Origin of the sequence: Methanocalculus chunghsingensis (assembly GCF_018132105.1) — an archaeon.
Taxonomy (GTDB): Archaea; Halobacteriota; Methanomicrobia; order Methanomicrobiales; family Methanocorpusculaceae; genus Methanocalculus; species Methanocalculus chunghsingensis.
The window spans coordinates 1-56,850 of sequence record NZ_JWHL01000004.1 but is presented as its reverse complement, the minus strand read 5'-3'; the positions used below and the strand labels follow the sequence as shown (position 1 = coordinate 56,850).

At 55.2% G+C, this 56,850-nt stretch carries 57 protein-coding genes (1 of these 57 only partly in view); 33 read left to right on the top strand and 24 right to left on the bottom strand.

The window, feature by feature from the left end:
* The 3 genes in view from argJ to RJ53_RS04315 are tightly spaced (at most 37 nt apart) and all read left to right on the top strand, a layout consistent with a single transcriptional unit that may run on beyond the window.
* Nucleotides 1–869, top strand: the 3' portion of a protein-coding gene (argJ, locus tag RJ53_RS04325; RefSeq protein WP_211530385.1) for a bifunctional ornithine acetyltransferase/N-acetylglutamate synthase. 277 nt of this gene lie to the left of the window's left edge; the window shows 869 of its 1,146 coding nt (coding positions 278–1,146); the start codon falls outside the window, past its left edge; its stop codon occupies nt 867–869.
* The gene (argB, locus tag RJ53_RS04320; protein ID WP_211530384.1) at nt 866–1,735 is read left to right on the top strand and encodes an acetylglutamate kinase; all 870 of its coding nucleotides are present in this window, start codon (nt 866–868) and stop codon (nt 1,733–1,735) included. Before argJ ends, argB begins: the two co-directional genes overlap by 4 nt.
* A 37-nt stretch (nt 1,736–1,772) precedes the next feature.
* Nucleotides 1,773–3,401, top strand: a complete 1,629-nt coding sequence (locus RJ53_RS04315) for a Na/Pi cotransporter family protein (protein ID WP_211530383.1) — start codon at nt 1,773–1,775, stop codon at nt 3,399–3,401.
* Here the strand turns inward: RJ53_RS04315 and RJ53_RS04310 are convergent.
* Together RJ53_RS04310 and RJ53_RS04305 are read right to left on the bottom strand one after the other, a co-directional pair.
* On the bottom strand, nt 3,343–3,951 hold the full coding sequence (locus tag RJ53_RS04310) for a flavin reductase family protein (RefSeq protein WP_211530382.1): 609 nt from the start codon (nt 3,949–3,951) through the stop codon (nt 3,343–3,345). The genes RJ53_RS04315 and RJ53_RS04310 overlap by 59 nt on opposite strands.
* 39 nt (nt 3,952–3,990) lie before the next feature.
* Nucleotides 3,991–4,698: a flavodoxin family protein gene (locus tag RJ53_RS04305; RefSeq protein WP_211530381.1), complete on the bottom strand. Its 708-nt coding sequence runs from the start codon at nt 4,696–4,698 to the stop codon at nt 3,991–3,993.
* Between the two features lie 83 nt (nt 4,699–4,781).
* On the opposite strand from RJ53_RS04305, the gene RJ53_RS04300 reads away from it, so the two are divergent.
* The 3 genes from RJ53_RS04300 (at nt 4,782) to RJ53_RS04290 (ending at nt 5,778) form a co-directional block, all read left to right on the top strand.
* Nucleotides 4,782–5,090, top strand: a complete 309-nt coding sequence (locus RJ53_RS04300; protein WP_211530380.1) for a DUF1894 domain-containing protein — start codon at nt 4,782–4,784, stop codon at nt 5,088–5,090.
* Nucleotides 5,091–5,155: 65 nt separating this feature from the next.
* Nucleotides 5,156–5,350, top strand: coding sequence for a YwbE family protein (locus RJ53_RS04295; protein WP_211530379.1), 195 nt, complete (start codon nt 5,156–5,158; stop codon nt 5,348–5,350).
* Between the two features lie 248 nt (nt 5,351–5,598).
* Complete coding sequence (locus RJ53_RS04290) at nt 5,599–5,778, top strand: hypothetical protein (RefSeq protein ID WP_211530378.1); 180 nt, start codon at nt 5,599–5,601, stop codon at nt 5,776–5,778.
* 11 nt (nt 5,779–5,789) lie between these two features.
* Here the strand turns inward: RJ53_RS04290 and RJ53_RS04285 are convergent, their stop codons facing one another.
* The 3 genes from RJ53_RS04285 to RJ53_RS04275 form a co-directional block, all read right to left on the bottom strand.
* The gene (locus tag RJ53_RS04285; protein WP_211530377.1) at nt 5,790–6,743 is read right to left on the bottom strand and encodes an XcyI family restriction endonuclease; all 954 of its coding nucleotides are present in this window, start codon (nt 6,741–6,743) and stop codon (nt 5,790–5,792) included.
* Nucleotides 6,744–6,762: 19 nt separating this feature from the next.
* Nucleotides 6,763–7,698, bottom strand: a complete 936-nt coding sequence (locus tag RJ53_RS04280) for a site-specific DNA-methyltransferase (RefSeq protein ID WP_211530376.1) — start codon at nt 7,696–7,698, stop codon at nt 6,763–6,765.
* A gap of 110 nt (nt 7,699–7,808) precedes the next feature.
* Nucleotides 7,809–8,093, bottom strand: coding sequence for a chorismate mutase (locus tag RJ53_RS04275; protein WP_211530375.1), 285 nt, complete (start codon nt 8,091–8,093; stop codon nt 7,809–7,811).
* A 78-nt stretch (nt 8,094–8,171) separates the two neighbouring features.
* Between RJ53_RS04275 and RJ53_RS04270 the strand changes: the two genes are divergently transcribed.
* From RJ53_RS04270 to RJ53_RS04230, 9 genes are read left to right on the top strand one after another with little or no spacing between them, the layout of a single operon-like run.
* The gene (locus RJ53_RS04270; protein ID WP_211530374.1) at nt 8,172–8,504 is read left to right on the top strand and encodes a hypothetical protein; all 333 of its coding nucleotides are present in this window, start codon (nt 8,172–8,174) and stop codon (nt 8,502–8,504) included.
* The gene (locus tag RJ53_RS04265) at nt 8,488–10,470 is read left to right on the top strand and encodes a V-type ATP synthase subunit I (RefSeq protein WP_211530373.1); all 1,983 of its coding nucleotides are present in this window, start codon (nt 8,488–8,490) and stop codon (nt 10,468–10,470) included. The genes RJ53_RS04270 and RJ53_RS04265 overlap by 17 nt, the downstream gene beginning before the upstream one ends.
* A complete protein-coding gene (locus RJ53_RS04260; RefSeq protein ID WP_211530372.1) occupies nt 10,467–11,921 on the top strand; it encodes a V-type ATP synthase subunit K in 1,455 nt (484 codons plus the stop codon). Before RJ53_RS04265 ends, RJ53_RS04260 begins: the two co-directional genes overlap by 4 nt.
* Entirely contained in the window at nt 11,922–12,533 is a 612-nt protein-coding gene (locus tag RJ53_RS04255; RefSeq protein WP_211530371.1) for a V-type ATP synthase subunit E, read from the top strand.
* Nucleotides 12,508–13,704: a V-type ATPase subunit gene (locus RJ53_RS04250; RefSeq protein ID WP_211530370.1), complete on the top strand. Its 1,197-nt coding sequence runs from the start codon at nt 12,508–12,510 to the stop codon at nt 13,702–13,704. The genes RJ53_RS04255 and RJ53_RS04250 overlap by 26 nt, the downstream gene beginning before the upstream one ends.
* The gene (locus tag RJ53_RS04245) at nt 13,701–14,018 is read left to right on the top strand and encodes a V-type ATP synthase subunit F (protein WP_211530369.1); all 318 of its coding nucleotides are present in this window, start codon (nt 13,701–13,703) and stop codon (nt 14,016–14,018) included. The genes RJ53_RS04250 and RJ53_RS04245 overlap by 4 nt, the downstream gene beginning before the upstream one ends.
* Before the next feature lie 6 nt (nt 14,019–14,024).
* Nucleotides 14,025–15,782, top strand: coding sequence for a V-type ATP synthase subunit A (locus tag RJ53_RS04240; RefSeq protein WP_211530368.1), 1,758 nt, complete (start codon nt 14,025–14,027; stop codon nt 15,780–15,782).
* Complete coding sequence (locus tag RJ53_RS04235; protein ID WP_211530367.1) at nt 15,779–17,167, top strand: V-type ATP synthase subunit B; 1,389 nt, start codon at nt 15,779–15,781, stop codon at nt 17,165–17,167. Before RJ53_RS04240 ends, RJ53_RS04235 begins: the two co-directional genes overlap by 4 nt.
* A complete protein-coding gene (locus RJ53_RS04230) occupies nt 17,164–17,811 on the top strand; it encodes a V-type ATP synthase subunit D (protein ID WP_211530366.1) in 648 nt (215 codons plus the stop codon). Before RJ53_RS04235 ends, RJ53_RS04230 begins: the two co-directional genes overlap by 4 nt.
* A gap of 155 nt (nt 17,812–17,966) precedes the next feature.
* On the opposite strand, the gene RJ53_RS04225 is transcribed toward RJ53_RS04230, so the two are convergent.
* The 4 genes from RJ53_RS04225 to RJ53_RS04210 form a co-directional block, all read right to left on the bottom strand.
* Nucleotides 17,967–19,634 carry an AIPR family protein gene (locus RJ53_RS04225; protein WP_211530365.1) on the bottom strand — a complete coding sequence of 556 codons (1,668 nt, stop codon included), beginning with the start codon at nt 19,632–19,634 and terminating at the stop codon, nt 17,967–17,969.
* Nucleotides 19,635–19,921: 287 nt separating this feature from the next.
* Nucleotides 19,922–20,869 carry a DNA adenine methylase gene (locus RJ53_RS04220; protein WP_211530364.1) on the bottom strand — a complete coding sequence of 316 codons (948 nt, stop codon included), beginning with the start codon at nt 20,867–20,869 and terminating at the stop codon, nt 19,922–19,924.
* A gap of 169 nt (nt 20,870–21,038) precedes the next feature.
* Nucleotides 21,039–21,242 (bottom strand): type II toxin-antitoxin system HicA family toxin, encoded by a 204-nt coding sequence (locus RJ53_RS11770; protein WP_343221831.1) that lies wholly within the window; start codon nt 21,240–21,242, stop codon nt 21,039–21,041.
* A gap of 20 nt (nt 21,243–21,262) precedes the next feature.
* Nucleotides 21,263–21,481, bottom strand: a complete 219-nt coding sequence (locus RJ53_RS04210; protein ID WP_343221823.1) for a type II toxin-antitoxin system HicB family antitoxin — start codon at nt 21,479–21,481, stop codon at nt 21,263–21,265.
* A gap of 155 nt (nt 21,482–21,636) precedes the next feature.
* On the opposite strand from RJ53_RS04210, the gene RJ53_RS04205 reads away from it, so the two are divergent.
* Complete coding sequence (locus tag RJ53_RS04205; RefSeq protein ID WP_211530479.1) at nt 21,637–21,852, top strand: hypothetical protein; 216 nt, start codon at nt 21,637–21,639, stop codon at nt 21,850–21,852.
* A gap of 34 nt (nt 21,853–21,886) precedes the next feature.
* On the opposite strand, the gene RJ53_RS11620 is transcribed toward RJ53_RS04205, so the two are convergent.
* From RJ53_RS11620 to RJ53_RS04130, 3 genes are all read right to left on the bottom strand, one after another.
* Nucleotides 21,887–27,892: a PKD domain-containing protein gene (locus RJ53_RS11620; protein ID WP_246495983.1), complete on the bottom strand. Its 6,006-nt coding sequence runs from the start codon at nt 27,890–27,892 to the stop codon at nt 21,887–21,889.
* Nucleotides 27,893–28,093: 201 nt separating this feature from the next.
* Nucleotides 28,094–30,184 carry a M3 family metallopeptidase gene (locus RJ53_RS04135; RefSeq protein WP_211530363.1) on the bottom strand — a complete coding sequence of 697 codons (2,091 nt, stop codon included), beginning with the start codon at nt 30,182–30,184 and terminating at the stop codon, nt 28,094–28,096.
* Nucleotides 30,185–30,379, bottom strand: a complete 195-nt coding sequence (locus tag RJ53_RS04130) for a hypothetical protein (RefSeq protein WP_211530362.1) — start codon at nt 30,377–30,379, stop codon at nt 30,185–30,187.
* A gap of 9 nt (nt 30,380–30,388) precedes the next feature.
* Here RJ53_RS04130 and RJ53_RS04125 point away from each other — a divergent pair, with 9 nt between their 5' ends.
* Nucleotides 30,389–31,009: a zinc metalloprotease gene (locus RJ53_RS04125; protein ID WP_211530361.1), complete on the top strand. Its 621-nt coding sequence runs from the start codon at nt 30,389–30,391 to the stop codon at nt 31,007–31,009.
* A 54-nt stretch (nt 31,010–31,063) separates the two neighbouring features.
* Here the strand turns inward: RJ53_RS04125 and RJ53_RS04120 are convergent, their stop codons facing one another.
* The 7 genes from RJ53_RS04120 to RJ53_RS04090 form a co-directional block, all read right to left on the bottom strand.
* Nucleotides 31,064–32,227: an RNA-binding domain-containing protein gene (locus tag RJ53_RS04120; protein ID WP_211530360.1), complete on the bottom strand. Its 1,164-nt coding sequence runs from the start codon at nt 32,225–32,227 to the stop codon at nt 31,064–31,066.
* Nucleotides 32,228–32,292: 65 nt separating this feature from the next.
* Complete coding sequence (locus RJ53_RS04115; protein ID WP_246495982.1) at nt 32,293–32,619, bottom strand: YbjQ family protein; 327 nt, start codon at nt 32,617–32,619, stop codon at nt 32,293–32,295.
* Between the two features lie 56 nt (nt 32,620–32,675).
* The gene (locus RJ53_RS04110) at nt 32,676–33,269 is read right to left on the bottom strand and encodes a flavodoxin family protein (protein WP_211530359.1); all 594 of its coding nucleotides are present in this window, start codon (nt 33,267–33,269) and stop codon (nt 32,676–32,678) included.
* On the bottom strand, nt 33,266–33,880 hold the full coding sequence (locus RJ53_RS04105) for a flavodoxin family protein (RefSeq protein ID WP_211530358.1): 615 nt from the start codon (nt 33,878–33,880) through the stop codon (nt 33,266–33,268). The genes RJ53_RS04110 and RJ53_RS04105 overlap by 4 nt, the downstream gene beginning before the upstream one ends.
* A 332-nt stretch (nt 33,881–34,212) precedes the next feature.
* The gene (locus RJ53_RS04100) at nt 34,213–36,408 is read right to left on the bottom strand and encodes an elongation factor EF-2 (RefSeq protein WP_211530357.1); all 2,196 of its coding nucleotides are present in this window, start codon (nt 36,406–36,408) and stop codon (nt 34,213–34,215) included.
* Nucleotides 36,409–36,430: 22 nt separating this feature from the next.
* A complete protein-coding gene (locus RJ53_RS04095; protein WP_246495981.1) occupies nt 36,431–37,045 on the bottom strand; it encodes a 30S ribosomal protein S7 in 615 nt (204 codons plus the stop codon).
* Nucleotides 37,046–37,047: 2 nt separating this feature from the next.
* Nucleotides 37,048–37,476, bottom strand: a complete 429-nt coding sequence (locus RJ53_RS04090; protein WP_211530356.1) for a 30S ribosomal protein S12 — start codon at nt 37,474–37,476, stop codon at nt 37,048–37,050.
* A 165-nt stretch (nt 37,477–37,641) separates the two neighbouring features.
* Here RJ53_RS04090 and RJ53_RS04085 point away from each other — a divergent pair, with 165 nt between their 5' ends.
* The 8 genes from RJ53_RS04085 (at nt 37,642) to sepS (ending at nt 45,297) form a co-directional block, all read left to right on the top strand.
* Entirely contained in the window at nt 37,642–38,046 is a 405-nt protein-coding gene (locus tag RJ53_RS04085; protein ID WP_211530355.1) for a 6-carboxytetrahydropterin synthase, read from the top strand.
* Nucleotides 38,043–38,657, top strand: coding sequence for a 7-carboxy-7-deazaguanine synthase QueE (locus RJ53_RS04080; RefSeq protein ID WP_211530354.1), 615 nt, complete (start codon nt 38,043–38,045; stop codon nt 38,655–38,657). The genes RJ53_RS04085 and RJ53_RS04080 overlap by 4 nt, the downstream gene beginning before the upstream one ends.
* 1 nt (nt 38,658) lies before the next feature.
* Nucleotides 38,659–39,330, top strand: coding sequence for a 7-cyano-7-deazaguanine synthase QueC (gene queC, locus RJ53_RS04075; RefSeq protein ID WP_211530353.1), 672 nt, complete (start codon nt 38,659–38,661; stop codon nt 39,328–39,330).
* Complete coding sequence (locus RJ53_RS04070) at nt 39,327–39,824, top strand: NUDIX hydrolase (RefSeq protein WP_211530352.1); 498 nt, start codon at nt 39,327–39,329, stop codon at nt 39,822–39,824. Before queC ends, RJ53_RS04070 begins: the two co-directional genes overlap by 4 nt.
* A gap of 67 nt (nt 39,825–39,891) precedes the next feature.
* Complete coding sequence (prf1, locus tag RJ53_RS04065) at nt 39,892–41,169, top strand: peptide chain release factor aRF-1 (protein ID WP_211530351.1); 1,278 nt, start codon at nt 39,892–39,894, stop codon at nt 41,167–41,169.
* Entirely contained in the window at nt 41,170–42,837 is a 1,668-nt protein-coding gene (gene argS / locus RJ53_RS04060; protein WP_211530350.1) for an arginine--tRNA ligase, read from the top strand.
* The gene (gene twy1, locus RJ53_RS04055) at nt 42,818–43,714 is read left to right on the top strand and encodes a 4-demethylwyosine synthase TYW1 (protein WP_211530349.1); all 897 of its coding nucleotides are present in this window, start codon (nt 42,818–42,820) and stop codon (nt 43,712–43,714) included. Before argS ends, twy1 begins: the two co-directional genes overlap by 20 nt.
* On the top strand, nt 43,711–45,297 hold the full coding sequence (gene sepS, locus RJ53_RS04050; protein ID WP_211530348.1) for an O-phosphoserine--tRNA ligase: 1,587 nt from the start codon (nt 43,711–43,713) through the stop codon (nt 45,295–45,297). Before twy1 ends, sepS begins: the two co-directional genes overlap by 4 nt.
* On the opposite strand, the gene RJ53_RS04045 is transcribed toward sepS, so the two are convergent.
* The 4 genes from RJ53_RS04045 to RJ53_RS04030 form a co-directional block, all read right to left on the bottom strand.
* A complete protein-coding gene (locus RJ53_RS04045) occupies nt 45,298–45,651 on the bottom strand; it encodes a HepT-like ribonuclease domain-containing protein (RefSeq protein ID WP_211530347.1) in 354 nt (117 codons plus the stop codon).
* Nucleotides 45,644–45,928, bottom strand: a complete 285-nt coding sequence (locus RJ53_RS04040; protein WP_211530475.1) for a nucleotidyltransferase family protein — start codon at nt 45,926–45,928, stop codon at nt 45,644–45,646. The genes RJ53_RS04045 and RJ53_RS04040 overlap by 8 nt, the downstream gene beginning before the upstream one ends.
* Nucleotides 45,929–46,109: 181 nt before the next feature.
* Nucleotides 46,110–48,362, bottom strand: a complete 2,253-nt coding sequence (locus RJ53_RS11845) for a DEAD/DEAH box helicase (RefSeq protein ID WP_211530346.1) — start codon at nt 48,360–48,362, stop codon at nt 46,110–46,112.
* A complete protein-coding gene (locus RJ53_RS04030) occupies nt 48,359–49,435 on the bottom strand; it encodes a ribonuclease H-like domain-containing protein (RefSeq protein WP_211530345.1) in 1,077 nt (358 codons plus the stop codon). The genes RJ53_RS11845 and RJ53_RS04030 overlap by 4 nt, the downstream gene beginning before the upstream one ends.
* Nucleotides 49,436–49,563: 128 nt before the next feature.
* Here RJ53_RS04030 and RJ53_RS04025 point away from each other — a divergent pair, with 128 nt between their 5' ends.
* Nucleotides 49,564–50,343, top strand: a complete 780-nt coding sequence (locus tag RJ53_RS04025; protein ID WP_211530344.1) for a TIGR01458 family HAD-type hydrolase — start codon at nt 49,564–49,566, stop codon at nt 50,341–50,343.
* On the opposite strand, the gene RJ53_RS04020 is transcribed toward RJ53_RS04025, so the two are convergent.
* Entirely contained in the window at nt 50,333–50,488 is a 156-nt protein-coding gene (locus tag RJ53_RS04020; protein WP_211530343.1) for a hypothetical protein, read from the bottom strand. The genes RJ53_RS04025 and RJ53_RS04020 overlap by 11 nt on opposite strands.
* A 186-nt stretch (nt 50,489–50,674) precedes the next feature.
* Here RJ53_RS04020 and RJ53_RS04015 point away from each other — a divergent pair, with 186 nt between their 5' ends.
* The 7 genes from RJ53_RS04015 to glmU all read left to right on the top strand — a co-directional run.
* Nucleotides 50,675–51,406: an ABC transporter ATP-binding protein gene (locus tag RJ53_RS04015; protein WP_211530342.1), complete on the top strand. Its 732-nt coding sequence runs from the start codon at nt 50,675–50,677 to the stop codon at nt 51,404–51,406.
* Complete coding sequence (locus RJ53_RS04010) at nt 51,391–52,503, top strand: SufB/SufD family protein (protein WP_211530341.1); 1,113 nt, start codon at nt 51,391–51,393, stop codon at nt 52,501–52,503. Before RJ53_RS04015 ends, RJ53_RS04010 begins: the two co-directional genes overlap by 16 nt.
* A 2-nt stretch (nt 52,504–52,505) precedes the next feature.
* On the top strand, nt 52,506–53,156 hold the full coding sequence (locus RJ53_RS04005; protein WP_211530340.1) for a protein-L-isoaspartate(D-aspartate) O-methyltransferase: 651 nt from the start codon (nt 52,506–52,508) through the stop codon (nt 53,154–53,156).
* Nucleotides 53,141–53,746 (top strand): cyclase family protein, encoded by a 606-nt coding sequence (locus RJ53_RS04000; protein ID WP_211530339.1) that lies wholly within the window; start codon nt 53,141–53,143, stop codon nt 53,744–53,746. Before RJ53_RS04005 ends, RJ53_RS04000 begins: the two co-directional genes overlap by 16 nt.
* A complete protein-coding gene (locus RJ53_RS03995; protein WP_211530338.1) occupies nt 53,743–54,348 on the top strand; it encodes a hypothetical protein in 606 nt (201 codons plus the stop codon). Before RJ53_RS04000 ends, RJ53_RS03995 begins: the two co-directional genes overlap by 4 nt.
* A gap of 35 nt (nt 54,349–54,383) precedes the next feature.
* Entirely contained in the window at nt 54,384–55,640 is a 1,257-nt protein-coding gene (locus RJ53_RS03990) for a phosphopentomutase/phosphoglucosamine mutase (protein ID WP_211530337.1), read from the top strand.
* A partial coding sequence (glmU, locus tag RJ53_RS03985; protein ID WP_211530336.1) for a bifunctional sugar-1-phosphate nucleotidylyltransferase/acetyltransferase occupies nt 55,640–56,850 on the top strand: 1,211 nt, incomplete at its 3' end. The genes RJ53_RS03990 and glmU, both read left to right, overlap by 1 nt.

Genomic DNA, 56,850 nt, shown 5'->3' with positions numbered 1-56,850 from the left:
ATCCGATGGCTATCGGTGTTGCCAGCACCGGTGTCATCGGCAGGTACCTTGATATGGATCTCATCAGGCGACAGGCAGGAACGCTCACCCCTGTCTCCTCCGAGGAGGCCGAGATCTTCGCCGCGAGAGCGATCATGACGACCGATCTCGTCGAGAAGCATGCCATCGTCAGAGGGGAGGGATTCTCGGTCGGCGGAATCACCAAAGGGAGCGGGATGATCGCACCGAATATGGCAACGATGCTCGGCTTCGTCTATACCGATGCCGAGGTGGATGCCCCTGATCTTCAGGATATCCTGAAGAGGGCTGTGCGCCGGAGTTTCAACCGTATCGTCGTTGATGGGGATGTCTCGACAAATGACTGTGTCTTCCTCACCGCAACCGGCGAAGCAGGACGGATCAACAGCAGAGAGCTCGAAGAGAAGGTCACCAGTGCCTGTATCAGCCTTGCACAGCAGATCGCACGGGATGGTGAGGGGGCGACGAAGCTTATTGAGGTCGCCGTCTCCGGTGCACGCAATGAAGAGGATGCAGAGAAGATCGCAAAGACCGTGGTGACGAGCCCCCTCGTCAAGACCGCGGTCTATGGCAATGATCCCAACTGGGGGCGTGTCGTCGCCGCTGCCGGGTATGCAGGGGTTGACTTTGAGATCCCTGACCTCTCCCTCTGGATTGGATCAGGAGAAGAGAAGACGCCTCTTGTCCTGAAAGGAGAGATCGTTGCGGACCTCCCGGTTGCAAAGAGGGCGATGCAGGGTGATACCGTCGTCTTCAGCATCGATCTCGACTCCGGCTCCTCTGAGGCGACCGCCTGGGGCTGTGATTTGACAGAGAAATACGTAGAGATTAACGGGAAGTATACAACATGAAACGCGAAGATGTCCTGATGGAGGCACTCCCCTACATCAGGCAGTTCCACGGAAAGACGATCATCATCAAACTCGGCGGCCATGCGATGGTCGATCCGAAGATCATGAATACCGTCATCGAGGATGCCGTCCTCCTCCATTATATCGGGATGAAGGTCGTCCTCGTCCATGGCGGAGGGCCTGAGATCACCGAGAAGATGAAGGCGATGGGGAAGGAGCCGAAGTTCGTTGCAGGACTCCGGGTCACCGATCTTGATACCCTTGAGATTGCGATGATGGTCCTTGCAGGAAAGATCAGCAACACCATCGTCTCGCTCATCGCACAGAACGGTGCACGGGGAATCGGGATCTCCGGCAATGACGGGAACCTCGTGATCGCACGGAAGATGGATGCCCAGAAGGTGACGATCGAGGATCGTGAGGAGGAGGTCGACCTCGGGTATGTCGGAGAGATTCAACGGGTCAATCCCGGCCTTCTCCGGACGCTCCTCGACTCGGGGTACATCCCCGTCGTCTCCCCTCTTGCCATCGATGAACAGGGCAATAACCTCAATATCAATGCGGACACCATGGCTGGAGAGCTCGCTGTCGCCCTGGATGCAGGGAAACTCGTCTCACTCACCGATGTCGATGGCGTGATGGACAAGACACGGACAAACATCTACTACCGTCTTACCCTTGCAGAGGTGGAGTCGATGATCGCCGACGGGACGATTCAGGGAGGAATGATCCCAAAACTTGCCGCATGCATCTATGCATCCAGAAACGGGGTTGAACGCTGCCACATCATTAATGGAAATGCCCCCCATAACCTCATCCTTGAACTCTTCACCGATCAGGGCGTCGGAACGATGATTCGGGGATAGAATACCTTTTTTACCTAAATAGGCTATCCTTATCTGTATGGTTGCTGCGTGGGAGCTAATATTCACTGTAGTTCCAGGAGTCATTCTCTTTCTCTTCGGCATTGAGAATTTCAGTAAGGAGATTCTTGTCGTCGCGAGAGGACGATTTGCAGCAATCCTCGGAGAACTCACCACAAACAGGTACAAAGGACTGATCCTCGGTGCCGGAATAACCGCACTCATCCAATCGAGTGCGGCAACGACGGTCATTGCGATCAACCTGGTCAACGCCGGGACGATCTCCTTTGTTCAGAGCCTGGGGATCATCATTGGGTCAAATATCGGAACAACCATCACCTCACAACTTGTTGCCTTTAAACTCACGCAGTTTGGCCCGGTCTTCATCATTGCAGGTTTTCTGATCGGGATCATTGGAGGTAGATACAGGTTCCTTGGAAAACCGCTCTTTTACTTTGGCCTCGTCTTCTTTGGGCTGAATATTATATCAAACGGTATTGAGCCCTACAGCAACGACCCCCTCCTCCTTGAGCTCCTTGCGGGAATAGCATTTCTTCCCCTCGCAATACTTGTCGGTTTTTTGGTGACGACGGCATTTCAGTCAAGCTCTATCACAACAGGACTCGTGGTTATCCTCGCCCAGCAGGGAATGATCACGATGCCGGAGGCAATACCATTTCTCCTCGGTGCCAATATCGGATCAACAACGACGGCGCTCTTCGCCTCCCGGGGGCTTGACCTTTTCGCACGAAGGGCTGCTGTCGCCCACACAATGTTCAATATAGGTGGTGTGCTCCTTATTCTGCCCCTCCTGACACCATTCGTAGCCGCCATTGCCTGGATGGGGGGGACTGAGGCGCAACAGGTTGCAAACGCACACCTGATCTTCAATCTCGCCGCTTCTATGATCTTTATCTTCGCCATCCACCCATTCTCACGGCTGGTCATCCGGGCGGTCCCGGGAGAGGAAGAGGAGATCCTCTTCCGGACCGTCGCCCTCCGATCACACCTGCCCGATGATGTCAACCAGGTCATCTCTCTTATTGAGGAGGAGGTAACCCACCTCTATGAGATTACTGACCAGGCATTTGATGCAGCAATTGCCGTCTTCTCAGCAAAAAATCCTCAGAGAGCGTATCATAAAGCCGGGAAGCTGGAGCTGCTCAACGATTATATTGACGAGGAGATCGAGAAGGCGACCTTCACCATATCAAAGAAGGCACTCACCGAAGTTCAGGCGAAGGAGACCGTTCTCCTGGTTCGTATCTCAAACGAACTTGAACGGCTTGCCGATCTCTCCCGGGATCTTGCAAAAGTCGGGCGGAACGCCCACCGGACCGGGCATGCCTTCCCAAAGGGCCAGATTGAGTCTATATTGGGGATTTATCGGATATTTGATGCCAATATGCAGGCACTTGCCGCCACCTTCCCAAAATCAACGCCCGATACGACCCGATCACTCCGTGCCCGGGATATCGAGCTCCAGCGTGCACTGAATCTTGAGTATTCCCTTTACCTGAAACGGATCGCCGCACTGAACGAGAGCGGGGATTCGAGATATCTCGAAATCCTCTCGATCCTCGAGGCTGCAAACGGCAAGATCAGGGATATCAGAAAACTGACCGAAGATTACTCCGGCCTTCATGAGATGACGCCTCCCGTTCCCTGAGCGGGAGGTTCATCCCGACATCCCAGGCATTGCCAAGGCGGCCGGCGAGCCCGTAGTAGCCGCGGGTGCTCATCGCAAAGAGGATCGGACGGAGGCGTTCCGGGTCGATCGTCCTGCCACCCCTGATTCCATCATCTGCATATGTCATCCGGATCTCCCCGATGAAGATGAGATATCTCCCCTGCTCCATCGTCTGAGTGACCCGGCACTCCATCGAGACCGGGCATTCCCTGATCAGTGGTGCATATTCCAGATCTCCATACTCGACGGTGAAGAGATCGGCCTTGTCAGTCTTCTTCCCGGATACAATCCCGCAGTAATCGGTCTCTTCAAGGAGGCTGCTATCCGGTATGTTCACACTGAACTCCCGGTGCTCCAGAATCCCCTGTGTGGTATGGTGGGTGGCTGCGAGCGAGATCATCAGATGGGTCTCATCGATGACCCCGGCATGGGCTACCGTGAGGAAGTTTGGCTTCCCATTCACCCTGGCTCCGATGAGAAGTGTGAGAGAGGGATAGAGGGCGTTGGTCTGGCCGATTGCAGTCTTCATACTGAAAGGATGGGGCGAAGTGGAATAAATGGTATTGGTTTACTCTTCCTGAAGAGAGCAGGCGAGGCGAAGGGAGCTGTGGACCATGTTGACGAGATCCTCCTGCGTATAGGGGTTTGCCTCAATCTTTTCCCAGTCCCGGGTGGTATCTTCGTCATTTTCACCCACCCACGATGTGATCGCCACATCGGGTATGGAAAATCCGAGCCAGGAGAAGAAGTTAAAGAGGTTCCCTGCGACATGCTGGATACCGTCAACATGGCCGATGATGATCAGCCCTGCCACCTTATTCGTGATCATCCGCTTCCCAAACCAGGAGTACTGATTCTCGATACAGTTCAATCGCTCGATACATTTCTGGATGAGCGCTGAATGGTTGTTCCACCGGATGGGTGATGCGAGGATGAGGATATCGCATTCGAGGAGGGCATCATAGACCTGCTGCATCTGGTCGTCGGGGTACTTCAGCGTGGACATGCAGGGGTAGATACACTGCGATGGATCTTCAGAGTAGTTCCCTTCACAATGGTATATCTTCAGATCCTTCAGCCTGATGAGCCGCGTCGTGCAGCCGAATGATCCGTAGAGATCGAGGCTCCGCTGTAAGATCCGCTCCGATTTACTCATCCCCGGCGCCTGCCGGCTTGAACCGGAGATTCCGAGGACCTTCAGCCCTCTGCAGTCCTCCATATCAGGAGGCGGGATGACATTGACACCGAACTTTCGTCCGACAAGGGGTGCAGGCATATACCAGAATACTCCGTCTGGTAATATGTAGCTGACGGATGGATGAGAGAGATATATATTCTATAAGAGGCGAACAATTATCCATGCAAGAGCGTTGTGTCAATAACTTTGGCGGAAAAGTCCTGCTGATGGACGCAAAGACCAATGAGGTAAATGAGTACGTCAGAAAGAATACCAAAGAACAGTACGAGATCTACCCTGGCTTTGAGTTTCGCGGCCTTAAGATGCTCCTCTCTTCACCGATGCTTGTTGGATTAAAGATCAAAAAGAAGAAGATCATCCTCCCGTTCACCAAACTCTGCCCAAAGTATGGGACTGTTCTCTTTGAGATTGATGCAACGGACGAGGACTTCGATGCGATCAGATCAGAGCTGAAGAAGGTAGAGTATTAGGTGGAGAGGCACGCCGGGTCTCCCTCATCGACAGATGTATCCCCCCGTCCGTCCATATATATTGGATGAATGGCAGGAACCGATCAGATATCAGGATCGGATCGACGGTCCTGATCGTCCGGAAGGAGGATCAGCGGAGTGGAAAGACGACCCGTGGGGTGGTATCCGCCATCCTGACAAACTCGGCATCCCATCCCCACGGCATCAAGGTCCGGCTGAGTGATGGGACCGTCGGCCGTGTGACCTCTATCGAGGAATAAAAAATAATAACGGAGGAGGATATCTCCGAGGTATCCCCCTCAGAATAAGTAGGAACGAAACGGTCCTGGTTCCATGGCAATGTTTTTCTGCAAGGTGTGGTGCATGTTCTGGCTGCATCTGATGCAACCATTCTTTCTTTTTGATGCACATTTACATAATATTTAGGTAAAGTTAACAATAATAAATATATCATAGAGACCCGAAGCTCTCCGGCAGATTCAATGCATCCGGATTCAAACCCTTCTTTATGAAGAACATGGAGATGAGACGGGATGGAACGAAGCTGATCATCGAGGTTGACCTCTCACAGGACTTTGGGATCTCCAAGTCAGGGAAATCAAGGATTATCGCCTCAAGCGAGGGGAATATCTCGATCCCCGGCGATGAGGAGATCAAGATCGGCCTCAACATCTACCGGAAGGCATAGGGGAGGGAATCTTACCCTTCTTGTGGCAGACGGATGCCGAGAATTGAGCATAGCATATCCCTGAAGATGTGATATTCATCCGATGTCACATCCTGAATGGCATTAATGTTAAAAAAATGGGTTGTGGTTGGAGATTCTTGTTCTGCGATAGTATAGTCCATAGCAACCCGTATCATTGTCCAGAAATGAGAGAACCCCTTTGCCTTTGCATTCCGATGGCTCTTCTCTGCTTCGCCAAGGCGGTTGTGGATGTTTGATCCGTCTCCGCCACCCTTGATCTCAATCGAAACGCGAGGAAGAGGGCCGGAGCGGGCTTCTTCAATTATCTGAATATCAGGATCGGCGAAGAACTCAATTCTCAGTATACGGCCGGAATCGTTCTCTATTGTGATAACCCGCTTCGTCTGATCGATCATCCGGACATAGGATCTGACAATCTGATGCATGAGATCAAAGACCTCTGCGGCGGCTGATTGACCAACTGTATTATTTCTCCCTCCACGAAGTTGTGGACCCAGGGTGAGTAACTGAAGATCATGAATAAGATTTAATGAAAGATCCTCAATCCCAGTCACCATCGACTTGGCAGTCTCGATCAGACTCTGGCAAAACGGTTCAATCTCTGATTCAAGTCGAGGTGGAATGATACGTTTCTCTTCCAGAGTTTTGAATTTTCCAAAAGGCCCCTTTGTATATATCTCCTTCTGTGAGAATCCATACAGCAATCGATAATATCCAAGGAGGCCTGGATCAGCCCGGAGGAGGATAGGAACGGGGAATATTGTTTCACCACGAAGACCGATAACAGCCAGATGTTTCAGATATGTTTCGCCGACGTACTCCTCAAGTTCGGCATCAAGGTCATGAATACTCACATCCCTGAGGGCCCTGGCTAGTGACTGATGAAGATATAATGAGCGGAGCTCTGATAACCTGTGCGAGAACTCAATCTGCAATGCAGGCATACAGGGTACACTGTTTTGCTCATGATCTAACCAACTCACTGATCCGCTTATACGAGATATCCAGATATTTTGGATTGAGTTCAATGCCACAGAACCGGCGGTGCAGTTTCAGAGCAACCACGCCCACTGTTCCTGATCCGAAGAATGGATCAAGAACCTTGTCACATTCGAGGGTACTTGCGAGAAGACAGGGTTCAATAAGAGATTCGGGGAACATTGCAAAGTGATCATATTGATTTGGCTCAGTGTTTATAGACCAGATTGAGCGTCGGTTACGCCAGCCTTTCCGTGATGTTGCAGGTTCCCGTATCTCCTCTGAATTGAAGTAATATTTCTCATTCTTCGCAAATAAAAAGAGATATTCATGACACCGCGTAGGACGATCCTTAACAGATTCTGGTTGGCAGTTTGGCTTATGCCAGATGATATCTGATCGCAGATACCAACCATCAGCCTGGAGGGCAAAGGCAAGTCTCCATGGAAGACCAATCAGATCCTTCGGCTTGAGGCCCTCGGGGGTCGGAGGGCGATAGCTCATCCCTCTGGCCATATTCTTCTTATCCGGATCTCTCGTCCTCCGGTTACCACTCGTGTAACTATCTCCAATATTCAGCCATAACGTACCATCAGGGGTTAGTGTTCGTCGAACTTCTCGAAAAATGGAGACAAGGTTGTCAATATAGTCATCCAGATTATCCTCGGCTCCTATCTGACCGGAGATGTCATAGTCGCGAAGCCCCCAGTATGGAGGGCTTGTGATACAGGTCCGAAATGTATTGTCTGAAATAGTCTTTAGTACCTTGAAAGAGTCGCCCTGCATAATCTGAGAGACCAATGGTACTTCTGTGTTGTAATCAGTGACTCTGATACCACCTTCAGATGTTGGTCCCCTCATTATTGAGTAGCCGGATATAGCATCCACAGGATTATAATCGATAAGACGCCTGTTCTTCATCACAGCTCCAAATTCTCCATCAGAACCTATACCACACCACCTTGTTCTGTACTCTGGTCTCTATGCTGATAACAACTTACCTGGGGTACTCTTTCAACGCCTTGTCCCACTCACGGCAGATTGCCGTCCCCCATGCACCCCCTCTGCTTCTGCTCACTCATCAGAACAAGGCGGGAGAAGATCTCCTTGATGCCGGAGGGATCGATCCCAGCCTCCACCGCTACATCCACCGCCCGGGCGATCACCTGGTCCCGCTGATCGGGATCAACCGGCGGCCTGCCAGCCCGTATCTTCTCCTGTGCCATCATCCCTGCCAAAGACTGCCTCTTTCTGATAAGCTCCAGGATCTCCATATCCACACGGGCAATCTCCTCCCGTATCTCAGTGATACTCATACTGAGAGATAACCTCATAAAGATAAAAAAAGATCGCCTCGTGTTCATTTTATATAGGAGACGTCCATAAATTCCAGTATGCCTGTTCATGATATCGAGGCCGTCCTGAAGGTCGAAGAGGAGGCCGTCTCGCAGATTGAGGCTGCGAAGGCAGAGGCGGCATCAGCCATCGATGCAGAACAGAAGAAAGCGGCAGAGTATATCAGGGAAGAGGAGGTGAAGGCCCGGAGAGCGGCAGACGAGGAGATCAGCCGGGCACGAAAGGATGCAGAGACTATCGCAGAGATGATGGCTTTGGATGCGGAGGAGGCAGTGAAACGTCTGCATGCACTCGCCTCATCGAAGAAGAGAGACGGGGTGAGGGTGATCATCAGGGCAGTCACGGGAGATGAGGATGTTCTTTCCGGCTGAGATGCATCGGATCACGATCGGTATCCATCGCCGGTACGCGGGATCCTTTCTTCATGCCGTCCATGAAGCAGGGATCGTTGAGCTGACCCCGATCACCGGCGACGACCATCTCAAGCCGCTCATCACCCCGGTCCGGCGTGATGCCATCAGGCAGGAGATTGCGGCGGTCCAGTCACGGGCCGAACGGGCGGTGGAGATCCTCATCAGCCAGATGCAGGGAGAGCGTGGAAGGATCGCCGGGTTCCTCCTCCCGATCAGGCCTGAACCTGTCGTTGTCCCGAGGCGGAGCCCGGAAGAGATCCTTCATGCCGCAGGGATTCATGAGGAGATGATCGGCGAAATTCTCGACCTGAGAACCCGCCGATCTGCTATCGATGAACATCTGATACGTCTTAATGAGGAAGAGGAGCAGCTCACCCTCTTTGGATGCTTAAGCGAGAGACTTCCTCCCCGTTCAAACCACCGTTTCATCACCCTCAGGGCAGGGCTCATCCCAACGGATGAGTGCGAGGATCTCGATGCACTCTTTGAAGAAGAGGGGATCACCGATGCAGTCGTCAGCTCTGTCTGCAGGTGCAGGGAGGAGGGGATGGTGGTGACCATTGCCGTCCATAACCGCTCGGCAGAGGCGGTCGATGATCTCCTCCGCTCACGTGCCTTCGCTGACTTCACCTTCGTCAGAGAGGAAGGGAGGGTCGAGGATGCCCTTGCCGATATCACCTCGGCCAGAAGAGATCTGCATGAGGAGAGTGGTGCAATCGAAGAGAGGCTCCACCAGATCACCGGAGATCATCTCCGCGATATCGCGGCTGTCGCCGAGGATCTTGCCCTTGCCAGGGAGCGGATCGATGCAGCCGCACTTGCGGGATCGACACGGGATCTCCGGCTCTATACAGGCTGGATTCGGAAGCGGGATATCCCGCATCTCAAAAGGATCGGGGACGATCATGCCGGGGGAACCCTCATCTACCGGTCGGTTCCGGGGGAGGATGGGGATGCCGAGGTTCCGGTCTCGTATGAACACCCCTGGTGGCTCGCACCCTTCGCCTTCCTCACCACAACCTTTGCCCGGCCGAAATATCGCGAGATCGACCCGACCATCTTCATCGCCCCTGTTCTGATCATCACCTTCGGGGTGATGCTCGGGGATGCGGGGTACGGCCTTCTCCTTGCGATCATTGCAGCAGCTCTCCTTGCAGGCCCGGCGAGTGCACCGGGATCAACACGGGATCTCGCCATCGTTCTCGTCGCCTGCGGAATCTCCGGTACTCTCTTCGGCATCCTCCAGGGGGGATTCTTCGGGGATCTCCTCCCCCGGTTCTTCGGGGCTTCCGTTCCCTTTGCCGTCATCGATCCCCTGATGGACCCCCTCATCCTCCTGACGGGAGCCCTCATCTTTGGGATCATCCATCTGAATATCGGCCTTGCCATCGCATCATACCGCCACCTCAGTGAGGGAAAGCCGGTGGAGATGCTCAGATCCGAAGGTGTCTGGTTCCTCCTGCAGCCCTGTGCAGCCATCCTCCTCTTTGCCTTCTTCGGATGGGCAGAGATCTCCCAGCCGGTCATCCTCGCCGCCGGGTTTGGAGCGGCTGTTGCGGCTGCGCTGATCTTCCTTGTCGAGGGGCCGCTCGGGTTCTTCAGTATCACCGGGTTCCTCGGTGACTGGCTCAGTTATACGAGAATTCTGGCACTGGCACTTGCCACCGCCGGGATAGCGATGACGATCAATATTCTTGCTGAGATGATCGGGTCGCTCCACCCGGTCCTCGTCATCGTCGCTGTACTCTTTGCCATTGCAGGCCATGCGGCAAATCTTGTGCTGCAGGCACTCGGAGGTTTTATCCATGCACTTCGTCTTCAGTATGTCGAGTTCTTCGGGACGTTCTATGCCGGTGGAGGACGGGTCTTTCTCCCGTTTGCATCCTCACGGACGACGACCCGCCTCATGGAGGATGACCAATGATACCTGAGATAACAGCCGGCTTCATCCTCGCCGTCATCGGGGCCGGACTTGCCGTCGGCCTCTCCGCCATCGGCTCCGGCATCGGCGTTGGTATTGCCGGAGCGACCGGGGCAGGGGTCATCGCCATAAAGCCGGAGAAGTTCGGCCAGGCACTCGTCTTCCAGGCAGTACCCCAGACACAGGGGATGTACGGCCTCCTCATCGCCGTCCTCATCCTCCTCGCAACCGGGGTGATAGGCGGCGGTGACACCACCGTCTCGGTCCCGATGGGGCTTGCGGCACTCGGTGCCGGTCTGGCGGTCGGTGTCGCAGGACTCTCTGCCATCGGACAGGGGATCGCAGCATCCGCCGGGATTGCAACAGCAGCCGAACGCGAGGGGTCGATGGGTCGGTCCCTTGTCTTCTCGGTCATTCCGGAGACCCAGGCGATATACGGACTTCTTGTTGCGATTCTCATCATGGCATTTACCGGCCTCCTCTCCGGCGACGAGGTCGCCACGACGGCGACCGGGTTTGCCGCCATCGGTTGTGGTCTTGCCGTCGGTATCGCAGGATTGTCTGCCATCGGTCAGGGGATCGCGGCGGCCGCAGGCTCTTCCTCCTCTGCAGAGCATGAGGGTGCGTTTGGCAGATCCCTCGTCTTCTCGGTCATCCCGGAGACGCAGGCGATATACGGGCTCCTTGTCGCCATTCTCATCATGGCATTTACCGGGATGATCGCCGGTGATCCCATTACAGAGCCTGCAATAGGCATCGCAGCGCTCGGATGCGGATTTGCCGTCGGGCTTGCCGGACTCTCCGCAATCGGCCAGGGGATTGCAGCTGCTGCCGGGGCAGCGGCGACCGCCGAGAAGCAGGAGTCGTTTGGCCGGTCCCTCGTCTTCTCGGTCATCCCGGAGACGCAGGCGATATACGGGCTCCTTGTTGCAATTCTGATCATGGCATTTACCGGGATGATCACCCGGGATGTCACCGCCACCCTCGCCGCCGGATTTGCATCCATCGCCTGCGGTATCGCCGTCGGGTTCGCTGCGATATCCGCCATCGGCCAGGGGATAGCGGCATCGGCAGGGATTGCAACGACCTCCGAGCGAGAGGATATGTTTGGAAAAGGTCTTGTCTTCACGGTGGTGCCGGAGACACAGGCGATATACGGACTCCTCGTCGCCATTCTGATCATGGCATTCACCGGGATCATCACCCGCGATGTCACCGCAACCGCAGCGGCAGGGCTTGCCTGCATCGGATCAGGCTTTGCCGTCGGGCTTGCCGGGCTCTCTGCCATCGGACAGGGGATGACGGCGGCGGCCGGGATCGGTGCGGTTGCCCGCCGCCCTGAAGCGATGGGCCAGAGCCTCGTCTTTGCGGTGATGGCAGAGACGTTTGCCATCTTCGGCCTCCTGATTGCGATCCTGATCATGTTTGGTATCGGGCTCTTCGGAGGACTCTAGATGAGCAGGGAGGTGATTATCCGGCTGATCGAAGAGGAGAGGGATGAGGAGATCGCCCGGCTCCGAAAAAAAGCAGAAGAGGAATCGGCAGGCATCAGGGAGAAGGGCCGCCTCAGGGCCGACCAGAAGGCTGAGCAGATCCGGCGTGAGACGGAGAGGGAGATCGAGGCGATGCGGCGTGCCATCCTCCTCCAGGCCGAGTTTGAGGCGATGGCAGCAGAACGGAAGGCACGGTGGGATGGCATCGAGGAGGTCTTCTCCATCGCCGAAGAGGAGCTGTCAGAGATAGTATCCTCCTCCGCCTATCCCGGGATCCTCCGCCACCTCATCCTTGAAGGAAGGGAGATGATCAGTGACGGGGCGCTTACCATCCTCTGCCGTGCAGAAGACAGGGAAGCAGCCGAGGAGGCGGCAGAGGGGATCAGCAATGTGACGGTCACTCCCCTTTCAGGGCATGATCCGATGATACGGATCGGGGGGGTGATCCTGCTTGCGAGGGATGGAGCCATCCGGTGTGACCAGACGTTCCCAACCCGGCTGCTCAATATGCGAAACAAGCTGACCCAGACGGTATCGGGCGTCCTGTATGGTGGTGGAGATACTGGATATTGAGATCATCTTCTCGGAACTCCTCACCGTCGAAGGAGCCGGGATCGTCGCCCTCGGCCTCGCCATTGCCTTCATGGTCGCCATATTTATCGCGATCTCTGCCGGATGGTTCCGGATAATCCTCAGTATCGCATCCTTCGCCTATCCGGCGGCACGTGTCCGGGCAATCGGCAATCCCCTCATCACCAGGGAAGGGGTGGAGTCGATCACTGCATCAGCCGACCTCCTCGACCTCTTTGAACGTGCGGAACGTATCGGCCACCATGTCGGATACAGGGAGGGGATCTCTGCCGACGACTGCGAACACCTGATCCGATCCCATCATTACAGGTTGCTTACAGACCTCGCCGGGAGCGTTCCCGATGCGATACGGCCCCTCATCACCGCGTATACCCAGATCTTTGCCACCCGTGAGGTTGCGGCCATTCTCCGGGGGATCGCAGGCAATCTCCCCCGGGATCTTATTAATAAACGGGCAGTCCCGGTCGGAGGGCTGAGTGAGACGGCGATCAGGAAGGCAGCACATTCGGATACAATCGAAGAGGCGGTCCAGAGGCTTGAACGATCAGCGATCACCCCCGGTATCCGGGAGCAATGGATGAGGATCGGTGAGCCGGTCGGTTTTGCAGCCTTCGAAGCGGCACTGATCGCCGGTGCGTACCAGAGCCTGATGATGACTGCCCGGGGGATTGAGGACTCCCAGTACGAACCCGCGGTGATGATGGCTGGCCGGATGATCGACTGCGAAAATCTCCGAATCCTCGCCCGTGGAAAGATTGCCGGAATCGATGGGAACGATCTCATCCCCTTCCTCATCCCGCAGGGTGGCTTTGAGATCACCATCGATCTCCAGAAGGAGCTTGCACGAACAGCAGATCTCATCGAGATGACTGCCGCCCTCAGGGATACGATGTACGGCCGGTATCTCGAACCACGTCTGGAGAAAGGGGTGAGGAACAGCGGGGAGATCGAGATCGCCCTGAACCGCTGCCTCCTGGATGTCGGCAGGATGAACAGCAGCCAGTACCATCTCGGAAGCGGGCCGATCATCCGGTACCTTCTGGCCCTTGAGATGGAGATCCTAAACCTCAGGGCAGCCGCAGGGAGACTGATTCTCGGGATTGGCGAGGAGAGAGGAGCCGCCATGATGGTGACTGAAGGGGGGGTTCCATGAGGATCATCGCAATCGGGGATCGGGCGACGACCCTCCTCTGCAGGCTTGCCGGAATTGAGGATGTCATCAGGTGCGAGGACGGAGATGAGGCAGAAGAGGCCCTTCGGGAGGCACTGGGGGATAATACCATCGGGATCATCCTGATCCTCGACCGGTACCAGGAGGAGATCCTCCCGCTCCTGAGCGATCACGGGCGATCAGATGCGGTCTATCCGGCCGTCATCGCGATACCGGGGCCGGGAGGCCCTTTCGGGGGAGAAGATGCAGTGACCGCCGCGATACGGCGTGTAGCAGGGAAAGGGATGCCAGGGTGATATGCGTTGAGTGATAAAGGCAGGATAATCCGGATCACCGGTCCAGTCGTCGAGGCAGACCGGATGCGTGGAGCACAGATGTACGAGGTCGTCTATGTTGGAGATGACGAGCTGATCGGCGAGATCATCGGGCTTGAAGAAGATCTGGCAACCGTTCAGGTCTACGAGGATACGGGCGGGATCACCCCCGGCGAGCCGGTGCAACGCACCGGGATGTCCCTCTCGGTCGAGCTCGGCCCCGGTCTCCTCGGGATGATCTATGATGGTATCCAGAGGCCGCTCACTGAGCTTGGATCCATCTCCGGCGACTTCATCATCAGGGGGGTGAGCAGCCCGGCATTGCCGAGGGAGAGGAGATACAGGTTCACGCCGGATGTCACCGAAGGGGATGAGCTGAAGGGGGGAGCCGTCATCGGGACGGTGCCGGAGACGAACCAGATCATCCATTCGATCCTCCTCCCACCCCATCTCTCCGGGAAGGTGACGAAGGTTGCCGGAGAGGGGGAGTACACGGTTCTCGACCAAATCCTCTGGCTGGCTGACAGAGATGGCAACGAGCATGAGATCACGATGCTCCAGCGCTGGCCGGTCCGGGTGCCCCGCCCGATTCGGGAGAAGCTCCCTCCGGTCCGGCCCCTCATCACCGGCCAGCGGGTGATCGACTCCTTCTTCCCGATGGTCCAGGGGGGGACGGCGGCGGTACCGGGCCCCTTTGGTGCCGGGAAGACCGTTGTCCAGCATCAGCTCGCCAAATGGTCGGATGCGGATATCATCGTCTATGTCGGATGCGGAGAGCGTGGAAACGAGATGGCCGATGTCCTCAGGCAGTTCCCTGCCCTCATCGATCCAAAGACGAAGGAGCCACTGATGAAACGGACGGTTCTTATCGGGAATACATCGAACATGCCGGTCGCCGCACGTGAGGCATCGGTCTATACCGGGATCACCATCGCGGAGTATTACCGGGATATGGGGTACTCCGTTGCACTGATGGCAGATTCAACTTCCAGGTGGGCCGAGGCGATGCGGGAGATCTCCGGCCGGCTTGAGGAGATGCCCGGAGAGCATGGGTATCCTGCGTACCTCGGATCACGGCTTGCCGACTTTTATGAGCGTGCCGGGCGGGTGACGGCATTATCCGGGGAGGAGGGATCGGTCTCTGTCATCGGTGCGGTATCACCTCCGGGGGGCGACTTCTCAGAACCGGTGACCCAGAATACGCTCCGGATCGTCAGGGTCTTCTGGGCACTGGATGCCGATCTCGCCCATCAGCGACATTTCCCGGCAGTGAACTGGCTCCTCTCGTACTCGCTCTACGCCGATCTGGCTGAGCCCTGGTGGGAGAAGCATGGCGGAACGGACTGGGGCAGAATGCGGGGCGATCTCCTCAGGCTCCTCCAGAAGGAGAGCGAGCTTGAAGAGATCGTCCAGCTCGTCGGGCCCGATCTCCTCCCGGAACAGGACAAGTTTACGCTCCATGTCGCCACCATCCTGCGTGAGTCATTCCTCATCCAGTCCGCATTTGATGAGGTCGATACTTTCTGCCCACCGGAGAAGCAGTACCGGATGATGCGGCTGATTCACCGGTACCTGCTTCATGGAAGAGATGCGGTTGAAGAAGGGATGACGGCAGAAGAGGCGGCAGGGCTCCCGGTTGCCGGCAGGCTTGCCCGGATGGGACCGATGCCGCATGATGACTTTGCAGAGCAGTATGAGACGGTGCTGCATGAGATTGATGATGCATTCAAAGGAGGCAGACGATGACACAACCGCTCCGTGAGTTCCGGTCCGTCGTCCGGGTGGCCGGCCCGATCCTCGCCGTCTCCGGGATCGATGATGCCGGATATAACGAGGTCGTCCACGTCCTCCTGCCGGATGGCACCATGCGGCTTGGCCAGGTCCTCGAGTCCCGGATGGGGATGGCGATCGTGATGGTCTTTGGCGGAACCCGGGATCTCGACTGTGATGTATCGGCGGTTCGGTTCACCGGAAAGCCACTGATGATGCCGGTTGCAAAAGAGATGCTCGGCAGGATCTTCTCGGGATCGGCCGAGCCTATCGACGGGGGGGGCCGCGTTGTGCCTGAGAAGGAGATGGAGATCTCAGGGTATGCGATCAATCCGACGAGGCGTGAGTTCCCGGAGGATTTCATCGAGACCGGGATATCGGCCATCGACGGGATGAACACCCTCGTCCGGGGACAGAAACTCCCGGTCTTCTCAGGCTCCGGTCTCCCCCACAGCCAGCTCGCCGCCCAGATCACCCGGCAGGCACGGGTCCGTGGAACGGAGGAGTCGTTTGCCGTCGTCTTTGCGGCGATGGGGATCACGCATGAGGAAGCCCGGTTCTTTATCCGTGAGTTCTCCGAGACCGGGGCACGGGCACACGCCGTCCTCTTCTTAAACCGTGCCGATGATCCTGCCATCGAGCGGATCGTCACTCCCCGCCTCGCCCTGACCGCAGCCGAGTATCTCGCGTTTGACTGCGGGATGCATGTCCTTGTGGTGATGCAGGATATCACGGCATACTGCGAGGCACTCAGGGAGGTTTCGGCCGCCCGTGAGGAGATCCCGGCCCGCCGGGGGTATCCGGGCTATATGTACACCGATCTCGCCTCCCTGTATGAACGTGCCGGGAGGGTCAAAGGCCGGGCCGGATCGATCACCCAGCTGCCGATCCTCTCGATGCCTGATGACGATATCACCCACCCTGTCCCCGACCTGACCGGGTATATCACCGAAGGCCAGATCGTCCTCTCCCGCGAACTCCACCGGAAAGGGATCTACCCTCCGATCGATGTTCTCCCCTGTTTATCACGGCTGATGCAGGGGGGGATCGGGAAGGAGAGGACACGGGCCGACCATGCGGATGTCTCAAGCCAGCTCTATGCGGCATACGCCCGTGGACGACGGCTTGCCGGGCTTGTTGCGGTCATCGGCGATGAAGGGCTGACCGATACCGACCGGCTGTACCTCACCTTCCTTGAACGGTTTGAAGAGGAGTTTGTCGGGCAGAAGAGGGATGAAGGCCGCTCGATAGGCGAGACCCTTGATCGGGCATGGGATCTCCTCTCCATCTTCCCACAAGACGAGCTGAAACGGATCAACCCCGCCTTCATCAGGGAGTATTACCGGGGTGAGATCGGGTGAGCAGGCGCCTCCCGCCGGGGCTGAGACCGACACGCATCGAGTTGCAGAAGGTCCGTCGCAGGCTTGTGACCGCCGAGAAGGGGCATGAACTGCTCCGGGAGAAGCTTGATGCGATGGTGATGGAGTTCTTCTCCCTGACAAAGCGGCGGGATGAGATGCGACGAAGAATGGAAGAGGCGTTTGCCGCCGCCTATCCTGCCCTCATGGAGGCTGAGATGGCGGGATCCCGGCGGGAGGTGGAGAGTGCTGCGGCTATCGAACGGACGATCCCGGATATTCCGGCAACCGGGAAGGGGATCATGGGGGTGGGGATCCCTGCATTTGCGATCCCGGAACCCCTCCGGCCGGGGAAGATGCCGGGGTACGGGCTGGCTGCCGGGAACGGACGCCTCGATGCAGCCTCGGATCTCGCTCTTGAGGCGGTGGCTCTGGCAATCCGGCTCTCCGAGGTGGAGGGGGCGATCCTCCGCCTCTCCTCACGGATAACATCAGTCCGGAGGCGGACAAATGCCCTCGACTCGATCCTGATTCCCCGGCTGAAGGGGATCATTGTCTATATCTCCGATTATCTTGAGGAGCAGGAGCGGGAGGATCTCTTCAGGAGAAAACGGACGAAGTCACGGGGTGAGGAGCGGCGATGGTGAATGATTACCTGCCTCTGCTGTTTTTGGCACTTGGGATCGCCGGGATGCTGACGGTGGTGATCGGGGGGATCGTGCTGATATTGGTGCTTGTCGGGGCGATCTGAGGATGAGGTGGTTGACCTTAATGAGTACTATGCCGCATCGATAATGAATCCCTACTCCAGAAGCTGTTCGATCAAATCTCCACGTCTAAACGTTGCTGCCAACTGCTGGAGTGAAACCTCCCGTGTTCCGTACAGCTTGTGTAGTGCAGAATCAATAGCTACTATAGCACGTTCAAGATAGTAGTCTCCTCTTTCCCTGATGAGCTTCTCAGCTTCATTTAGATGTACGTGACCAAGATCTGCACGTACCAGTTTCATATCCTCAAGAAGGTAGTGTCCCATCTGCATAGCAAGAAAACAGGATGCGTATCTTATAAATGGTGGATCATTATCTTTTGGTCTTTTACGACGATTCTCAGTTATACGATATATGAGGGTTGCAATGATAACCTGAGCTCCGGTCAGATCTTCTGAGAAAATATGATCATAAAGCTTCCCAAAATGTTCTCGGGAGAAGAATTTTGCCTGATGTGGCTTCTGCCTCCAGACCGATAAAACCGCTTCTGCTGCAACGCCTGAGGTGATATCTACGGGTTTAATCGTTGAATCGGTTCTTTTTCTCCGATATGAATAACCGAGTTGTTCGATATCGACCTCAAGGCGTTTCTGGAGATCGTCATTTGCCCGGAGATCTTTGAGGTCAACAGGATTCTGGCTGTTTGTTGCATAAGTTATCTGCCGGATGAGATGATCATTGTCACGAGGAAGCTGGTAGAGGCGAAGAAGTATATATGCATCTGAGGGTGGCTCGAAGATATGGTCTTTAAGTGTTTTGTATATTGTCATACAGGTTTGTCCACCATTGATTATCTGAAGATTTTCAACATTCACCTGATAATCCCCTCGTTGTAAAGCGTTATAATCAAACTTCTCACAAACGAGTGTTATACCATTGTTATAGAAATAAAAATTATTACTTTCCTTAGATAAAAGAGTGTCACGAATCGCTTCATTTACCCGGTTACCTTGCAGTCCAAGATAACGGCGGATATTTCTGTCGAGTAATCGTTCTCCATGTCTATGCATCAGAGAATATATTCCTTTAATATGTATTCTCCCAATGAAAACACGGCTGAAGTTGAAATCCTCGATTATTGCTGAACCTGTGAGATGAAGGGTGTCATTGATGGGTTTTGTTGATTGAAGAATTGAAACCAGACGATCATGGTTGAGATACTCCCATGTAACTTGATTGTTAAAACCTGCCTGTTTAATCAGAATGTCTGCTGCTTCATTCCAGTGCAGGCCGTTATTGCATAGCACTGCTCTGACCTGAGGTATATATCCATCACGAATCAGAGAGCGAACCTCTTCTACACGGGAGAGAAGACGGGGATTAACTGGCTGAAGTTGGGCTTGTGGATCGAAGAGAACCTGTATGGCCCGAATCAATGAGCTAACTCCACTCTCAGGAAATGTTGAGTTCCCATCAAGATTCTTTTGTTTATATTTTCCCTGAAAAAGAGTTACCACGAATTCCCCATCGAACTCTTCTGAAATCTGCATGGCATCAACTCCGAAATCCTGTGTGCCTTCAGTGAGACAGTCAAATGCCTCATCAGGGGAAATGTCAAGTAGAGTTTGTACAGAGAGGTGGACAAAGGCAAGGGATTTTAATCGAATAGGATCGGTGATCGATAATTCATCCTGTGCTCGTTGCGCAATAGATGCAGAAACTGCAGAAAGCCTCTGATCAATAATTGATGCGTTAATATTCATCCTATTCTCTCCGATATACATTGGATGTTACTTATACCCTGTTCTTTTCGTAAAAAATAAGTACATCCATATTCGATGCATTTAGTGGCCTTTCGGAATCATGGGTGTTTAAACTTCAAAAGGTTTTACCTTATTGAAGTTGCCAAATGATTTTTTAGTATTGAAAATAAAATATATTATTTATTAGACCGTTTATTTTACATCCATCGGAACATCCATCTTTTCATCGGGTATCCCTGCTGCCCCTGAGCGTATCATGAGCGTCTGCTTTGGATCTCCGGGATGCCTTACCTCTCCGATGACCGGTAATTCGTGATGATCAGCTCGTTGATCGCCCCTCTTCCCGCACCATTTGAATTGATCATCCGTGTTGCAGGCACCCGTTCGATGGTGAAGCCGGAGTAGAGATCATCAAAGAAGCAATCATCGGGATCGGTGTTTTTGGGATCCGAGTTGGAGAGCATGACTTTTGCTCCCGTCCGGTCAAGCTCACGGAAGAATTCGGCGAGCCGGATCTGGTCGTCTTCGTCAAACCCGTCCTTTGCATAAGAGGTGAAGACGGCAGTCTTCTCGTTGAGGGGGCGGTAGGGGGGATCGAAATAGACGAATGTCTTCTCATCCACGACATCCCGGCAGCCGGTGAAGTCACCCTGCCTGATGGTCGTCTCCGCAAGGAGTTTTGCGACATTGCGCAGGTTCTCTGCATTCAGGATATCAGGATTTTTGTACTTTCCGAAGGGAACATTGAATCCTCCACTCCGGTTCACCCGGAAGAGTCCGTTGAAACAGGTCCGGTTTAAGAAGATAATCCATGCCGCACGGGTGATCCAGTCCGGGTTGTATCCGTCAAACGATATTTCGGAGAGCTGCCTGTTGAAGCTGTCACGGATCTCGTAATAGAAGGCTTTCCTCTCTTCCTCGTCACGCTGATAATACGCCGATTTCAGGTGATCCAGTCTCTCGATCAGCGCCTCTGTATCCTTCTGGATGACGGAATAGCAGAGGGTGAGCTCGCAGTTGACGTCAGAGAGATACGACTCTTCTATGGTATGATGCTCGTGCAGGGCAAAGAAGAGGGCGCCCCCGCCGATGAACGGCTCGACATATCTGGTGATCTCCCCGGTGGCAATCCCTGGCGGGAGGCGGGAGATGAGGTCGGGCAGAAGCTGTGTTTTTCCGCCCGCCCATTTGAGAAACGGGTGCGCCTGTCCTGGTGTTCGTTTTGGTCGTGGCATTGGGTGTGTATCTCCTGAGTGGTAGTCCAGAATTCTTTGGTACTTGTGTGTGCGGAGAACAAAAATAGTCGCCAGATTGAAGCCGGGGATCCAGCCTTCGGGGTGATTGAATATGGTTTCTGGTGGAGGATTATGGAGAAATAGTGCTGATTCTGGTGTTGTTAGGGGGTCAGATACGGTTGATAAAGTCCTCAACAGTCATTCCGGAGTCGGTAATGAGATCACGGAGAGTGCCGCGTTTGACCTCGGTATGGAGAGGTACAGAAAGCGATACTGAAAACCCCTCTTTCTTCATAATGATATGGCTCGCAGTTTGTCTTCGGACTTTCCACCCTGCTTTTGTAAAGGCCTTTACTGCAACATGGCCGGAGATTACCGGGAGGCGGGGTGTATTCAGAGAGTCACTTCCATAATCCGGGTACTTTTGGTTCGAAGAAGATCTTCATTGTGAACCTCAACACAGCCAACAATGGCATCTTTTATATTTTCAAGAGCCTCTTCAACCGTTTCACCTTGTGAGTGACACCCAGGGATTGCCGGGCAGCTGACGTTATAGCCTCCATCTTCCGGATCTTCTCGAACAACTACTTGAAATTTCATTTTTTCTTCCACTTACAAAATTGATGTATATATAATAATATGGCATTGCGGAGTATTAGATATTGTGCTGGTGATTTCTCTCCGGCATGAATGACGGGGTCTCTTCACCCTTGGATATGATGGAGAGATATTGTTGCAGGATAGATGCTTCATGAGGTCCGGGTCACATACCTGAGATAGAACCCCGGTATATCATGTCAGATGATCAGAAACCCGTCGGTATGATGATGGATATCTCAATAATCGAAGAGATTGAGGCCGTTACTGAGGATTTCGGCCTTGCAGAGTATATCCGCAAATCCGATGACGACGATCCTCTGGGTCACTCCAAGCCTCTGAAATCGTACAGGAATGGTAAGGAATCTCAGGAGCGGCGATGGTAAATGAAGGCCTGCCACCCGGTGTGCTGGTGAAAAATCAGAGTGCCGGGATCTTCCCGACATAGAAGTATGCAATCCGGGCGGCATCGGCTCCGGTGACAGATCCGTCCCCGTCAAAGTCTGCCTCCAGATCCTCTTCCACAAGATCTGCTGCCATCCAGGAGACTTTTGAGACATCCCCGATATCAATCCTGTTATTCAGGTTGAAGTCGGCACGGAGGTGTATCAGTATATAATCCGTTTTTGTCGTCGTGTCACTCCCACCAGCATTGGTAACGGTCAGGTGTACCGTATAGGTGCCGGGGATGAGGTAGGTATGGACCGGGTTTTGTGAGGTGGAGGTGTTCCCATCACCGAAATGCCAGAGCCAGGAGGCCGGATCTCCAGAGGAGGTATCATTGAACTGAACAACAAGCGGGGCATACCCGTTTGTGATATTTGCAGTGAAGCCAGCGACAGGGGCAGGTACCGGGCTGAATGGTGAGAATGCCTGGATCCTGTTATTGTATATGTCTGTGACGAAGACTGTCCCGTCGGCATCGGCTGCAATGCCACCCGGCACATTAAATTCACCATTCTTATCACCAAATGTACCCCAGGTGGTGATGAAGACTCCGTTGGGCGTGAACTTTCGGATCTGATTATTGAATGTATCAGTTACGTATACATTCCCTTCCGGATCGGTTGCAACTCTCAGGCAATTGGTTGATCCCCATTGTGTGATAAAAGTACCATTCGAATCGAACGTCCGTATACTGCCGCCACTGGCGACATAAATAATGCCAGATGGATCAAGGGCGATCCCATAAGGATTTGGTGATGTCCATCTGGTGATGAAGGTGCCATTGGCATCAAATTTCTGGATGCGGTTATTATTGGTATCTGCAACATAGACAAATCCATCTGCATCGACAGCGATATCCTGTGGATGATCGAACTGGCCATCACCTGAGCCGATTGGCCAGCCCCCCCATTTGGTGATGTAGGTACCATTGGCATCAAATTTCTGGATACGGCTGTTACCTGTATCTGCGACATAGATGAATCCATCTGAGTCGACCGCAACACCTTTTGGCCATTTGAATTTACCCTCTGCCTCATCAACAAACTCAGCTCCCGGGAGTGTGGGGGATCCCTCTTCACCAAATCCTCTGATGAAGGTCCCTGTTTTATCGAATACCTGGATACGGCTATTCCAGGTATCAACGACATATATGTTCCCGGCATTATCCACCGTCATCCCCTCAGGATGATAGAATGCTCCGTCGCCCGGAGACTCAGCTCCCCATGTGGTAATAAATGTAGCATTACTATCAAATTTCTGGATGCGATTATTATAATAGTCGGTTACATAGATACTGCCACTGCTGTCGATGGCAATATCGTGTGGAACCTCAAACTCAGCATCCCCATCACCTCTCTTTCCCCAGCTTCGGATAAACGCTCCATCATTAGTAAATTTCTGGATGCGGTTGTTCCAGGAATCGACAACGTACACACCCCCTGCTCCATCGACCAGGATACCGGAAGGACTCCTGAACTGTCCGTCATCAGAGCCATGGGACCCCCATTGTGCAAGGAATGCACCATTCTGATCAAATTTCTGGACCCGGTTATTCAATATGTCAGTAATGTACATCGCACCGTCATCATCAATGGATATCCCAACAGGCCCCAATCCAAATTCCCCGTCACCTGATCCCTGGGAGAATTGATATTGCGTTATGAATGTGCCATTGGGGGTGAATGTCTGGATACGGTTGACAAAATAGTCTGCCACATAGATAGTGCCGTTGCTGTCAAGGGCGATACCCCTGGCATCCTGGAACTGGCCTTCACCGGAACCATATGACCCCCATTCTGAGATGAAGGTACCCTCTCCATCATACTTCCGGATACGAGTGCCCTGGGAGAGATAGACGAAACCATCGGCATCAATTGCAATTTCTGCGCCTCCGAGCAGCAGTCCATCATCCCATGTACCTCCACCTCCTTTCCATGAAGTGAGGAAGGTGCCATTGCTATCGAATTTCTGGATGCGGTTGTTTCCTGCATCGACAACGTATATATTGCCGGCTGGATCAACAGCGGTTCCTCCCGGGTACAGGAATCTTCCATCTCCAAACGATCCCCACTGGTTGACGTAAGTGTAGTGCTCAGGGGGCGGGGTTGCATTGATATACTGAATTTTTTCTTTGGTGTCACTGCCAATGGCATTTGAGACGGTCAGGGAGACGGTATAGGTCCCGGGGATCGTGTATATCTTCGTCGGGTTCTGGTCGGTTGATGTCGTTCCATCGCCGAATGTCCATTGCCATGTGGTGATATCCCCGGTTGATTCATCAGTGAAACGGACAGAGAGTGGCGTCTCACCGGATGTTGGGGTTGCGGTAAAATCAGCGATCGGCATCCCCTCAATTACCGGCGAAAAGACCTGTATCCTGTGGTTTCGTGCATCTGATACAATGATATTCCCAAATCTGTCAACCAGGACATCATAAGGCTCATTGAACTGACCTTCTGCAGCTCCATAGGATCCGATCAGGGTCAGATACGTTCCGTTGCTGTCAAAAACCTGGATACGGTGGTTCTGAGTATCTGCCACATAGATATGTCCGGCAGCATCAGCATCGATCCCCCGTGGCATAGCAAATTCTCCGTCCCCGGATCCATGGACCCCCCATGCAGATACGAACCTGCCATCGGATTCAAACTTCTGGATCCGGTGATTGCCCCAGTCAACGACATAGAGATAATCATCCGAATCCACGGTGATGCCCATTGCCGAGTTGAACTGCCCATCCCCACTGCCGCTTGTTCCCCATTCAAGGAGGAATGTCCCATTTCTGGCAAACTTCTGGACACGATCGCGATCGGTTACATAGATATTGCCATCAGAATCAGCTGCAATACCATAAAGGGAACTAAACTGTCCCTCGCCAAAGCCGTATGACCCCCATTCCGAGATGAATGAGCCGGTGCTGTCAAATTTCTGGACGAGTCCGGTCCAGCTGTCGGTCACATAATAATTACCGTCTGGATCCGTACAAATATCCCGTGGCAGTTCAAACTCGCCCTCTCCGGATCCCGAGCGCCCCCATCTGCCGATGAAGGAGCCATCAGTACTGAAGGTCTGGATACGATAATTTCCCTGGTCGACGACCGAGAGATTCCCATTCTGATCGAAAGCCATTCCTTCCGGATAGACAAACTGTCCGTCAGCTGATCCGCGTGATCCCCATTCTGTCATAAATGTATAGTTCCCGGGGATCGGAACGCCGATGACAGTGATATAATTCTCTCTGGTACGACTGCTGTTTTCTTCCGCATTCGCTATATGCAGTGAGACGGTGTAGGTACCGACGGTCGTATAGGTCTTTTCAGGATGTTGTACTGTGGAGGTGGTGCCATCCCCAAACTCCCAGAGCCATCCAGTCGGGGATCCGGTTGAAAGGTCAGTAAAATGCACCGTAAGCTGTTTAATACCAAGTGTTGGTGTGCCGGTGAAGTTTGCCGCAAGCGGCAGTGGAGTTTCGGTGACGGTGATAAACTGATCTCTCGTGATCGAACTGCTCCCCTCTGCATTTGAGACACTCAGGGATACCGTGTGGAGTCCTGGTGCTGTGTAGATCTTCTCCGGGTTTTGTTCAGTTGAATCTGTTCCATCCCCAAACTCCCAGAGCCAGGAGGCCGGGTTGCCGGTTGAGAGATCGGTGAACTGAACCGCAAGAGGTGCAGAACCGGTGGTGGGTGTTCCGGTGAAGTTCGCGACCGGTGGAGATACCGGTGCTTCGGTGACGGTGATATACTCGTCACGTGTCATAGTGGTACTCCCGGCCTCATTTACCGCGGTAAGTGATATGGAATAGATACCGGGTATCTCAAAGACTTTCTGAGGGTTCTGATCGGTCGTATTCGTCCCATCCCCAAATTCCCAGAGCCAGGAGGCCGGGTTGCCGGTTGAGAGATCGGTGAACTGAACCGCAAGAGGGGCGGTCCCATTGGTGGGTGTTCCGGTGAAGTTCGCGACCGGTGGAGATACCGGTGTTTCGGTGACGGTGATATACTGTGCCTTTGTAACACTGCTGTTCCCATCGACATTCGCCACATCGAGTGCTACTGTGTATGAGCCGGCTGTGCTGTATGTCTTCACCGGATGCTGATTCGTCGAGGTTGTGCCATCCCCGAAATGCCAGAGCCATTCCGTTGGTCCTCCGGTCGAGAGATCGGTAAACTCCACGGTGAGTGGAGATCTCCCTTTCGTTGGAACTCCGATTAAATCGGCAACGGGAGGTACCGGATATGCAGTAACATTGATGTAATCCTGTTGTGTGGTGGTGTTGGTCCCACCATCATTTGTTGCATTGAGAGATATGGTGTATATACCGGGTGTATCGTAGATCTTCACCGGATGTTGCAGTGTTGAACTATTACCGTCACCAAAATCCCAGTACCATGATGTCGGCTCTCCGGTTGATGTGTCATTGAACCGGACAGTGAGCGGAGCAGACCCGATAGTGGGATGTCCGGTGAAACTGGCAACAGGAAGTGCCGGGATTACCGTGATCTGATCACCGGCTTTTAGATCAGATAGATCTCCACGGGAGGGGAGGAGCACCACCAGATACTCTCCCGGTTCTGAAAAGGTATAAGCCGGATTTTGGTCAGTTGTATTATAGAATGGATCTATCTCCGGAAACCCATCGATTATGCGATAAAAAAGCCATAGCCATTCATCCGGTGGTGCAAGACCCCCTGTGGACGTGTCGGAGAACAGCACGGTCAGAGGGGCAGTACCCGTTGTCGTATTCATCGTGAAGTCTGCTTTGACCCAGTCACGGACAGTTATGTAATACTCTTCTACTGCAGTCGTGCTCCCAAAGGTATTCCCGACAACCAATGAGACGTTGTAGATGCCGGGGAGCGTATACGTATGTGAGGGGTGCTGCTCTTCTGATATGTTTCCATCGCCAAAGTCCCATGACCAGGATGTCGGAGCACCTCTGGAGAGATCCGTAAAGTTGACAAGAACCGGAAGATCTCCTTCCCGTGGTTCTCCGGTGAAGTCTGCGACAGGAGACCGGGAGAACTTCTGGATACGGTGAATATCGCGTTGTGCCTCACCATCTGCCACAAAGACATTCCCGTTCTGATCAACAGCTACTCCTCGTGGATACTGAAACTCTCCCTCTCCTGTACCCCGGTATCCCCATTTGGCGATATACGTGCCATTGGCATCGAACTTCTGAACCCGGTATAAGAGCCCGCTCCCGGTATAATACTGACCTTCCGCGACGAAGAGATTGCCTTCATCATCCACTGCTGCGCCACTTGGGGGATAGGTGAATTGTCCATTGCCCATCCCTTCTGATCCCCAGGCTGCGATGAAGGAGCCATTGAGGTGGAACTTCTGGATCCGGTAGTTCTCGTCCCCCACATAGACGAAGCCATCTCTGCTGACAGTAATCGGTAGGGGGAATCTGAACTCCCCGGCCCCTGATCCCTGTGACCCCCAGGTCGCAATGAAGGTGCCGACCGAATCAAATGTCTGGATCCGGTGGTTGTGAGTATCTGCGACATAGACGTTGCCTGATGCATCAACCGCAATTCCCCCCGGGCGTTCAAACTGACCTGGACCAGATCCTTGCAATCCCCAGTTGGTGATGGCATTTCCGTCTGAATCAAACCGCTGAATGCGATGATTCATCTCATCAACGACGAAGATAGTACCTTCATCATCCACAGCGACACCTTTGGGATTGTTAAATTCCCGTAAGCCGCTCCCTAAAAGGCCCCATTTTGTAACGAATGAACCATCATTGTCAAATTTCTGTATCCGGTTATTGCCGGAGTCTGCGACATAGATGTTGCCTTCCCCGTCAATGGCAATCCCTTCCGGCCTGATGAACTGTCCATCATCAGAGCCATAAGACCCCCATTGTGTAACAAAAAGGTACTCTTCCGTTGCCTGTACACCAGCAGCGATACAGGTGCAGAAGAGAACTACTAAAAATAAATTCATGAGATTTTTCATTCCAGCCATAAGAACACCTTAAAATGAATACATAAGTACGGATCGTGAGTGCATTCACACGAGTAGCAGATCTCTCTTTTGCAGATACTTGTACAATATAGTTAATATAACCACGTGTCAAATAAAAATATATAGCAGATATAAAAATTTTTTAAATAATAAAATTAACCACTATAAAATATAGATGCAGGGAGTATTCACCTTTCCGAATCATTTCGTTTCTGTATGTATCCCAAGAAACCTGTACAACGGCTCGATCCCCGGCTCCTCCCCAAGAAAGTCAGTCAGGAGTACCATACCATCTGCCATATTGCCCTGCCCAAGGACGGTTCTCCGGTATGCCATCCCGGTTGTCCGGTTGGTCATGCCATCCTCCTCGAAGCGGTCGACGATGTTCATCGCATAGACTTTTGACCAGAGGTACCCGTAGTACCCGGCATCGTATCCGCCCATCAGGTGGGAGAAGCTGGCCGGCTGTTGTGTCCCCTCTATTGCAGGTATGCCTCGCAGCTCTTCATGCAGCTCCCTGTAGATCCGGACGGTGTCAACAGGCCCCTCTGTTGAGTGATAGATCATATCCTGGAGGGAACCGAGGAGTGATGAGGAGTAAGAATACCCTTTCCCAAAATCCTGCGAGGCGATGACCCGGTCCCGAAGATCCGATGGGATCTTCTGTTCCGGATCTGTGTAATGGCCGGAGATCGATTCCAGGATGACGGGATCGAATATCCACTCTTCAAATGCCTGGGACGGGGTTTCTGCAAAGTCCCACTCGACATTGAATCCTGAGAGTGTGCCATATGGTGCACGGGTGAGAAGGGTATGGGTGGCATGCCCCATCTCGTGGAATACTATCCAGATTTCATCTGTTGTTAACAGGGCAGGCTTCCCCTCCTGCGGGGGGTTGAAGTTTCCGATGATCGCCGCAGATGGTTCTGCATACCCGTCTTCAGTCATCCGCCCGCCTGCAAGCCCAAATATGATGAAATGATTGTATTTTCCTTCACGTGGATAGAGATCAAGATAGAGGTGGCCGATTGGCGTTCCATCCGCCTCATCGCTGATGCGGAAGAGCCGGACATCGGGATGCCATACTACTGGATTATCGACTTCCTCAATTGTTATCCCATAGAGGGATTCCCAGATCCCAAACATCCCATCAAGCACCCGGTCTAGGGGAAAGTACTCTTTCACCTCATCATTGCTGTACCCGTACTCCTCGGTTTTATGGATCTCGGTGAGGTAGGTACTATCCCATGGATCGAGTGATTCGGCACCGGGATCACTCCGCTGTTTGATGGCAAGAAGAATGGCAGATTCAGCCTCTCTCTTCTCCCGGAGGGGTTCCCTGAGATCATTTAAGAATACCATCACCGAATCCGCATCCCCTGCCATCCGCCCGTCGATCTGATAGTCTGCCCAGGTGTCATAGCCGAGTTCATGGGCAACCTTCTGGCGAAGCTGGATCGCCTCTTCAAGGAGCGGGATGTTCTTGTCTCCCTGTATGGTATGGTCCGCAACAAGCATCCTCCTGCGTGTCTCACTCTCATCAGCATACCTCATGACTGCGATATAATCGGGATAGGTTGTCGTGACGATGTAGTCTCCCGTTTCTGTCCGGGCAAAACCCGCGAGTGCAGATGGAGGGAGGCCGCGGAGTTCGTCTTCAGAGAAGAGAAGGGTTGTGTCATCATTGTTGAGGTTTGCGTTGTATTCTGCCTCGAGTGCAGCAATCCGGTTCTTCATCCCGATGACCCGCTCAAGCTGTTCCTCGTCAAGGTGGAGCCCCTGTTTCTCAAATCTTTTTACAATAACATCCCGCAGGCGCCTCTCCCCGGCTGTCCGTGGTACCTGATCTGCCAGAGCATCATAGAGATCCCGCCGGGCATAGGTCTCTGTTGTGAATACCGACTGGGCTTCATCCGTGGCCATCCCCTCCTCCCGGACGGTTGCATCTGGATGGACATACCCCATCAACAGCATGGGGTAGACGGCATCCGTATAATCGGTGATGATGGTGTCAAATGCAAGGAACGTATTCTCAAATGTCCGCTCTTCTTCCGGTATCCCGGCTATTGCATCGAATCCGGATCGTGCCTCCCCCTCTGCCTCTGCATAGAGGAGGGGGATCTCCCCGGGAGCATAATCAGCTTTTATCGGCTCTTCGGTCTGATTTGCCAGGATTTGTGGCTGTTCGCCACCAAGGCATCCCGCTGATCCCACAAGTGCGAAGAGTATCAGGAGAAGAGAGAGGGTGAAGATGAGTTTTCCCGTGAATCGTCCTGGGTGTATGGGCTTCATTCATGTATCATCAGCCCGGAAATTATTTAACTCCGCAGGCGAGAAGTCCCCTTGCGCAAGCGGGGGGTAGTTCACCTGTAGATCGGAGATCCCGTATCCCTCCCCTTCTTTCTCCTCGGTCCGGGCTTTCATCCGATGAAGATGAGCATGGCAGGCATGATCCCGGATGAGAAACCCTATCTTCTGCGAAACCAATATTTCTTAATGCTTAATCGTATCTCCATCCGCGAGCGAAAAGACCTCGGCATCGCCTGGTTTGCCCTCGCGATCGCCTTCTCCATCGCACTCGTCGGAGGCATCTCAGGTGGTGGGGTGGACCTCGGAACAGCGGCACTCCTCATCCTCCTCTCGATGGTCACCGTCGGGGTCGGCTTCGTCCTCCATGAACTGGCCCATAAGTTCACTGCCATCCACTATGGTCACTGGGCAGAGTTTCGGAAAGACAACCAGATGCTCCTTGTTGCCGTCGCCCTCGCCGCTCTCGTCGGCGTCGTCTTTGCAGCACCCGGTGCAACGATGATCTACGGCTCAGGCCTCTCAAGGAAGGAGAATGGTGTCATCTCGGCGGCCGGTCCGGTCACGAACCTCCTCCTCGCCATACCATTTGGGATCATCGCCCTTGCAAGCATCGCATTTGGCCTCTCCCCATTCATCGCCCTCGTCGGTGCCATCGGGGTCAAGATCAACGGGATGCTCGCCGCCTTCAATATGCTCCCCGTCGGGCCGCTCGATGGGAAGAAGGTCCTTGCATGGAACAAAGGCGTCTTCCTGCTCCTGATCGGCCTGTCGTTTGCGCTGCTGATCGGGGCGATGGTGTACCTCTGAATCAAAAAATAACGGGATGTTAGGGCGTACCACCCTCCTCCGGACCACCTCTTTTTAAAAGATCTTCTTCCGATGAACCGTCACAATGAAGAGGCCGCTCTCTCTGTCATCCAGAAAATCAATATCCGGCCATTCCTGCAGGGCACGCTTGATCCCTGAACCAAGCCCCCGATAGGGAAGCAGCCCCTTAGCAACGAATGATACAAGAATTGGGTTTCTCATGACAGAGTTCCCTGACCGGATTTTTGGAACAGTCAGATTGTTTGGCAGATTGCCTGGGCTGATGATCTCAATCCGATTATCAAAGACGAAGAGGCGTATCGGCGCATTGATCAGGTAATCCCGGTGAACGAGAGCGTTTACCAGCAGTTCCTCAAAGACAACCTGCGGAATCTCCGGCATCCCGGGTGCGTTCACACTCTGGCCGGCCTGAATTTTGTGGAGGCTACGCATGATGAAGAGGAGTGCCCCTTGGAAGATCTCCGGAAGAGGTCCCGCAAAATCCTCTGAATCATAAAAGGAACTTTCATGAAAGGTTTCCCCGGGATACCGGATTGCTTTTACAATGAATTGCGGTTTGATCCACTCCGGCCGTTCCGCAAAGAGCAGAAGACCGGCAAGATTCAGCATACCGTCCTCTGTAGCCAGATTCATGTTCTGGAGCAGCCGTACCAGGTCATCATCCGTCTCCGGATACGGGAGATCATAGACACGCTGCAGAAAGGGGCGAAGACGGAGCTTATCAAGGTGATCAATACCTGCCTTCGTCGGCAGCTCATCTGCATGAAACTGGTTGGCGCTCTGAAAGAGGCGGCACAACTCCTCTCGTGAATTAACCCGGCGCTTATCAGATCCGGTCTTCAGCCATATGACCCCGTTCTTATCGAAGTACGGTTTATCTATCCCTTTGGGAACAGTAAGGACGATAACGATCCGATCCTCGCCTAACCAGACATTCTCTGTCTGAACAGTCAGCGGGCTCCGCACATGCTGGGAGGCAGAATTACTGATTAATTGGTTGATCCGGGTAACATCCACACGGGAGATACCGGGTACCGATCCATCATCGGCAACACCGATCACGATGATTCCCCCCTCAGCATTGGCAAATGCCGCCATCTCTGCTGCCAGGGAGTCGGCATTTGTAATATCCTGTTTAAACTGGCGGTGACTATCCTCGCCAGGTGCGATAAGATTGTATACTTCTTCAGGGGTCATGCTGCATACCCAAATCCTCCATAACGATACAGCGGGAGTGTTCCCGCTTCATCTCCCGGATCCTCCTACTTCTTCTTCATCTTTACCGCAGTCCCAAACGCCACGATCTCTGCCGCACCCGGCATCGTCTCGGCGGTCGTGAACCTGGATGCGACAACAGCATCGGCCCCGACTCTTCGGGCTTCCGCAACCATCCGGGAGAGAGCCTCGGCCCTGGCTTCTGAGAGCATCTCGGTATAGGCCCCGATCTCGCCGCCGATGAGGCTCTTTAAGCCTGCAAAGATGTCCTTTCCGATATGTTTTGCACGAACGGTATTGCCAAAGACAACCCCGATTACCTCGAGGTCATATCCTGGTATCTCATCGGTCGTGGTGACCAGTATTTCACTCATACCAGAATATGGATGTATCAGAAAGTAATACCTCCGCTCAGGATCACAGGGATCGGTCAGGAGAGCTTCGCAAGCTCTGTTACGACCGATGCCCCTGCCTTCCGTGCATCCGCAAGGGCCGTCGGGTGACCTTTGATCCCCTTATATTCGTCCATATTGTTTGCGATGATATTATCCCGGTACTCAAACCCGATATCGTTGAAGAAGGCCGTCATCACCGGATAGGCGGCAGAAAAGACATGATCCCAGTTCTGGCCCGCGGTCGAGACGAAGAAGCCCTTATGCCTGCTGATATGATCATAATCGAAGTAGAGATCCTTCAGGATGAACTTCCTCGCCCAGAAGACCTGCCCCCGGTCTATGAGCGCCTTCATCTCCGCCGTCACACTCATCGAGTAGATCGGGGAGGCAAGGGCGAGGATATCAACAGAGAGGATCTCCTCAAAAATTTCTGTCAGATCATCCTTCAGCACACAGACACCGGTCTTATGGCAGGCATTGCAGCCTTTGCATGATGAAAATTCGAGATCGCGGAGGACGATCTTCTCAATATCCGCTCCCCCCTCACGTACACCCTCAAGGAAGGCGTCAAGGAGTGTCTCGGTGTTGCCACCCCGCCGGGGAGAGCCCGAAATCCCAAGTGCCTTCATTCCCTTTTCATCTCCCGCATCGTCGTGATCACTTCATCTGCAAGGGCAGCCGCATCCTTCCCAGCGCTCGGATGCTCAAGGATTGCCCCCTTCTCATCGACATTATTAACCATCAGGTACCGGATATCCTTATTCTTCACATCGATGACATTGAAGAGGCATTTCACCGATGGTATCGCAGCATCGAAGACATACTCCCAGTCCTGGCCGGCGGTCGCAAGGAAGATCCCGATCCGCTTTCCTTTCCGTTCAGGGGGAACAATCGGGAGCTTCAGGACATACTTCCGTGATCTGAAGACCTGTGCCCGGTCGATGAGGGCTTTTGGCTGTGCCGCAATCCCCATACAGAAGATCGGGGAGGAGAGGATGATGATATCGGCATCGATGATCTTCTGCTCCACCCAGACGAGATCATCCTTCTGGACACAGGTATTGAGCTTCTCGCAGGCGTTACATCCTTTACAGGGGGCAATGTTGATCTCGGTCAGGGGATACTTCTCCACCTCGACATCAGGCTCCTTCCGCATCGCATCGAGGACCCAGTCGAGAAGTGTCTCTGAATTACCATGCCGCCGTGGCGAGCCGGCAAATGCAAGCACCTTGATACCCATACCAGATGATCATCCTGTACACTGATAAAGACTCGGGATCGCCCTGCTCATCAGGCAGGTAGCCACGAAAAAGAAAAAGGACAGGGTGGAGATCAACTACCAACGACTAAAGTCGTTGGTTTGCCCTTCCATCTCTCTGATCCGGGTTGTATCAGAGCGGAGTGCGATAGGCTGGTTGATAGACAGCCCGTAGATATGTGCATGATAACCGTTGTCTCCCTAGAGGAAGTACCTTGCACACATTAGCATCGACTATTGAATATTTAGATTTAACGGCATTCCCCCCACGACTGAAGTCGTGGGCTTCCTGCCTGTTAGATCGTGATCTGGCCTTATGCGAGGTAATCGTTTGGCGTTGGGATCTGTTCCTTCAGTCCCTTCCGCCTCCGGATACCGATGACGACGTCATTGACGAGGGATGCGGGAACCAGCTGGAACCCGGAGAACTCGGTACTCCACATTGCCCGGCCCTCGGTTGCTGACCTGAGGTCGCCTGCGAACCCGAAGAGTTCTGCAACCGGTGCCACACCGTTGACGACGATCTGGTCGCCTTCGGAGTCGGTGGTGGTGAGCTGGCCACGGCGTCCCTGGATCTGGGAGATGGCTGCGCCCATCTGATCCTGAGGGACCGTGATCTGGATCTTCTGGGCCGGCTCGAGGAGCTGGTCATTCGCCATCAGGATACCGGCCTTCACAGCTGCCCTGACCGCCGGGATAACCTGGGCGGGACCACGGTGGATGGCATCCTCGTGGAGTTTGACATCCATCAGACGGATCTTGACGTTCTGAACCTGCTCATCTGCGAGCGGGCCACCATCAAGTGCCTCATGGAGACCATCAAGGATCAGCTCCATCGTCTCGTTCAGGTACTGGACACCCTTCGTCATATCGATGAAGATGTTCGAGTTGTACATGTCCTTGACGCTCTTCGCCTCATCCTTCTCCATGCCAAGAGCAACAAGAGCATCACGGCGTTCGATGGCATTCATGTTCATCGAGACGGTACCGGTCTTGATCGCATCGACGATAACCTCATCGAGGGGCTCAAGTTCGATGTAGAACCTGTTGTGACGGTTGGGCGACTTCCCTTCGACAGGACCTGCCTTCTTCGTGACCGTCTCCCTGTAGACGACGATCGGCTCGGAGGTGACGATATCGACGTTCTTGTCACGGCGGATACGGCCGGTGATGACCTCAAGGTGAAGCTCTCCCATTCCGGCGATTAAGTGTTCACCGGTCTCTTCATTGATGGTGATGCGGATCGTTGGATCCTCTTTCGCAACCTGCCGGAGAACCTCGACGAGTTTGGGGAGATCCTTCATGTTCTTCGCCTCGACAGCGACGGTCATGACAGGTTCGGAGTAGTGCTTCAGCGACTCAAACGGTGCGATATCCTGGTTAGAGGTGACGGTTGAACCGACGAAGGCATCTTTGAGACCGGTGACTGCGGCGATATTACCACCGACGATCTGCTCCACCTCAACACGGGTCGGACCCATGAAGATACCGACCTGCTGGAGACGGTTGGGCTTTCCGGCAGTCCCGACAACATACAGTTCCATCCCACGGCTTATCTTTCCTGAGAAGAGACGACCTGTTGCAACCTCACCTGCATGGGGATCAAAGGAGATATCGGTGACCATCATCGTGACCGCACCCTTGTGATCACAGTTGAGCATCGCCTTTCCTTCAGGAGATTCCTTGTCACCATGCCAGATGATCGGGATACGCCGCTTCTGGGCATCGACCGGATTTGGAAGATGCTTGACGACGATATCAAGAATCACTTCATGGAGCGGACTTGACTTGGCAAGACCCTTCATATCACCGGCATTGCACTTGTCGATGACTTCCTTGAAGGAGATACCGCTCTTCTGCATGTACGGGATCGAGACAGCCCAGTTGTAGAGAGCAGACCCAAAGGCGACGGTGCCGTTTGTGGCATCCAGTTTCCAGCCACCCTCACTGTACATCTTCTCGTTCATCCCTTTGATGAGCTTGTTCACCTTATCGATGACTTTTCCGAGGCGAATCATCATCTCCTGCGGATCAACCTTCAGCTCATTGATGAGACGGTCAACCTTGTTGATGAAGAGGATCGGGCGGACACCCTCCTTGAGGGCCTGGCGAAGAACAGTCTCGGTCTGGGGCATCGGCCCTTCAACCGCATCGACAAGAACGATGGCACCATCAACCGCACGCATTGCACGGGTGACATCCCCACCGAAGTCGACGTGGCCTGGCGTATCGATCATGTTGATCAGATACTCTTTGCCATTGTATTCATGCACCATCGAGACGTTCGATGCATCGATGGTGATTCCACGTGCCTGCTCCTCTGCATCGGAATCCATGAAGAGCTGTTTACCGGAGAGCTCCTCTGAGATCATCCCTGCCCCTGAGAGGAGGTTGTCGGAGAAGGTCGTCTTTCCGTGGTCAATATGTGCAACAATACCGATGTTTCGGATGAACTCTGGTTTGTCCATCAGTTCCGAAACTTTCTCTACCATCTTTTTGCCGCGTGACATAGATCACCAAAAAAGATATGGATTAGCGGGCGGACTTTGCGATCCGCTCAACCTCTTCTTTCTTTCCGACAGAGAAGCACTTTGAATCGCCCTTTGCCGCTGCGATAAGCTCGTCGGCAAGAACCTGCGATGCAGACCGCTTGGTCTTGTGCGAGCCTCTCCAGACGCCGGTTGCGATATACTTCAGAGCAGTATTTACCCTGCGAATCGGGGCGGTATCGACCGACTTTGGCACATTGATACCACCATACTTCAGCCTGACCGTCTCCTCACGGGGTCCGGTGTTGCCGATTGCATCGACGAGAACCTGAATCGGGTTCTGTTTCGTCTTCTGGTTGATGATATCGAAGGCTTCCATAACGGTCCGCGTGCAGAGCTGCTTCTTGCCTGAGTTGTGCTCCACCTGCATCAGCCGGTTGATAAGCCGCTCGACGATTGCCATCGAGGACTTGGTGAACTGCTGCTGGGTGAGCCGGCCGCAGGAGTGCGGAACTGCCGTTGAGGTGATGGTGACATACCGCTCAAGGCCCGGGTCCTTAATGACGACTTCTGATGGATCCCACTTGTTGAAGAGGAGGATGGAGTTTCCGACAACCTGCTGCTCTTCTTCCTGTACCATGACTTCTTCTGTCACCATGATCACCTGCGCGCCTTCTCCTTCCGTCCCATAACAAGTTCATGGAGTGAGACGTTGTTCACTGCGGTGACGACGAACCGGACACCAGGGATATCTCCCATGGAACGGCCCATACGACCGCCGATTCCCTCAACCGTAACCTCATCGTGTTCATCGATGAAGTTGATCGCACCGTCGCCGACTGCAAAAGCGGTCACCTGACGGCCATTCTTGATGAGCTGAACACGCACACACTTCCGGATAGCCGAGTTTGGCTGTTTTGCCTCGACACCGACCTTCTCAAGGACGATACCCCGGCCCTGTGGCGCTCCTTTCAGCGGATCGGCCTTCAGTTTCAGTTCAAGCGCACGGCGTGCGTATTTTGGATCACTCCAGCGGAACTTCTTTGAGTCGCGCTGAAGCTTTCTCGCTGCAAATTTTCCCTGTCCCATGTATATACCTCGATATGCTGGTTTTTGATCCGGTGGATGTTCCAGAATCTGGAATACTTATTGCGCGGAGGTGTTTTATATACTATCCGCCGACCACACGTTCCTACATTCATGAGTGGTCTTCGATAATAACCTTATACATCCTCTCCGCCAACTGATAACCACATGTCCACCCGCATCTACAAAGAGGTCTACTTCGATGCAAGCCACCGTCTGCTTCATTACGACGGGAAATGCGCCCGATTGCATGGACACCGATGGCGCACCGAGGTCTGGCTCGAGGGGACTGTGGATCCACGGACGCAGATCCTCATTGATTACAATTGCATAAAAAAACTTGTTGAGATCTACGACCATCAGGTCATCCTCAATGCAGACGACCCGATGGTCGGGTGCCTCTCTGAGTTTCAGGATGTCGTGGTCACCGAGGGCGATCCGACGAGCGAGCTCCTTTGCGTCCTGATTGCCGATCAGATAGACGAGGCATGCCGGATGATGGGCCTTGACTGCAGGATAACCACTGTCCGGGTATGGGAAGGTGCAACCTGCTACGCCGAGGTCTCCCGGTGAGGGTCTCTGAGATCTTCGTCAGTTTTCAGGGGGAGGGGAGGGAGCAGGGGAAACGCTGCACCTTCCTCCGCCTTGCCGGATGCAACCTCACCTGCCGGTGGTGCGATACCCCGGATACGCAGGATGCCGCGGGCGGGAGGGAGCGCTCAGCAGATGCGATCCTTGATGAGATACGGTCACTGGGAGTCCGGCGGATCTGCATCACCGGCGGCGAGCCGCTCCTCCAGGCAGATGAACTCCTCCCCCTCCTCCGGGTTCTTGCAGGCGAGGGGTACAAAGTCGATATCGAGACGAATGGAACGGTGCCCTTTGGTCCGGTGCTCCCCTGGGCGGCGGTCTGTATGGATATCAAATGCCCGTCGTCAGGGGAGGAGAGTGACACCTCCCTCCTTCCCCTGATCCGCCCGGTTGATACCGTCAAGTTCGTCGTCGCAGATCAACAGGATCTCGACTATGCCGCGAAAATACTCAGGGAGCATCCGATCGCCGGAGAGGTGATCATCTCCCCGGTTCATGGCGCAGACTACCATGCGATCGCTGAAGAGATCATCGGATGGAACCATGAGATCCGTCTCCAGCTTCAACTCCACAAACAGATAGGGATGCGATAAAATGAAAGCAGTATGCCTCCTCTCAGGAGGGATGGATTCGGCCACCCTCGCGTATTATGCCCGGGATATGGGATATACACTCCTCCCCCTCCACATCAGGTACGGACAGAGGACAGAATCAAAAGAGCTTGGATGCGCAGAGAGGCTTGCCAGACGCCTGGGAGCAGAACCCCCGGTCGTCATCTCCCTCGAGTACTTCAGGGCATTTGGCGCAAGCAGTCTCACCGACCCGGAGATGGCCGTGGAACGCCATGATGATGCATCTCCGGAACATCCAAACACCTATGTACCCTTCCGAAATGCCAACCTCCTTGCTATCGCAACGAGCTTTGCAGAGGCACGCGGCGCAGAGGCGATCTTCATCGGGGTGCAGGCAGGCGACTATGCCGGATACCCCGACTGCCGGCCCGAATTCATCGAGGCATTCCAGAAGGTCATCGATCTCGGGACGATGACAGAGACCCCGATACGCCTCTTCGCCCCGTTCGTCGGGATGAACAAGACAGAGATCCTCAGGACCGGCTTTGCCCTTGATGTCCCCTATGAAGAGACATGGTCCTGTTACGGGGAGGATGATCTTGCCTGTGGCATATGCTCCTCCTGCCATTACCGGCTGGAGGCATTTGCAAACACCGGACGGGCTGACCCCATCAGGTACCGGGGGCAGCAATGACGACGATCTACCAGGGGAAGAGGCTCTCGGTCGAGCTGCGGAGGGTGGATCTCCCAAATGGCACCAGCAAGGAGACGATCATCATTCATCCCGGCGGCGCCGTGGTAATGCTCCCCCGTGACGGCGACGACTGCTACCTCATCAGGCAGTACCGCCCGGCACTCGGGGATTATATCTACGAGGCACCCGCCGGGACGATGGAGGATGGCGAGCTCCCCGAGGAGACGGCAGACCGTGAGATGGTCGAGGAGACCCGGCTCAGGGCCGGGACCCTCATCCCCCGGGGCATCATCAATACCACCCCCGGATACACCGATGAGGTCCTGCACCTCTATGAGGCACGGGATCTCAGACCGGCAGATGATCATCATCCTGACGAGGATGAGGTGATCGAGGTCATCCGCCTGCCAATTGCAGAGGCGGAGGAGATGGCACGGGACGGGCGGATCACGGACGCAAAGACGATCTGCCTCCTCTTCCGGTGCCGCGAGTGAGGAATACTCACCTTTATTGGATGAGAAAGAGAATTTATGAACAGTTTTTTAATGGTGACTGACCCCCATGGCTGAGACAGAACAGACAGGAAAGGATGAGGCACGGCGCCGATATGAGTTCAGGAAGATGCTTGAACGACTCCAGGAGAAGGAGGGGAGCGGAACTGAACTCATATCATTGTACATACCCCCTGACAAACAGATATACGATGTAACGGCACAGCTTCGCGATGAGTTTGGCCAGTGTGCAAACATCAAGAGCAAACAGACGAAGACGAATGTCCAGAGCGCCCTCTCCTCTATCCTTGCACGTTTAAAGAATGTCAGAAGCCCTCCACCAAACGGGATGGCGGTATTCTCAGGTGCCGTCAATATCGGAGGGGACAAGAGCACGTTTGAGACGATCATCGTCGAGCCTCCCGAGCCGCTTGGTACATATCTGTACCGGTGCAGCTCCAGCTTCGAGCTTGAGCCTCTCAGGCAGATGCTGGAGGAGAAGTTTGTCTATGGTCTCCTTGTCCTTGATCGGCGTGAATCCTACTGGGGATTCCTCCGGGGAAACAGAATCGAGCCGATCAGCGGGACAACCTCCACAGTTCCGGGGAAACAGCGGAAAGGTGGTCAGTCAGCAGCACGTTTCGAACGGCTCCGTCTGATCGCAATCAATGAATACTACAAGAAGGTCGGGGAACGTGCAAGCGAAACGTTCCTTGCAGAGAAAGATTTCTTTGAACGGTTCAAAGGGCTTCTCATCGGCGGACCGACACCGACGAAGGAAGAGTTTGCCGCCGGGGACTATCTCCACCATGAGGTGAAAAAGAAGATGCTCGGCCTCTTCGATGTGGCATATACCAATGAGAGCGGCCTTGCCGAACTCGTCGATGCCGCCGGTGAAGCCCTCAAGGGTGTCGACCTGATGCGGGAGAAGGCGATCATGTCGAAGTTCTTCAAGGAGCTGACCAAGGACGACGGGGTTGCCGCATATGGTGAGGAGAGCATCAGGAAGAACCTGGAGGCAGGCGCAGTCGATATCCTCCTCCTCTCAGCGAAGCTCCGTGAGTCCCGCCTTGAGATACGGTGCGGCGCCTGTGGATATACGGAGGAGCGAACCTTCCGGATGGAGCCAGGGAAGAAGGTCTCTGATATCGACTTTGGCAACTGTCCGAAATGCACATCGCCGCTCATCCTTGATGCCGAGACCGATATTATTGAAGAGCTGACGAATCTTGCCGATCAGAGCAGCACCACCGTTGAGATCATCTCCGATGACTTTGAAGAGGGTGCGATGCTCGTCAACGCATTCGGTGGAATTGCCGCGATACTGCGGTACAGGACGGGATTATAGATGTACTTTGAAACAGTTGACCGGATCAGCCGGATGCTGAAGGCATGCACCGGTGAGGACGAGCCCTTCCTCGTCGATGGAGGGGATCATGCGGATATCGCATCGACGATCGCCTTCTCCCTTGCAAAGAAGGAGAAGAAGGCGCCTGTACAGATAGCAGCCGACCTTGCAGAGAAGATACAGGCGATGCCTGAGGCGGAGGGGATGGGGGTCCTCGCCGTCGGGCCGTACCTGAACTTCACCTTCGGGGCTGAATATCTCGCCGGATCTGTCGCCGCCGCACAGAGTCCGGGGTATGGCGATCTCCAGAAGAAGCATGAGCGGGTGCTGATCGAGCATACAAGTGCCAACCCCAACGGCCCCCTTCATGTCGGCCATATCAGAAACACCGTCATCGGCGACTCGCTCGTCCGGGCGTTCCGCAAAGCCGGATACCCGTCTGAGGTACAATACTATCTCAATGATATGGGCCGCCAGATCGCAATCGTCGTCTGGGGGCTTCAGAATCTTGGCATCACACGGAATGAGGGAGAGAAGCCGGATCATTATATCGCCCGCGTCTATATCCAGGCAAACCGTGACCTCGAGGCAGATCCATCGATAGGATCGGAGATTGAGCGGCTGATGCGCGAGATCGAGCATGGAGAGAAGAAGACGGAGGCCAGCTTCCGTGAGGCCGTTGACACCTGTATGGAGGGGATCCGGGAGACGCTCCTCGCCCTCAATACCGTCCATGACCGGATCGTCAGGGAGAGTACATTTGTCCGTATCGGCGATATGGAGCGGGCACTCGCCGCCCTCTCCCGACTGGACGAAGCGGAGAATGATGGCGAACTCTTCTCCCTCAACCTGACGGAGTACGGATTTGAGAAGAAGTACATCCTTCGGCGTGCGGATGGAACGAGCGTCTATGCAGCCCGTGATATCGCCTACCATATCTGGAAGGACAGAAACTATGATCGCGTCATCGATGTCCTCGGAGCCGATCATAAACTGATCGGGGGACAGCTCTGCGCAACCCTGAAGCTGATGGGGGAGCGGCCACCCGAGATTCTCCATTTCGAGTTCGTCTCGCTCCCGGAGGGAGCGATGAGCACCCGTGCAGGGAAGTTCATCACAGCCGATGAGCTGATCGAGGAGGTGACCGTCCGCGCCCTCGAAGAGGTGACGAAGCGGCGACCGGAGTTATCAGATGAGGAGCGTGCCGCGATTGCACGCTCGGTCGCCATCGGTGCGATCCGGTATGATATCATCCGGGTCTCACCGGAGAAGAGCACCGTCTTTGACTGGAAAGCCGCACTCGACTTCGAGCGGCAGAGCGCCCCCTATATCCAGTATGCCCATGCACGGGCATCATCCATCCTTGCAAAGGCCGGGGAGTTTGCTGAGGTCTATGAGTATGAGGATCCCCATGAGATCGCCCTTGCAAAGGCGATCGCACGGTTCCCGGCGATCCTCGATGCTGTCGTCGCCGATCTCCGGCCCCACCTTCTTGCAACCTATATCCGGGATCTCGCCGATCTCTTCAACACCTTCTACCGGTTCGTTCCTGTATTGAAGGCAGAAGGCCGGAACCGTGACGCACGGCTCTGCCTGGTGAAAGCGACGAAGAACACGCTGAAAGAGGGGCTTCTGACCCTCGGTATCGATGCACTCGAAAGCATGTGATACCCTGCGCAGGCAGGGGTACAACTTCATCTCCCCCCTCTCTTCTGCCGCGGTCAAGCCGTGTCTCTGGAGCAAACGTGCCCTCGCCGGGGGAGATATGTGTTATAAACACCAGTTTTACGGTATCGAGAGCCACCGGTGTATCCAGATGACACCGACACTCCGGTGCAACCAGCGCTGCCTCTTCTGCTGGCGATCCCATGAGCTTCCCATAGATGAAGACCGCGAGCTGTCGCCGGAAGAGATCGTCGCCAGTGTTACAAAACTCCATAAAAAGGGATTGTCAGGATACAAACCCCACCCCGAGGTGACAGAGGAACGGTGGGATGAAGCAACGGTGAGGCCAAACCAGGTTGCCATCTCGCTCTCGGGTGAGCCGACCTGCTACTCCCACCTCCCCGGGCTTGTTGATCGCTTCATGGAGACCGGCCATACCGTCTTTGTCGTCTCAAACGGTACCCGGCCATGGGTCATCAGGGATCTCCATCCCACCCAGCTCTATATCTCGCTTGATGCGCCGGACGAGGAGACCTACCGGCTGGTATGCCGGCCGATGGGGGATTACTGGGGGCGGATCCAGGAGAGCCTCTCGTATCTCTCCAGCCGTCGTTCTGCGATCCGGATGACGGTTGTCAAAGGGATCAACGATCACTCGCCTGAGAAGTACGGGCAGATCATCCGTGATGCAGCCCCGACGTTTGTCGAGATCAAAGGATATATGTATCTCGGATACAGTCGAAGCAGATTATCAGTTGAGCAGATGCCCGACCATGCATATCTCCGATCCTTTGCAGAGGAGGTCGGCCGCCATGCAGGGTACAGGATACGGGATGAAAGTCCCGTCTCGCGGGTCGTCTGCCTTGAGGAGGAACCATGAGATTTGATCCAGAAGAGTTCAGGAGACGCGGGAAAGAGGATTTTGAAGGAGCCTGGCATGCCGGGACGAGCGTCCTCTCAAAACCGCCGTCCGCCCGGAAGTACCCCCGCTATACCTATACCCGTGCAGAACCGCACCCGGTCTTTGATACCATCCAGAGACTGCGGCAGGCATATCTTTCGATGGGTTTTAACGAAGCGATGAACCCCGTCATCGTGGAGGAGCAGGAGGTGTACCGGCAGTTCGGGCCCGAGGCGATGGCTGTTCTTGATCGCGTCTTCTATCTCGGCGGCCTGCCCCGCCCGAATGTAGGGATCGCACGGAAGCAGATTGAGGAGATCGAGGAGATTGCCCGGATATCCATCTCTTCTGAGAAGGAGGAGGCGCTCCGGACGACCCTTCATGCCTACAAGAAGGGCGACTTTGATGGCGACGATCTCGCCCATGAGATGGCGGCGGTCCTTGCAATCGATGACGCGGTCGTCGTCCATATCCTCGATGCGGTCTTCCCCGAGTTTCGGGAGCTCGCCCCCGAGTCGTCCCGGTCCACCCTCAGGTCACATATGACGAGCGGCTGGTTCATGTCGCTTGAGGAGTGCTGGAACCGGAGGGCCCATCCGATCCGCCTCTTCTCGATCGACCGGTGTTTCCGCCGGGAGCAGGAGGAGGGGGCAACCCGGCTGATGAGCTACCACTCCGCCTCCTGTATCGTCGCTGATGAAAATGTCACCATCGACGAGGGGATGGCGGTTGCCGAAGGGCTGTTATCTGCATTCGGGTTCACCGACTTTGAGTTCCGGCCGGATGAGAAACGGTCGAAGTACTATATGCCCGGGACCCAGACCGAGGTCTATGCCCGCCACCCGGTGCATGACTGGGTGGAGGTGGCGACCTTTGGGATCTACTCCCCATCCGCCCTCGGGGAGTATGGTGTCGGTATCCCGGTGATGAATCTCGGCCTCGGTGTCGAGCGGCTTGCGATGATCATTCACAACGCCGATGATGTCCGGAAGCTCAGCTACGCCCAGTTCTATCCGCAGCCCCTCACGGATCGCGATCTCATCCGCTCAATCACCGTCCGGGAAGAGCCCGCAACGGAGACGGGGCGGGTGCTTGCAGAGGCGATCGCGGCAGTTGCGACCGAACATGCGGCAGAGCCGTCCCCCTGCTCATTCCCGGCCTGGTCAGGCGAGATCGCCGGGACCGCCGTCGATGTCACGGTCATTGAGCCGGAAGAGAACTCAAAGCTCCTCGGACCCGCCTGCGGAAACGAGATATTCATCCATGAAGGAGCGATCCTCGGAGTGCCGGATACCGAGAAGTTTGCGAATATCAGAGCAAACGGCACTCCGACCGGCATCCGGTTCATCGATACCGTCGCACTCCTCGCCGCCGCCAGGATCGAAGAGGCGGCCCGGTGCGGGGAAGGAACAACCGTGCAGGTGAAGATGGCAAAACTTCCTTCGGATGTGAATATCAGGATCGCCGATCATGCGATGCGATTCGTCACCGATTCGAGGAAGAAGATCGATCTCCGGGGCCCGATCTTCATGACGGTGGAGAGCAGGGTCCGGGGAGAATAGTTAATTTTTATTTTTATATTCTTTAAAAATTATTTCAGAAATCCCTGCCTGAAACTCTGGAATCTTCTGCGTAATGATATTCCAGAGGATCTCCATATCGACGCCGAAATATCCATGAATCAGTATATCCCGAAATCCAGCAATAGCTCTCCAATCAGTTGCTGGAAATTGTTCTTTCAATTCGTTGTTCAGGTTTTTTACCGCTTCGCCAATAATTGCAAAGTTCCGAATGACGGCATCAATTCGCATCTGATCATTTGAGAACTCCTCAAATGTCATACTCCCAACATACGATTGTATCCTCTTTACAGCATCTTCAATATCATGTAAATAGAGAAGCTGGGATCTACGCATAGATAACATCCCTCAGAATCGGGTCGCGGATGAGGGGCTTCAGTGCCGCTTCCGTTACGAGATCGACCTTCCGACCGAAGAGATCTTCAAGATACAATTTCACACCCATGAAGTTGTCGAATGTCTTCTTTCCCTCTTCAAAAAAGACGAGTATGTCGATATCACTCAAAGGCCGCTCCTCTCCGCGTGCAAAAGATCCAAAGATGCCGATCCTGGCAATACCAAAGCGCTCTTTCAGGACAGATTCGTGCCTGCGCAGGAGATCAAGGACATTCATATTCTTCACGCCAACGAGTCTTTGGTGGTTTTCATATTAAGAACTATCCCGACTCTGGTTCAGAGGCGGATATCCACTCCTCTTTATAGCCCTCCCTCGGATGATCTTTCAGGGCATTCAGAACTGCTTTTGTCTCGCGGGAGAACCTGATGCTCGTTATGGTGGAGACGATCATCCATGCTTACCTGCCTTCGTTCATTTTTCGCAGGGAATGAAGCAGCACCGCTGATCCCTCCTTATCAAGAGGTTTGTTCTCATTGCCGCACTTCGGGGAGAAGATGCAGGCCGGACAGCCATCATAACACCGGCATTCATCGACGATCGTTGCGGCGAGATCCGCGATCTCCCCGGTAAGATGATACGCTTTTGCGGCGAGTCCTGCACCTCCGGTATACCCGTCATAGATGATGATGGCAGGCCCGTCCACCGCAGGATGATACCGGGTCGAGATGCCGCCGATATCGTTTCGATCACAGATGACGAGCCCCGGCATCGCGGCGATGAGGGCATGCTCGGCGGCATGGAGTGTGCCATCGGGATCGGCGATGCCATGATCCTCAAGGAGAGAGGGATCGATTGCAAGGATGAGTGCCTGCGTCGGGAAGGAGTTTGCCGGGAGATCCAAGATCTCAGAGCCGATGATCCGATCATACCGGACCAGCTGGTAGCCGGTGATCGCCTCGGTGACGGTCACCTCTGCAAAGGAGATGGCGAGCCCCGACTGACTGCGTGACCCGAGGATCCGGTCGACCGAGACAGAGGTGGTGGTGAGCGGGCGGGTGAAGTAGTCGGCCTCGAGGAGATCGACCCGGATCACCCCGTCGTCCCGATCCACCGACCGGACGATATAGCTTGTATCCTGATGGAGGAGGACCGCCCCGGGATACGCCTCCCGGTATGCCTGGGCGGCATCCATCGTCTCGATGAGGCGGCCCTTCTCCATGATCCGGTATCCCCCTGATGCCGAGCCGGTGAGGGTGACGGCCTCGGCGGGGCGGCGGGCTCCGGCATAGACATACCCTCTCCGGGTCCAGGCGAGGAGCCCTTCATCTGAGAGCTCCCGGAGATGGGCCATCATCTCATCCCCGAAGTACGTGATATCCCCGTCACCAACCGGGATCTCGGCTGCCGCACAGAGGAGATGGCCGGAGAGGATGATCGGGTTTCGCATATCGACGGCGGCGTGTTCGGCGGTGGCGGCGAAGAAACGGTCGGGGTGATGCATATAATACTGGTCGATGGGATCATACCGGGCAACCATCGTGACGAGACTCTCATCGCCGCTCCTGCCGGCCCGTCCCGCCTGCTGCCAGAAGGAGATGGTGGCACCGGGATATCCGGCCATCAGGACCGCATCGAGGGTACCGATATCAACACCGAGTTCGAGGGCATTTGTCGAGACCACCCCCTGGAGAACTCCGCTCTTCAGCCCTGCCTCTATCTCCCGCCGCTCATCGGCAAGGTAGCCTGCCCGGTATGCACGGAGCCGGTCTGCGAGGGCGGGATCACCAGCAAGCTCCTCTCTCGTCCTCCGGGTGATCACCTCGGCGAGCCGCCGGGACGGGGAGAAGCAGATCGTCTGGTGGCGATACCGCATATGGATCGCAAGGAGACGGGAGACCTCGGAGGTAAGGGATGCCCCGGGATTCCGTAGATACGGGTTATAGAAGACGATGTTCTTCGGGCTCTGCGGCGATCCGTCCTCTGCGATGATACGGACCCGCCGGCCGCAGAGCCGTTCCGCAAACTCTTCCGGGTTTCCAAGGGTGGCGGATGCGAGGATAAAGACCGGGGATGCGTCATAGTACGCAAGGACGCGGGTGAGCCTCCGCATCAGGAGGGCGATATGGGAGCCGAAGACCCCCCGGTACCGGTGTGCCTCGTCGATGACGACAAATGCGGTACCTGAGAAGAAATCCGCCCATTGCCGCCGCCAGGAGAGGATATGATGGATCTCATGCATATTCGAGATGATGATCCGCGATCCCGACCGGATCCCCGGCCGGGCATCCCGTGGTGTATCGCCGTCATAGACAGCCGGGGAGAGACCAGCCCCGATGGCTCTGTCGATGGCCTGGAATGCGGCGAGCTGATCGCGGGCGAGCGCCTTCGTCGGGTACAGGAGAAGTGCCCGCCCGTCGGGGTCGGAGAGGAGGCGGTCGATGATCGGGAGGGCGAAGGCGAGGGTCTTTCCGGATGCCGTCTGCGTCGCAAGGAGTATATCCTCCCCGGCTGATGCCCGTTCATACGCCTCTGCCTGGTGGATGTAGGGCCGGATTCCTTCATTGATGAGCCAGGAGCGGAGGCGGGGATGGAGGGGGTCAGGGATCGTCGCATACCGTGCCTCCCTCCCGAAGATACGGTGGATGGAGAGGGCATCCTCAGGGGTGCCACACTCCTCCCGGATCTTTGTGAGGATCGGAGGCTGCGTCACCGGTACATCTCCAGGTACCGGCGGTGGAGATCGACGAGGGATAGGACATCCTGCCGGTTGTGCCGGATGATCGGGATGAGGGGGCCCGGGTTTTTGGATCGCCTGTAGGTATCATACCATCCAGGTACAAGTGCACCAGGGAGATCAAAGCCCCTCTTAAGACCGAGGACCGTCTCCTCGATGGTGGCGAGGCGGCAGTCGGAGAGATCCCGGCCGAGGGTCCGGCGGGTGATATGGAGGAGGTCAAGCTGGTGGGCACCGAAGGCATACTCCTCCCCATAGTACGCACACCGGTCTGCGAGATAGGGTACATCGAAACACCGGCCATTGTAGCTGAGGATGAGGGGGTCGTCGGGGAGGCTCTCCTGCCATGCGAGGAGGGCGGGGAGCTCCTCATCGATGTCGCGGGCGAGGAACTGCCGGAGACGGACGGAGCCCCCCTCGACTGTTGCAGACCCGATGAGGAAGACCGGCCGGGAGAAGACGCCAAGGGTCTCGATATCCAGGAAGACGAGCCGGCCGGGATCGAAGAGGGCGGATGATCGGATCACCTCCGGATGGGTCGGGGAGAGGCGTGATCGTGCCCATGCCATCACCGCCCCGGCATCGCCGTCGGTGATGAGGGAGAGGGTTTCTTCGGCAGAAGGACGGTACCGCCGGATATGGAGGAGATCGCGGATCGTCCGGCAACCCTTCTGCTTCAGTCTCCGTTCATGGGCAGGGCCGATCCCCGGCACCAGCCGGAGAGAGCGGAGCAGGTGGGCCCGGGCCGCATCCGGATCAAGGGGGAGGGGCGGGCAGGAGACCGACTCACCGATCCCAAAACATTCACCCTCGGGTGTATCGATGATATCCCCTGCGATGATCTCACCGAGATCCGATCCTGCATGGAGATCGCATAGCCGCTCCTTCTCTTCCTCGAACCGTTGAAATTCTGAGGCGAAGATGCCGGTCCTCCCGATCCCCGCCCTGAACCGGTTATCATGCTCGATGACCCGGTACTCGTGCCGTGGATCGAGCCGCTCCCTCCAGAGTGACCGGGCCGTCCTGAAGCCCCCCGCTGTCCCTGCCATTACGTACACCTCGCATCTCTGCATGATAAACCCGGTGAGCGGGGGGTGAAAGTAAGAGGAGGTTTATCAGACCAGAACGAGAAGAGAGAATACTACTATTATCAGTATGCCATGCGAGTGAGGAGACGATGCAGATAGAAGCACTCATCATCGATATCGACGGCGTGGTTGCCATCGGGGGGGATCCGATCCCTGGTGCGGCAGAGGCCATCGGCTGGCTGGAGGAGACGGGGGTCCCGTACCGGTTCCTCTCAAACTCGACACAGCGGAGCCGGGAGGGGATAGCAGAACGGCTGAACCGAAACGGCCTTTCGATACACCCGGAGCTGATCTCAACACCCATCGTCGCCGCGGTCCGGCTGCTCAAAGAGAAGGGAATTTCATCGGCAAGAATGCTGGTGACAGAGGCGGCGAAGGAGGCGTTCCATACCGCAGGGATCACCGACGGCGACGGGGCGGTCATCATCGGGGATGCCGGGGAGGCATTCACCTTTCAGGCACTGAACGGGGCGTTTCGGCTGATCACCGATGGCGCACCCCTCATCGCGCTTGAACGGGACCGGTACTGGATGGCCGAAGACGGCCTCACCCTCTCGGCAGGGCCGTTTGTTGCGGCACTCGAATATGCGGCCGGGAGAGAGGCAGACGTACTTGGCAAACCCTCTCCGGACGCATTCCTCTCGGCATGTTCCATCATGGGTGTTGCACCGGCTGCCACCGCGATGATCGGCGATGACATCAGGAGTGATGTCGGGGGTGCACAGGCGGCCGGCCTCACCGGGGTGCTCGTCCAAACCGGGAAGTACTCGGCCGCGGTTGTGGAGGAATCGGGGATCGTCCCGGACCTGATCCTTGGATCAATTGCGGATATCCGGGAGATATTCCATCAGGGCCTGTTCAGGCGATGATGATCCGGTTCTCAGGGTGCCGGATCTCTGGTTCGGTCTGCCGCCCGCCGGATCGCAGAGCATCGGATCTCCGGCATCCATGCCGGATGGCGGTTCTGTACTCTTCTGCACGCTCAACGAGGTAGACGAAGGTCATCTTCTTCATACTCGTCTCATCGCACCCGGGGCCATATCAATCCTCGGCGCGGGGGGTGAAAGTGAAATTCCGAGATGGAAACTCCGTATCCTCCCTTTTTTTGGGAGATGGACATCCTGAGGAGCGAGAGGTATCTGCCGCCATCCCGAAACAATCCTTTTTTACATCCCCATGCGGAATAGATCATGATTTTGTATGCTTGAGATAGAGGACCTCCATGTCGAGGTCGAAGGCAGAGAGGTACTTCATGATATCAATCTGACCATCCGGGAGGGTGAGACCCATGTCCTGATGGGGCCGAACGGGTCCGGCAAGACGACCCTCCTCCGTGCATTGATGGGATTTGGGAGTTCCCGCATCACTGACGGAACGATCACCTTTAAAGGCCATGATATCACGAAGATGCCGATCCATGAGCGGGCACAGCTCGGTATCGGTCTCCTCTTCCAGCGGCCACCGACGATCTCGGGGCTGAAACTCGGCAAGCTGCTCAATGTCACCTCCCACGGGGATACCAGCCATGTTGAGGAGTACGCACGGAGGATGAATATGGATACCTTCCTCGAACGCGATGTCAACAAAGGCTTCTCAGGCGGTGAGATCAAGCGGAGCGAGGTGCTCCAGCTGATGATCCAGAAGCCCGACTTCGTGATGCTCGATGAGCCCGAGAGCGGGGTTGATCTCGAGAATATGGCCCTCGTCGGCAATGCAATCGCGGGCCTCATCGAGAAAGATCAGCACATTATCAGCCGGAAGAAGAGCGGGCTCATCATCACGCATACCGGGTATATCCTCGACTACATCGATGCCGACTTCGGCCATGTGATGTGTGACGGGACCTTCAAGTGCCATGGCAATCCCCGCGAGATCCTCAAGAGTATTCAGTTAAAAGGGTATAAGGAGTGTATCGAATGTCAGAGGGTATGAAGGGATTTGCCGAGATCAATGAAGAGGACAGAAAGCGGATCGAGATGACCGGGCTCCAGACCGGAACCCTTGAGGGGCGATCCGGGAGTTTCCTCCAGGTCGATGAGCATATCCATCATGCATCCACCGATGCAAAAGGGATCGAGATCCTCCCGATTGCCGATGCACTCAAACGCTATGCATGGCTTGAGGACTATTACTGGAAGGCGGTGTCCCGTGACAAAGATGAGATTACGCAGTACATCGCTGCACAGGAGCCGAAAGGATATGTCCTGATCGCACGGAAAGGAAGCCAGACCACCTTCCCGCTCCAGACCTGCCTCTTCCTGGCAAAGGAAGATATCCAGTACGTCCATAACATCATCATCGCAGAGGAGGGATCAGAGCTCCATCTCATCGCCGGATGTGCAAGCTCGGCACAGAACAAGAACGGCAAACACTATGGAGTGACCGAGATCTATGTCGGCAAAGATGCAAAGGTCACCTCCACGATGATCCATACCTGGGGGGAGACGATTGAGGTCTATCCACGGAGTGTCACGATCGTCGAGGAGCGGGGGGTCTTCCTCTCAAACTATGTCTGCATGGTCCCTGCAAAGAAGGTCCAGATGTACCCGACTGCCGAGCTTCGTGGAGAAGGGGCGGTTGCACGCTTCTCAAGCATTATGCTTGCAACCCCGGGATCCTACCTCGACACCGGATCCCGTGCCCTCCTCTCTGCCAAAGGGGCAACCTCCGAGTTAATCACCCGTGCGATCACGACCGGCGGAACGATCATCTCCCGCGGCCATATCCTTGGATCAGTCAGGGATACCAAGGGCCATATCGAGTGCCGGGCACTCATCCTCAAAGACGGTATCATCCATGCCATCCCTGAGATCGAAGGCCGGGTCGTCGATTGCGAACTCTCCCATGAAGCGGCAGTCGGAAAGATTGCCCAGGACGAGATCGAGTATCTGATGGCACGGGGCCTCTCCGAGGACGAGGCGACGGCGACGATCATCCGCGGCTTCCTTGATGTGAAGATCAGCGGCCTGCCGGAGAGCCTGCAACGCCAGATTGATGCCGCAATCGATGCGGCCGAGAAGGGATTCTGACCATGAACGACCCGTTTGAAGCCCGGCGAAAGGAGATGGTCAATGACCAGATCCGGCGACGCGGGGTCTCTGACGAACGGGTCCTTCGGGCGATGGAGGAGGTGCCCCGGCACCTCTTCGTCCCACAAGGCATGGAGGAGGAGGCATACCAGGACCGGCCGCTCCCGATCGGATCAGGCCAGACGATATCCCAGCCCTATATCGTCGCGGTGATGACCGCACTCCTCCGGGTCGCTCCCACCGATACGGTTCTTGAGATCGGCTGCGGGAGCGGGTACCAGGCGGCGATCCTCAGCAGGATGGCAACGAGTGTCATCTCGATCGAGCGGATCGAAGAGGTCGCAGAGCAGGCGGAAGAGAATTTCAGGAGGGCCGGGATCACCGGCATCAGGATCATCATCGGAGATGGGACAGAAGGCTATCCCGAAGGTGCCCCCTATGATGCCATTTTGGTGACCGCCGCGGCCCCTCATATCCCTGAGCCTCTCCTCGACCAGCTCGCCGAAGGAGGGAGGCTCGTCGCTCCGGTCGGGGATACCGATATCCAGTACCTGACCAGGGTCACCAGGCGGGGATCGGAGTATATCCGGGAATCGTTTGAACCGGTCCGTTTCGTCCCGCTCCTCGGGAGATACGGATGGCCGGAGCGATGAAGATCCACGATATCACCCGCCAGCTCTCCCCGGAGACGTTTGTCTGGCCCGGAGATCCGGCGGTCACCTATTCTCAGAGGGTTCAGGACGGCTATACCGTCACCGGGATCTGCATGGGGAGCCATAGCGGGACACATATCGATGCCCCGCTTCATGTGATCCCGGGGGGAGCCGGAATCGAGGCAGTACCGCTTGAGGCAGCGGTCGGCCCGGTTCTCCTCAGAGACGTCCCTCCGGGTCCGGTTCCGGCCGGAGTATTCGAAGGGACCAGCCTTCTCAGGGTGATCATCCACTCCGGCTGGTCAGCAGATGAGCCGGAGTGCTATGGGTACCTTCAGGAAGAGGATGCCCGGACCCTTGTTGAGGCGGGGATCATTGCCATCGGGACCGATGCCCCGTCGATCGAGGCACCGGAGGGCGATGGTGCGGTCCACAGAATTCTGCTTGCCGCCGGGGTTGTCATCATCGAGCTCCTCGATCCCGGCGATCTTCCCGGGGGAGAGTATATGATGGTTGCACTCCCGATCTCATGCAAAGGCCTTGATGGATCACCTGCACGCGTGATCCTGATTGAGGATATGGTATCATGACGATTATACACAGAGCAGTTCAAAAACTGAAAGGATCTCTGGAAGGGAGCGGCTGCGACCATGGGGTCGTCTCCCTCTGGGTAAACAGGGATGTGCCGGTCTGCCAGTATCCACGAGGTGTCTGTCTTGAAGGAGTGTATGGCGGCCGGACCGCTGAGATGGTCACCACAACACCGCTTGAGGCGAAGGCGAAACTCTCTTTTCTCTATGAGGCGCCGCTTAAAAAACCAAAGACACGGGCAGCCGCGGTTGCGATCATCAATGTCGTCACCGGGTTTGCCTGCATGTCCCGCAAACTCCATGCCTGCCCACCGTCCTGCCATGGGGAGTGCCGGGAGATGCTTGCAAAGATGTATGACAGCGGTATGATCTACCCTGTCGACAATCTCAAGGAGATTCCGGAGATCTTCCAGGGGAGGATCGCGGAGAGCCCGGAGAAGGCAGATATTATCATCATCGCAGGAGACGGGCTGATCAGCGACGAAGGAATTGAGATTCAGGAGAAGTATCAGGATACAAAAGAGATCATTTATCTTGGTCCATCAACCGCCGGGGTTGCCACACTCCTCGATCTGAAGCACTGGTGCCCCTTCGGCAGATGAGTAAGCATAATATCTTATCTCTCAGATAAACCTGTATGCTCTTTGGCTCATCCGGTATCAGGATGACGTATGGAAGGACGCTCCTTGACCTCTCCCTCTCTGTCGGTGCATCTGTTGGCACAGACAGAAAGAGGGTCGTTATCGGGAGCGATACTCGATCCACACGGCATATCCTGACAGAATCCATTACTTCCGGTCTCCTCTGCACAGGTGCCGATGTCATCTCCGGAGGGGTGGCACCAACCCCGACGGTCGCCTATGCGGCGCGGAATGCAGATGCAGGCTGTATGGTTACCGCTTCGCACAATCCAGAGGATTATAACGGAATAAAGCTCTTCAATCCGAACGGCTCCCCCTATACCCTTGCAGAACAGTCCAGGATCGAGGAGATGGTACATAATCCGATCTGGAATGGCTGGGATCAGATCGGAACCCGGATCGATGCTGACATCATCACCCCGCACCGGGATGCGATCCTCTCCTCCATCTCCCCGAAGAGCGGGATGACGGTCGTCCTCGACTGCGGCGGGGGGGCAGGAACCGCGATCACCCCCGGACTCCTCTCGGATGCGGGTGTAAGAACGGTCACCCTGAACGGGGATCCGACATCGACGTTCCCCCGCCCATCTGAGCCCCTCCCTGAGAACCTCTCCTACATGCCTGCGATCATCCGGAAATCCGGCGCCGCCTGCGGAGTTGCCCATGATGGCGATGCCGACCGGTGCGTCACTTTTGATAACAGAGGGAGGTTCATCGCCGGTGAACACCTTCTGATCCTCTTCTCGAGATACCTTGATCTTCACGAGGTGGTGACGACGGTCGATGCATCGATGGCCATCGAGGAGGTGGCAACCGTCCACCGGACGCCTGTCGGCGACAGCTATGTCTCCGAAGAGCTCCTCACCTGGGGCGGAATCGGGGGCGAACCATCAGGGAGCTGGATCTTCCCCTCCCACTCTTTCTGTGCAGACGGTATCTATGCAGCCGCCCTCTTCTGCGAGATCGCAGGCGAATGGGATGTTGCAGAGGAGATTGACCAGATGCCGAAGTACCCGATCCTCCGATCCTCCATCCCCACGCCGCATGGCCAGGCCGCACTCAGTCATCTTGGTGCTGAGAAGCCAACAGATGGTCTCAGGATTGCGGGGGAGGACGGATGGTATCTCATCCGGGCAAGCGGCACCGAGCCGAAGGTCCGGGTCACCGCTGAAGGAAGAACGAAGGAGATCGCCTCCGCTCTCCTTGCAGAAGGCGAATCGCGGCTGAAGGCGGCTATCCGGGAGGTCTCATAATGGCGAGGCCAACAGAGTGTGTCCTTCTTGCAGCCGGTGAGGGGAAGCGGATGCGGCCGCTCACGACGAACCGTCCGAAGGTGATGATCCCGCTTGCCAACCGGCCGATGCTTGAACATCTCATCATCGCGGCACGGGATGCAGGGATCGAGCGGTTCGTCATCGTCGTCGGGTATGGCGAAGAGATCGTCAGGGAGTACTTCGGGGATGGCTCAGGATTATCTGTCACCATCGAGTATGTCGTCCAGAGGTGCCAGCGGGGGACCGCCGATGCACTTGCAGCAGCCGAAGGGCTTGTGACCGGGGATTTCCTCCTGATGAACGGGGATATGATCCTGAGTGCGGCAGAGATTGGATCCCTCTGCGAAATGGAGGCTCCTGCCCTTGCCGTCGCGGAGGTTGACAATCCCGAGAGCTACGGCGTTGTGGTCCTTGAAGGAGACCGGGTGACAAGCCTTGAGGAGAAGTCACGGGCACCGAAGAGCACCATGATCAACGCCGGGGCATACCTCTTCTCACCTGAGATCTTCGATCTCATCAGGATGATCGGCATCTCAGGCAGGGGGGAGTATGAACTGACCGATGCCTTCAGCGGATATATCAGGGAGAAGAGGCTTGGAGCCATCACGCTTACATCATGGAGGGATGTCGGGTATCCCTGGGACATCCTTGCAGCCAATGAATATCTCCTTGGTATCACCAGCGGTCCAGATGATGGAACGGTTGAAGCGGGGGTCGTTCTCAAAGGCCCGGTCATCATCGGGAAGGGGACGGTGATCCGATCAGGGAGCTATATCGAAGGACCCTGTATCATCGGCCGGGACTGCATCGTCGGGCCCGGCGCCTATATCAGGCCGGGTACGGCGGTCGGGGACCGGTGCCATATCGGCCATGCCGTCGAGGTGAAGAACTCGGTCATCTTCAGTGGAACGAAGATCCCGCACTTCAATTATATCGGGGACAGTGTCATCGGCTCGGGCTGCAACTTCGGTGCCGGGACGAAGATCGCAAATCTCCGCCATGATCATGGAAATGTCTCTGTCGGGGGAGCAGATACCGGCAGGAAGAAATTTGGAGCGGTCATCGGGGATGATGTCCTCTTTGGGATTAACTGCTCGATCAATACCGGATCCTCCATCGGATCCGGATCCCGGATAGCCCCCCATTCGTACGTCGACGGGGTGTATGATGACGAGAGTGTCATAACGAG

What these genes read in the sequence shown, in the direction of transcription:
- prf1 (WP_211530351.1), top strand. Translation starts at nt 39,892, where the DNA reads ATGGCTGAGACAGAACAGACAGGAAAGGATGAGGCACGGCGCCGATAT.
- RJ53_RS04040 (WP_211530475.1), bottom strand. Translation starts at nt 45,928, where the DNA reads ATGAATGTCCTTGATCTCCTGCGCAGGCACGAATCTGTCCTGAAAGAG.
- RJ53_RS03995 (WP_211530338.1), top strand. Translation starts at nt 53,743, where the DNA reads ATGACGATTATACACAGAGCAGTTCAAAAACTGAAAGGATCTCTGGAA.
- RJ53_RS04000 (WP_211530339.1), top strand. Translation starts at nt 53,141, where the DNA reads ATGGCCGGAGCGATGAAGATCCACGATATCACCCGCCAGCTCTCCCCG.
- RJ53_RS04305 (WP_211530381.1), bottom strand. Translation starts at nt 4,698, where the DNA reads ATGCCTGCACCCCTTGTCGGACGAAAGTTCGGTGTCAATGTCATCCCG.
- RJ53_RS04070 (WP_211530352.1), top strand. Translation starts at nt 39,327, where the DNA reads ATGACGACGATCTACCAGGGGAAGAGGCTCTCGGTCGAGCTGCGGAGG.
- RJ53_RS04220 (WP_211530364.1), bottom strand. Translation starts at nt 20,869, where the DNA reads ATGCCACGACCAAAACGAACACCAGGACAGGCGCACCCGTTTCTCAAA.
- RJ53_RS04290 (WP_211530378.1), top strand. Translation starts at nt 5,599, where the DNA reads ATGAAGAACATGGAGATGAGACGGGATGGAACGAAGCTGATCATCGAG.
- RJ53_RS11620 (WP_246495983.1), bottom strand. Translation starts at nt 27,892, where the DNA reads ATGGCTGGAATGAAAAATCTCATGAATTTATTTTTAGTAGTTCTCTTC.
- RJ53_RS04300 (WP_211530380.1), top strand. Translation starts at nt 4,782, where the DNA reads ATGCAAGAGCGTTGTGTCAATAACTTTGGCGGAAAAGTCCTGCTGATG.
- RJ53_RS03990 (WP_211530337.1), top strand. Translation starts at nt 54,384, where the DNA reads ATGCTCTTTGGCTCATCCGGTATCAGGATGACGTATGGAAGGACGCTC.
- argS (WP_211530350.1), top strand. Translation starts at nt 41,170, where the DNA reads ATGTACTTTGAAACAGTTGACCGGATCAGCCGGATGCTGAAGGCATGC.
- RJ53_RS04120 (WP_211530360.1), bottom strand. Translation starts at nt 32,227, where the DNA reads ATGACCCCTGAAGAAGTATACAATCTTATCGCACCTGGCGAGGATAGT.
- RJ53_RS04275 (WP_211530375.1), bottom strand. Translation starts at nt 8,093, where the DNA reads ATGAGTATCACTGAGATACGGGAGGAGATTGCCCGTGTGGATATGGAG.
- RJ53_RS04245 (WP_211530369.1), top strand. Translation starts at nt 13,701, where the DNA reads ATGAGGATCATCGCAATCGGGGATCGGGCGACGACCCTCCTCTGCAGG.
- RJ53_RS04265 (WP_211530373.1), top strand. Translation starts at nt 8,488, where the DNA reads ATGTTCTTTCCGGCTGAGATGCATCGGATCACGATCGGTATCCATCGC.
- RJ53_RS04045 (WP_211530347.1), bottom strand. Translation starts at nt 45,651, where the DNA reads ATGCGTAGATCCCAGCTTCTCTATTTACATGATATTGAAGATGCTGTA.
- twy1 (WP_211530349.1), top strand. Translation starts at nt 42,818, where the DNA reads ATGCACTCGAAAGCATGTGATACCCTGCGCAGGCAGGGGTACAACTTC.
- queC (WP_211530353.1), top strand. Translation starts at nt 38,659, where the DNA reads ATGAAAGCAGTATGCCTCCTCTCAGGAGGGATGGATTCGGCCACCCTC.
- RJ53_RS04015 (WP_211530342.1), top strand. Translation starts at nt 50,675, where the DNA reads ATGCTTGAGATAGAGGACCTCCATGTCGAGGTCGAAGGCAGAGAGGTA.
- RJ53_RS04020 (WP_211530343.1), bottom strand. Translation starts at nt 50,488, where the DNA reads ATGAAGAAGATGACCTTCGTCTACCTCGTTGAGCGTGCAGAAGAGTAC.
- RJ53_RS04010 (WP_211530341.1), top strand. Translation starts at nt 51,391, where the DNA reads ATGTCAGAGGGTATGAAGGGATTTGCCGAGATCAATGAAGAGGACAGA.
- RJ53_RS04105 (WP_211530358.1), bottom strand. Translation starts at nt 33,880, where the DNA reads ATGGGTATCAAGGTGCTTGCATTTGCCGGCTCGCCACGGCGGCATGGT.
- RJ53_RS04295 (WP_211530379.1), top strand. Translation starts at nt 5,156, where the DNA reads ATGAATGGCAGGAACCGATCAGATATCAGGATCGGATCGACGGTCCTG.
- RJ53_RS04255 (WP_211530371.1), top strand. Translation starts at nt 11,922, where the DNA reads ATGAGCAGGGAGGTGATTATCCGGCTGATCGAAGAGGAGAGGGATGAG.
- RJ53_RS04025 (WP_211530344.1), top strand. Translation starts at nt 49,564, where the DNA reads ATGCAGATAGAAGCACTCATCATCGATATCGACGGCGTGGTTGCCATC.
- RJ53_RS04280 (WP_211530376.1), bottom strand. Translation starts at nt 7,698, where the DNA reads ATGAAGAACAGGCGTCTTATCGATTATAATCCTGTGGATGCTATATCC.
- RJ53_RS04095 (WP_246495981.1), bottom strand. Translation starts at nt 37,045, where the DNA reads ATGGTGACAGAAGAAGTCATGGTACAGGAAGAAGAGCAGCAGGTTGTC.
- RJ53_RS04250 (WP_211530370.1), top strand. Translation starts at nt 12,508, where the DNA reads ATGGTGGTGGAGATACTGGATATTGAGATCATCTTCTCGGAACTCCTC.
- RJ53_RS04085 (WP_211530355.1), top strand. Translation starts at nt 37,642, where the DNA reads ATGTCCACCCGCATCTACAAAGAGGTCTACTTCGATGCAAGCCACCGT.
- RJ53_RS04100 (WP_211530357.1), bottom strand. Translation starts at nt 36,408, where the DNA reads ATGTCACGCGGCAAAAAGATGGTAGAGAAAGTTTCGGAACTGATGGAC.
- RJ53_RS04285 (WP_211530377.1), bottom strand. Translation starts at nt 6,743, where the DNA reads ATGCCTGCATTGCAGATTGAGTTCTCGCACAGGTTATCAGAGCTCCGC.
- RJ53_RS04030 (WP_211530345.1), bottom strand. Translation starts at nt 49,435, where the DNA reads ATGGCAGGGACAGCGGGGGGCTTCAGGACGGCCCGGTCACTCTGGAGG.
- RJ53_RS04270 (WP_211530374.1), top strand. Translation starts at nt 8,172, where the DNA reads ATGCCTGTTCATGATATCGAGGCCGTCCTGAAGGTCGAAGAGGAGGCC.
- RJ53_RS04235 (WP_211530367.1), top strand. Translation starts at nt 15,779, where the DNA reads ATGACACAACCGCTCCGTGAGTTCCGGTCCGTCGTCCGGGTGGCCGGC.
- RJ53_RS04110 (WP_211530359.1), bottom strand. Translation starts at nt 33,269, where the DNA reads ATGAAGGCACTTGGGATTTCGGGCTCTCCCCGGCGGGGTGGCAACACC.
- RJ53_RS04005 (WP_211530340.1), top strand. Translation starts at nt 52,506, where the DNA reads ATGAACGACCCGTTTGAAGCCCGGCGAAAGGAGATGGTCAATGACCAG.
- argB (WP_211530384.1), top strand. Translation starts at nt 866, where the DNA reads ATGAAACGCGAAGATGTCCTGATGGAGGCACTCCCCTACATCAGGCAG.
- RJ53_RS04225 (WP_211530365.1), bottom strand. Translation starts at nt 19,634, where the DNA reads ATGAATATTAACGCATCAATTATTGATCAGAGGCTTTCTGCAGTTTCT.
- RJ53_RS04260 (WP_211530372.1), top strand. Translation starts at nt 10,467, where the DNA reads ATGATACCTGAGATAACAGCCGGCTTCATCCTCGCCGTCATCGGGGCC.
- RJ53_RS04125 (WP_211530361.1), top strand. Translation starts at nt 30,389, where the DNA reads ATGCTTAATCGTATCTCCATCCGCGAGCGAAAAGACCTCGGCATCGCC.
- RJ53_RS04315 (WP_211530383.1), top strand. Translation starts at nt 1,773, where the DNA reads ATGGTTGCTGCGTGGGAGCTAATATTCACTGTAGTTCCAGGAGTCATT.
- sepS (WP_211530348.1), top strand. Translation starts at nt 43,711, where the DNA reads ATGAGATTTGATCCAGAAGAGTTCAGGAGACGCGGGAAAGAGGATTTT.
- RJ53_RS04090 (WP_211530356.1), bottom strand. Translation starts at nt 37,476, where the DNA reads ATGGGACAGGGAAAATTTGCAGCGAGAAAGCTTCAGCGCGACTCAAAG.
- RJ53_RS04115 (WP_246495982.1), bottom strand. Translation starts at nt 32,619, where the DNA reads ATGAGTGAAATACTGGTCACCACGACCGATGAGATACCAGGATATGAC.
- RJ53_RS04135 (WP_211530363.1), bottom strand. Translation starts at nt 30,184, where the DNA reads ATGAAGCCCATACACCCAGGACGATTCACGGGAAAACTCATCTTCACC.
- RJ53_RS04310 (WP_211530382.1), bottom strand. Translation starts at nt 3,951, where the DNA reads ATGAAGACTGCAATCGGCCAGACCAACGCCCTCTATCCCTCTCTCACA.